This window comes from Arthrobacter sp. 01L42 (assembly GCF_056400005.1).
This window is the reverse complement of record NZ_JBFTSL010000011.1, coordinates 56,776-114,446: the sequence shown is the minus strand read 5'-3', so window position 1 is coordinate 114,446 and position 57,671 is coordinate 56,776. Positions and strand designations below refer to the sequence as shown.

50 protein-coding genes and 1 pseudogene (2 of these 51 only partly in view) are annotated in these 57,671 nt (G+C 67.5%); 17 read left to right on the top strand and 34 right to left on the bottom strand.

Annotation, left to right across the window (positions count from 1 at the left end; translation table 11 throughout):
* A protein-coding gene (glnA, locus tag AC1DN2_RS11655) for a type I glutamate--ammonia ligase (RefSeq protein ID WP_028275859.1) crosses the window boundary here: on the bottom strand, nt 1–275 show its beginning. Its footprint begins 1,066 nt before the window's first position; 275 of the gene's 1,341 nt are visible here — the first part of the coding sequence; the start codon lies at nt 273–275; the stop codon falls past the left edge of the window.
* A 262-nt stretch (nt 276–537) separates the two neighbouring features.
* On the opposite strand from glnA, the gene panB reads away from it, so the two are divergent.
* The 3 genes from panB to AC1DN2_RS11640 all read left to right on the top strand — a co-directional run bounded on the left by panB (nt 538) and on the right by AC1DN2_RS11640 (nt 2,880).
* The gene (panB, locus tag AC1DN2_RS11650; protein ID WP_476850432.1) at nt 538–1,503 is read left to right on the top strand and encodes a 3-methyl-2-oxobutanoate hydroxymethyltransferase; all 966 of its coding nucleotides are present in this window, start codon (nt 538–540) and stop codon (nt 1,501–1,503) included.
* Between the two features lie 205 nt (nt 1,504–1,708).
* Nucleotides 1,709–2,098, top strand: coding sequence for an SHOCT domain-containing protein (locus AC1DN2_RS11645; protein WP_028275861.1), 390 nt, complete (start codon nt 1,709–1,711; stop codon nt 2,096–2,098).
* A 23-nt stretch (nt 2,099–2,121) separates the two neighbouring features.
* Nucleotides 2,122–2,880: an MBL fold metallo-hydrolase gene (locus AC1DN2_RS11640; protein WP_476850431.1), complete on the top strand. Its 759-nt coding sequence runs from the start codon at nt 2,122–2,124 to the stop codon at nt 2,878–2,880.
* 50 nt (nt 2,881–2,930) lie between these two features.
* Here the strand turns inward: AC1DN2_RS11640 and AC1DN2_RS11635 are convergent, their stop codons facing one another.
* A complete protein-coding gene (locus AC1DN2_RS11635; RefSeq protein ID WP_476850430.1) occupies nt 2,931–4,976 on the bottom strand; it encodes a phage holin family protein in 2,046 nt (681 codons plus the stop codon).
* 145 nt (nt 4,977–5,121) lie between these two features.
* Nucleotides 5,122–5,286, bottom strand: a complete 165-nt coding sequence (locus tag AC1DN2_RS11630; protein WP_116767494.1) for an SPOR domain-containing protein — start codon at nt 5,284–5,286, stop codon at nt 5,122–5,124.
* Between the two features lie 103 nt (nt 5,287–5,389).
* Between AC1DN2_RS11630 and map the strand changes: the two genes are divergently transcribed.
* Nucleotides 5,390–6,268 carry a type I methionyl aminopeptidase gene (map, locus tag AC1DN2_RS11625; RefSeq protein WP_476850429.1) on the top strand — a complete coding sequence of 293 codons (879 nt, stop codon included), beginning with the start codon at nt 5,390–5,392 and terminating at the stop codon, nt 6,266–6,268.
* Nucleotides 6,269–6,366: 98 nt separating this feature from the next.
* Nucleotides 6,367–7,170 (top strand): polyphosphate--glucose phosphotransferase, encoded by an 804-nt coding sequence (gene ppgK / locus AC1DN2_RS11620; protein WP_223916650.1) that lies wholly within the window; start codon nt 6,367–6,369, stop codon nt 7,168–7,170.
* Nucleotides 7,171–7,366: 196 nt separating this feature from the next.
* On the opposite strand, the gene nrdR is transcribed toward ppgK, so the two are convergent.
* From nrdR to AC1DN2_RS11605, 3 genes are all read right to left on the bottom strand, one after another.
* Nucleotides 7,367–7,870, bottom strand: coding sequence for a transcriptional regulator NrdR (gene nrdR, locus AC1DN2_RS11615; protein WP_028275865.1), 504 nt, complete (start codon nt 7,868–7,870; stop codon nt 7,367–7,369).
* A gap of 103 nt (nt 7,871–7,973) precedes the next feature.
* Nucleotides 7,974–9,326 carry a histidinol dehydrogenase gene (hisD, locus tag AC1DN2_RS11610; protein WP_476850476.1) on the bottom strand — a complete coding sequence of 451 codons (1,353 nt, stop codon included), beginning with the start codon at nt 9,324–9,326 and terminating at the stop codon, nt 7,974–7,976.
* A 29-nt stretch (nt 9,327–9,355) separates the two neighbouring features.
* On the bottom strand, nt 9,356–9,934 hold the full coding sequence (locus AC1DN2_RS11605) for a hypothetical protein (RefSeq protein ID WP_476850428.1): 579 nt from the start codon (nt 9,932–9,934) through the stop codon (nt 9,356–9,358).
* Nucleotides 9,935–10,129: 195 nt separating this feature from the next.
* Between AC1DN2_RS11605 and AC1DN2_RS11600 the strand changes: the two genes are divergently transcribed.
* The 4 genes from AC1DN2_RS11600 to AC1DN2_RS11585 all read left to right on the top strand — a co-directional run bounded on the left by AC1DN2_RS11600 (nt 10,130) and on the right by AC1DN2_RS11585 (nt 13,044).
* A complete protein-coding gene (locus AC1DN2_RS11600) occupies nt 10,130–10,588 on the top strand; it encodes a flavin reductase family protein (RefSeq protein WP_018772361.1) in 459 nt (152 codons plus the stop codon).
* A gap of 140 nt (nt 10,589–10,728) precedes the next feature.
* Entirely contained in the window at nt 10,729–11,445 is a 717-nt protein-coding gene (locus AC1DN2_RS11595) for a DUF4397 domain-containing protein (RefSeq protein WP_230008335.1), read from the top strand.
* 182 nt (nt 11,446–11,627) lie between these two features.
* Complete coding sequence (locus tag AC1DN2_RS11590; protein WP_476850427.1) at nt 11,628–12,200, top strand: RNA polymerase sigma factor; 573 nt, start codon at nt 11,628–11,630, stop codon at nt 12,198–12,200.
* On the top strand, nt 12,187–13,044 hold the full coding sequence (locus AC1DN2_RS11585; protein ID WP_476850426.1) for an anti-sigma factor: 858 nt from the start codon (nt 12,187–12,189) through the stop codon (nt 13,042–13,044). Before AC1DN2_RS11590 ends, AC1DN2_RS11585 begins: the two co-directional genes overlap by 14 nt.
* Before the next feature lie 95 nt (nt 13,045–13,139).
* Here the strand turns inward: AC1DN2_RS11585 and dnaE are convergent, their stop codons facing one another.
* The 23 genes from dnaE to dinB all read right to left on the bottom strand — a co-directional run bounded on the left by dnaE (nt 13,140) and on the right by dinB (nt 41,328).
* Nucleotides 13,140–16,697 carry a DNA polymerase III subunit alpha gene (gene dnaE / locus AC1DN2_RS11580; protein WP_476850425.1) on the bottom strand — a complete coding sequence of 1,186 codons (3,558 nt, stop codon included), beginning with the start codon at nt 16,695–16,697 and terminating at the stop codon, nt 13,140–13,142.
* 118 nt (nt 16,698–16,815) lie between these two features.
* Nucleotides 16,816–17,784, bottom strand: a complete 969-nt coding sequence (locus AC1DN2_RS11575) for an RluA family pseudouridine synthase (RefSeq protein ID WP_028275872.1) — start codon at nt 17,782–17,784, stop codon at nt 16,816–16,818.
* A 25-nt stretch (nt 17,785–17,809) separates the two neighbouring features.
* Nucleotides 17,810–18,388: a signal peptidase II gene (gene lspA, locus AC1DN2_RS11570; RefSeq protein ID WP_223916639.1), complete on the bottom strand. Its 579-nt coding sequence runs from the start codon at nt 18,386–18,388 to the stop codon at nt 17,810–17,812.
* Nucleotides 18,389–18,540: 152 nt separating this feature from the next.
* Nucleotides 18,541–19,236 (bottom strand): DivIVA domain-containing protein, encoded by a 696-nt coding sequence (locus tag AC1DN2_RS11565; RefSeq protein WP_028275874.1) that lies wholly within the window; start codon nt 19,234–19,236, stop codon nt 18,541–18,543.
* Between the two features lie 164 nt (nt 19,237–19,400).
* Complete coding sequence (locus tag AC1DN2_RS11560) at nt 19,401–19,709, bottom strand: YggT family protein (protein WP_230008815.1); 309 nt, start codon at nt 19,707–19,709, stop codon at nt 19,401–19,403.
* A gap of 137 nt (nt 19,710–19,846) precedes the next feature.
* Entirely contained in the window at nt 19,847–20,377 is a 531-nt protein-coding gene (locus AC1DN2_RS11555; RefSeq protein WP_230008814.1) for a cell division protein SepF, read from the bottom strand.
* Nucleotides 20,378–20,464: 87 nt separating this feature from the next.
* Nucleotides 20,465–21,283: a YggS family pyridoxal phosphate-dependent enzyme gene (locus AC1DN2_RS11550; RefSeq protein ID WP_476850424.1), complete on the bottom strand. Its 819-nt coding sequence runs from the start codon at nt 21,281–21,283 to the stop codon at nt 20,465–20,467.
* A complete protein-coding gene (locus AC1DN2_RS11545; protein WP_476850423.1) occupies nt 21,276–22,052 on the bottom strand; it encodes a purine nucleoside phosphorylase YfiH/LACC1 family protein in 777 nt (258 codons plus the stop codon). The genes AC1DN2_RS11550 and AC1DN2_RS11545 overlap by 8 nt, the downstream gene beginning before the upstream one ends.
* A gap of 114 nt (nt 22,053–22,166) precedes the next feature.
* A complete protein-coding gene (ftsZ, locus tag AC1DN2_RS11540; protein WP_028275877.1) occupies nt 22,167–23,384 on the bottom strand; it encodes a cell division protein FtsZ in 1,218 nt (405 codons plus the stop codon).
* Nucleotides 23,385–23,638: 254 nt separating this feature from the next.
* A complete protein-coding gene (locus AC1DN2_RS11535; RefSeq protein ID WP_476850422.1) occupies nt 23,639–24,568 on the bottom strand; it encodes a cell division protein FtsQ/DivIB in 930 nt (309 codons plus the stop codon).
* On the bottom strand, nt 24,561–25,961 hold the full coding sequence (gene murC, locus AC1DN2_RS11530; RefSeq protein ID WP_476850421.1) for a UDP-N-acetylmuramate--L-alanine ligase: 1,401 nt from the start codon (nt 25,959–25,961) through the stop codon (nt 24,561–24,563). Before murC ends, AC1DN2_RS11535 begins: the two co-directional genes overlap by 8 nt.
* Nucleotides 25,962–25,965: 4 nt before the next feature.
* Nucleotides 25,966–27,153 carry a UDP-N-acetylglucosamine--N-acetylmuramyl-(pentapeptide) pyrophosphoryl-undecaprenol N-acetylglucosamine transferase gene (locus AC1DN2_RS11525; RefSeq protein ID WP_476850420.1) on the bottom strand — a complete coding sequence of 396 codons (1,188 nt, stop codon included), beginning with the start codon at nt 27,151–27,153 and terminating at the stop codon, nt 25,966–25,968.
* Between the two features lie 10 nt (nt 27,154–27,163).
* The gene (gene ftsW / locus AC1DN2_RS11520; RefSeq protein WP_476850419.1) at nt 27,164–28,696 is read right to left on the bottom strand and encodes a putative lipid II flippase FtsW; all 1,533 of its coding nucleotides are present in this window, start codon (nt 28,694–28,696) and stop codon (nt 27,164–27,166) included.
* A 2-nt stretch (nt 28,697–28,698) separates the two neighbouring features.
* Nucleotides 28,699–30,300, bottom strand: a complete 1,602-nt coding sequence (gene murD, locus AC1DN2_RS11515; protein ID WP_476850418.1) for a UDP-N-acetylmuramoyl-L-alanine--D-glutamate ligase — start codon at nt 30,298–30,300, stop codon at nt 28,699–28,701.
* The gene (gene mraY / locus AC1DN2_RS11510; RefSeq protein WP_028275881.1) at nt 30,282–31,391 is read right to left on the bottom strand and encodes a phospho-N-acetylmuramoyl-pentapeptide-transferase; all 1,110 of its coding nucleotides are present in this window, start codon (nt 31,389–31,391) and stop codon (nt 30,282–30,284) included. Before mraY ends, murD begins: the two co-directional genes overlap by 19 nt.
* On the bottom strand, nt 31,388–32,965 hold the full coding sequence (locus AC1DN2_RS11505) for a UDP-N-acetylmuramoyl-tripeptide--D-alanyl-D-alanine ligase (protein ID WP_476850417.1): 1,578 nt from the start codon (nt 32,963–32,965) through the stop codon (nt 31,388–31,390). The genes mraY and AC1DN2_RS11505 overlap by 4 nt, the downstream gene beginning before the upstream one ends.
* Before the next feature lie 6 nt (nt 32,966–32,971).
* On the bottom strand, nt 32,972–34,633 hold the full coding sequence (locus AC1DN2_RS11500; RefSeq protein ID WP_476850416.1) for a UDP-N-acetylmuramoyl-L-alanyl-D-glutamate--2,6-diaminopimelate ligase: 1,662 nt from the start codon (nt 34,631–34,633) through the stop codon (nt 32,972–32,974).
* Nucleotides 34,634–34,797: 164 nt separating this feature from the next.
* Nucleotides 34,798–36,600, bottom strand: a complete 1,803-nt coding sequence (locus AC1DN2_RS11495) for a peptidoglycan D,D-transpeptidase FtsI family protein (RefSeq protein ID WP_476850415.1) — start codon at nt 36,598–36,600, stop codon at nt 34,798–34,800.
* A 41-nt stretch (nt 36,601–36,641) separates the two neighbouring features.
* The gene (gene ftsL / locus AC1DN2_RS11490) at nt 36,642–37,328 is read right to left on the bottom strand and encodes a cell division protein FtsL (protein WP_476850414.1); all 687 of its coding nucleotides are present in this window, start codon (nt 37,326–37,328) and stop codon (nt 36,642–36,644) included.
* Nucleotides 37,325–38,323 carry a 16S rRNA (cytosine(1402)-N(4))-methyltransferase RsmH gene (rsmH, locus tag AC1DN2_RS11485; RefSeq protein WP_476850413.1) on the bottom strand — a complete coding sequence of 333 codons (999 nt, stop codon included), beginning with the start codon at nt 38,321–38,323 and terminating at the stop codon, nt 37,325–37,327. Before rsmH ends, ftsL begins: the two co-directional genes overlap by 4 nt.
* Before the next feature lie 218 nt (nt 38,324–38,541).
* A complete protein-coding gene (gene mraZ / locus AC1DN2_RS11480) occupies nt 38,542–38,970 on the bottom strand; it encodes a division/cell wall cluster transcriptional repressor MraZ (protein WP_028275887.1) in 429 nt (142 codons plus the stop codon).
* Nucleotides 38,971–39,405: 435 nt separating this feature from the next.
* A complete protein-coding gene (locus tag AC1DN2_RS11475; RefSeq protein ID WP_028275888.1) occupies nt 39,406–39,777 on the bottom strand; it encodes a DUF3040 domain-containing protein in 372 nt (123 codons plus the stop codon).
* 294 nt (nt 39,778–40,071) lie between these two features.
* On the bottom strand, nt 40,072–41,328 hold the full coding sequence (dinB, locus tag AC1DN2_RS11470) for a DNA polymerase IV (RefSeq protein ID WP_476850412.1): 1,257 nt from the start codon (nt 41,326–41,328) through the stop codon (nt 40,072–40,074).
* Nucleotides 41,329–41,443: 115 nt separating this feature from the next.
* On the opposite strand from dinB, the gene AC1DN2_RS11465 reads away from it, so the two are divergent.
* Nucleotides 41,444–41,971, top strand: a complete 528-nt coding sequence (locus AC1DN2_RS11465; protein WP_028275890.1) for a RodZ family helix-turn-helix domain-containing protein — start codon at nt 41,444–41,446, stop codon at nt 41,969–41,971.
* Entirely contained in the window at nt 41,968–43,062 is a 1,095-nt protein-coding gene (locus tag AC1DN2_RS11460) for a polyprenyl synthetase family protein (protein WP_028275891.1), read from the top strand. Before AC1DN2_RS11465 ends, AC1DN2_RS11460 begins: the two co-directional genes overlap by 4 nt.
* Nucleotides 43,063–43,198: 136 nt before the next feature.
* Here the strand turns inward: AC1DN2_RS11460 and AC1DN2_RS11455 are convergent, their stop codons facing one another.
* Nucleotides 43,199–43,552: an Rv2175c family DNA-binding protein gene (locus AC1DN2_RS11455; protein WP_026266238.1), complete on the bottom strand. Its 354-nt coding sequence runs from the start codon at nt 43,550–43,552 to the stop codon at nt 43,199–43,201.
* Nucleotides 43,553–43,860: 308 nt separating this feature from the next.
* On the opposite strand from AC1DN2_RS11455, the gene AC1DN2_RS11450 reads away from it, so the two are divergent.
* Both AC1DN2_RS11450 and AC1DN2_RS11445 read left to right on the top strand, forming a co-directional pair.
* A complete protein-coding gene (locus tag AC1DN2_RS11450) occupies nt 43,861–45,249 on the top strand; it encodes a LysM peptidoglycan-binding domain-containing protein (protein ID WP_476850411.1) in 1,389 nt (462 codons plus the stop codon).
* Nucleotides 45,250–45,370: 121 nt separating this feature from the next.
* Complete coding sequence (locus AC1DN2_RS11445) at nt 45,371–47,527, top strand: Stk1 family PASTA domain-containing Ser/Thr kinase (RefSeq protein ID WP_476850410.1); 2,157 nt, start codon at nt 45,371–45,373, stop codon at nt 47,525–47,527.
* Between the two features lie 145 nt (nt 47,528–47,672).
* Here the strand turns inward: AC1DN2_RS11445 and AC1DN2_RS11440 are convergent, their stop codons facing one another.
* Both AC1DN2_RS11440 and AC1DN2_RS11435 read right to left on the bottom strand, forming a co-directional pair.
* A complete protein-coding gene (locus AC1DN2_RS11440) occupies nt 47,673–49,067 on the bottom strand; it encodes a class II 3-deoxy-7-phosphoheptulonate synthase (RefSeq protein WP_243179595.1) in 1,395 nt (464 codons plus the stop codon).
* An 84-nt stretch (nt 49,068–49,151) separates the two neighbouring features.
* Nucleotides 49,152–49,994 (bottom strand): lysophospholipid acyltransferase family protein, encoded by an 843-nt coding sequence (locus AC1DN2_RS11435; protein WP_476850409.1) that lies wholly within the window; start codon nt 49,992–49,994, stop codon nt 49,152–49,154.
* Between the two features lie 112 nt (nt 49,995–50,106).
* Here AC1DN2_RS11435 and AC1DN2_RS11430 point away from each other — a divergent pair.
* From AC1DN2_RS11430 to AC1DN2_RS11420, 3 genes and pseudogenes are all read left to right on the top strand, one after another.
* A pseudogene (locus AC1DN2_RS11430) lies at nt 50,107–50,877 on the top strand (alpha/beta hydrolase); the annotation flags it as partial.
* Between the two features lie 27 nt (nt 50,878–50,904).
* Nucleotides 50,905–51,708 (top strand): alpha/beta hydrolase, encoded by an 804-nt coding sequence (locus AC1DN2_RS11425; RefSeq protein ID WP_476850475.1) that lies wholly within the window; start codon nt 50,905–50,907, stop codon nt 51,706–51,708.
* Complete coding sequence (locus tag AC1DN2_RS11420) at nt 51,701–52,432, top strand: hypothetical protein (protein WP_476850408.1); 732 nt, start codon at nt 51,701–51,703, stop codon at nt 52,430–52,432. Before AC1DN2_RS11425 ends, AC1DN2_RS11420 begins: the two co-directional genes overlap by 8 nt.
* Before the next feature lie 58 nt (nt 52,433–52,490).
* Here AC1DN2_RS11420 and AC1DN2_RS11415 read toward each other — a convergent pair whose 3' ends face one another.
* The gene (locus AC1DN2_RS11415; RefSeq protein ID WP_476850407.1) at nt 52,491–53,585 is read right to left on the bottom strand and encodes an ROK family glucokinase; all 1,095 of its coding nucleotides are present in this window, start codon (nt 53,583–53,585) and stop codon (nt 52,491–52,493) included.
* A 223-nt stretch (nt 53,586–53,808) separates the two neighbouring features.
* Between AC1DN2_RS11415 and AC1DN2_RS11410 the strand changes: the two genes are divergently transcribed.
* Nucleotides 53,809–55,629 (top strand): AMP-dependent synthetase/ligase, encoded by a 1,821-nt coding sequence (locus tag AC1DN2_RS11410; RefSeq protein ID WP_476850406.1) that lies wholly within the window; start codon nt 53,809–53,811, stop codon nt 55,627–55,629.
* 208 nt (nt 55,630–55,837) lie between these two features.
* Here the strand turns inward: AC1DN2_RS11410 and AC1DN2_RS11405 are convergent, their stop codons facing one another.
* Nucleotides 55,838–57,671, bottom strand: the 3' portion of a protein-coding gene (locus AC1DN2_RS11405) for a pyruvate carboxylase (protein WP_476850405.1). The gene runs 1,562 nt beyond the window's last position; only the last 1,834 of its 3,396 coding nucleotides appear in the window; its start codon lies beyond the right edge, outside the window; the stop codon is at nt 55,838–55,840.

The window sequence follows — 57,671 nt, the reverse complement described above, 5'->3', positions numbered from 1 at the left end:
AACATCCGCGATGTGGCCTCGGTCTCGCCGCGCCACGGCAGGATCTGGAACGTGGCCGGATCCGGCTGGGCCAGCATGTCGGATTCGAAGACGCGGGCCAGGCCTTCGATCGAGGAACCGTCGAATCCGAGTCCTTCCTCGAAGGCGCCTTCCACCTCGGCCGGGGCCAGCGCCACGGACTTGAGCGATCCCACGACGTCGGTGAACCACAGGCGCACAAACCGCACGTCGCGCTCTTCGATCGTCCGCAGGACAAACTCTTGCTGGCGGTCCATACTGGCCTCTTTCCGGTTCTTCCATCCGCCCCGGGCCCGGCATTCATGGGCCCCGCGGCTGCTCACGGTTCACTTTACTAAGCATTGCCACCGATTGCTGAAGCCGGACCCCCGCGTAACACACCGTTAACACAAAGCCGGACGAATTCGCGGCGGGAGGGGGCATTGCGCCGCCTCACAGGCCGCCCGTGTGACGTGATTCACGCCGGGCGGGGGCAACCCGCGGTAGCTGCGGCACTTCGTCTCGCACTACGCTCGTGGCATGGCCTCAAGTAACAGCTCCGATTCCAGCACGCCCGCAGAACTTGCGGCCCCCTACGGCAGCGGCCCGGCAGCGGCTTCAGCGGCCGCCTCTTCGGGCACGTCGGCCAGTGGCACAGGCGGGACTGCCGACGGCGGCACCGGCGGGGCTGCGGAGGCGGCCCGGAAACCGGTGGCCAGGATCCGCACGCATCATCTCCAGGCGGCCAAGGCCAACGGTGAGCGCTTCGCCATGCTCACCGCGTATGACCAGTACACCGCAGAAATCTTTGACCAGGCAGGCATCGAGGTGCTCCTGGTCGGCGATTCGGCCTCCAACAACGTCTTCGGCAACGAAACCAGCCTTCCCGTGACGGTGGACGAGCTCCTTCCGCTGTGCCGCGCCGTCGCCCGCTCCGCACGGCGGGCCCTGGTGGTCGCTGACCTGCCGTTCGGCAGCTACGAGGTCTCGGCCCAGCAGGCGGTTGCCACCGGCGTCCGGTTCCTGAAAGAGGGCCTGGCCCACGCCGTCAAGATTGAAGGCGGAAAGTTCTACGCCGAGACCGTCCGCGCCATGGTCCAGGCCGGCATCCCCGTCATGGCGCACATCGGTTTCACCCCGCAGAGCGAACACTCCCTCGGCGGCTACCGCGTCCAGGGCCGCGGCGATGACGCCCAGCGGTTGATCGACGACGCCGTCGCGCTGGCCGACGCCGGCGCGTTCAGCGTGCTCATGGAAATGGTCCCGGCCGCCACGGCAGCCGCCGTGGATGCCGCCGTCGACGTCCCCACGGTCGGCATCGGCGCCGGCAGCGCCACCACCGGACAGGTCCTGGTGTGGCAGGACATGGCCGGTTTGCGCGGCGGAAAGATGGCGAAATTCGTCAAACAATACGCCGACCTCCGCACGTCCCTCAGTGACGCCGCAAAAGCCTACGGCGACGACGTGCGCTCAGGCCAGTTCCCCGGCCCGGAACACTCCTTCTAGTTCCGCTCCAGCGGGCCCCTGACCTTCCGGATCCGGAGACTCTTTTGCAAGACCTCATCCTTCACGGGCGATGCGTTGCGCCTCAGGTGCGGGCAGGCTGACCAATAAGGTCTGCATTAGGACCTCAAGATGTTCCGCCGGCCCCGACGGTTTCATGCGCTAAGCGTAAGGTCAGGCTCCGGCGGACACGATTCGAGGAGTATCGATGGACACGAATAGCTTCTGGGACGTTCTGCTCTGGAGTTTCTGGTTCTTCATCTGGATCGCTGCGCTGATGGTGTGGTTCCGCTGCCTGATGGACTTGTTCAGCGACCACGAGCTCAGCGGCTGGGCCAAGGCCGGTTGGGTTATCCTGCTGATCTTCGTTCCCTGGCTCGGCGCCCTCATCTACCTGATCGCCCGGGGCCGGAGCATGACCGATCGTCAGATGAAGATGCTGGCCCAGCAGCAGGCTGCCCAGCAGGAGTACATCAAGCAGGCCGCAGGCTCGACGGCCAGCCCGGCCGGCCAGATCGCCGATGCCAGGGCGCTGCTTGATTCCGGAGCCATCAACCAGACCGAGTTTGATTCCCTCAAGGCAAAGGCCTTGGCCTGACACGAAAATGGGCTACGCCCGACATGAGAATCACCTGGCTTGGTCACTCCACGGTGGTTCTGGATCTCGACGGGGTTCGGATCCTCACCGATCCGCTACTCCGTTCCCATGCCGGGTTGCTCCGACGCCTGGCACCGCGTCCGGACCCGGTCTCGTGGGACCGACCGGACGCGGTGCTCCTCTCTCACCTGCACCACGACCACGCCGAGTTGCGCTCCCTGCGCATGCTGCGCGGGGCACCGCTGATGAGCGCGCCGGCGAACGTGGCCTGGCTGCGTCGCCGAAAGTTGGCGCACACAGTTTCCTTGGGCGACGGCTGGACCCCGGTAGGCAGCGGCGTCCAGATTCGCCAGGTGCCGGCCGAACATCGCAGCCGGCCAATGCCGCACCGGCCCAACGACGCCAATGGCCAGCTCGTCCGCGGCCAGTCGGGCATCGTGTGGATCGCGGGTGACACGGGCTTGTTCCCGGAGATGGCCGCGCTCCCCGCCATGGCCGGAGGGCCGATCGATGTCGCCCTGGTGCCGGTCTGGGGGTGGGGACCGAGGCTCTCGGCGGGGCACCTGACTCCGGAGACCGCCGCACGGGCTGTCGCGATGAGCGGCGCAAGGTTCGCTCTGCCGGTGCACTGGGGGACGCTGCACCCTCCGTTCGTCACCTGCTTTGCCCGGAGCTGGCTCGAGCGGCCCGGCCACCGGTTCGCCACTGCCGTGGCGGAACAGGCTCCCGGCTGCACGGCAGTCGTCCTCGCTCCCGGCCAGACCTGGGTCGCGCCCTCGTAAGCCCAGGGCCTCGAATTGGACCCGCCCCGGGAAATCCCCCGGTTGGTCGCTCAGCCGCGGGACGCCGTCGTGGCGCGCTGGCCACAGGACTCAAGCATCGCCACCAGCACCCGGTGGAGTTCCCCGGCACCCTCGATCCGCTCGGGCAGCCCCGCCATGAGATCGGCCGGGCCCATCAGCACGGCGCGGTCCTGCCAACCCCCCAGTCCCCCGTGGGATCCCACGAGGCCTTCGAACGCTGCAACGTCGCCGGTCACGGGATCCACCGCGCTGTTGACATAGAGATCCGGCGCCTCGGGTTGCATCAGCGCGAGATTCAGCACCCGCGCCGCATGCGGCCCGAAACCAGCCAGCGGGTCGGTGCCCTCCACTGCCCCGCTGGTGATATTGACGCGCCCGCCGCTTCCGATCGCCCACGCCCCGCCCTCCTCATCGATGCCGGCCACGAACCCGACGCCGGGATGGCCCGCCAGGCCAGGGACCAGGGCAGGCCACCGATGCTCGAGGGCTTGGAGACTCAGGCGCCGGTCACCGCGCAGGTACACCAGGCCCAGGTTGCCCGAGCCCAACACGACCACCGGATCCTCCGCGCCGCCTGGGCCGGAAGTCTGCTGTGCCGGCGTCTCTTGTGCCTTGGTCAGTACCTCGTCGGCACGGCCGGCGAGCTTCCCGGACAATCCGCCGGAGGCAACGTCGCCGGCGATGGAGTCCGCGCGCCCGAGCCCCTCGACGGACGCGTCCACGTTCTGAACGTGTTCCTGCATCAGTTCCGCGCACAGATCACCAAGCGCCTGGCCATACCGGTCCGCGAACGGCGTGCCCTGGGACTGGCCGTGGTCCGAGAGCACCACCAGCCGGTAGCGGCGGGGAGCGGACCCGGCGAGTTCGGCCAAGGCACCGAGCGTGCGGTCCAAGCCATCCAGGGCTGCAAGCGACTCGGGGCGGAACATGCCTGCGTGGTGGGCGATCTCGTCGTAGTCAACGTAGTCGACATAGATGCACTTCGTGCCGCGACGCAGCTCCTCTGCCACCAGCGCCGTGTTCAGGTCCCGCAGCAGACCGTTGGTGACTGCCCGCAGCAGGGCGAAGGTCCAGTCCCGCCGCACCCGCGGATTGAGGTCACGTTTGACCTGTCTCCGGGCCTGCCAACGCTCCTTGAAGATCTCGGCGACGGTCCGCGTAAAGCTGCGCATGAAGCCGTTCGGGGTGGCAAAAAACCAGGCGAACGCCCGGCGGGTTTGGGTCGAGCCGCGCCGGACCTCTACCCGGCTCATCGTCAAAAACGAGCGGGGCGCGTCACCGGTGAACAGGTTCGAGATGGAGACGCCGTCGTCGCAGAGCAGTCCCTGGCCGGTGCTGTGCCTGTCCTCGATCACCCGGGCGTCTGCCGGACGGTTGGCCACCAGGACGCGTTGGAGCTCACGGTCATACCACCGGAAGGCCGGGATCCCGGCGACCGTGCCGTGCAGAATGCCCATCTGGCTCGCCGGCGTCGTGCAAGGCAGCTGGGGAGTCCATTCACGGAACTGATAATCCCCCGAGGCCAGCCAGCGGCGGAGATGGGGCACTCCCCCGGACTGGATAGCCCACTGCAGCACCGGGAAGGGGACCCCGTCGAGCTGGACGAACAGGACACCGTCCACCTCCGGATCGGTCACCGTTTCCTGCCGGCGTGCCCGTCCTGCCAGCGAGGTGATGAGGCCGTCATCGGTTCCGGCTGTGGTGGCCCACGAAATGAGCGTGCCCACCACGGCACTGACCCAGGTAGCGGCGAGGGCTGTCAACGGCGTCGACTCGATGCCGGGCACCAGACGGATGGCGACGTACATGATCAGGGCCTGCCCCACCAGGGCGGTAAGAAGTACTGCCACCCAGCCCACCCTGGCCGAGATCTCCACCAGCACGGGGCGCAGGACCAGGCCGACGAGGCCGGCTGCCGCCGCCACGGCGGCGTATGACCACCAGCTGGCCGCAGAGAACCCCGGCAGCAGGGCGCCGGTGATAATGAGGGCTACAGTCGAGGCAGCCCAGGCAAGGGCCAGCCTGGCGAGGTCTGATATTCGGGCGCCGCGGGTGCGGGCAACGCGCGTCGGCATTTTCCCAGTATGGCTGTCGGCAACCGGCTCGCACCCACCCTCACAGGGTGAGAATCACGGTCCGGGAGAAAATCAGTCAGCCTGCGCGGTGTCCGGTCCGCGATCGCCGGGGGACGTTCCCGCGGGCGCAGCAGGTCCGTACGGGCTAGTCGTCCTCGCCCTTGTCCCAAGCCTCATTGCGCGCCTTGACCTTTTCCAGGGCGTGTTCGGCTTCCTCACGGGTCTTGTACGGTCCGATCAGCTGGCTCCAGTCGGACATCGCGTCTTCCTCGATCTCGTGGGTGTTGACGTTGTACCAGTATTCGGGCATCGGGGCTCCTTCATGGCCCGGAGCGTGTCCGGGTGTCTTTTCCGGCGTGTATTTTCCGGGCTGGATTTTCCGGGGCGAGCCCGGGGGCTTATATGATCAATCTATGCCTTCTCTAGCCTCAACTGCACCCATCGGCACGCTGGTCCAGGGGACAGTGAGCCCGCAGCTTCCCGTGCCGCCGTCCATCCCGCGTCCGGAATATGTGGGCAAGCCGGCTCCTGCGAAGTTCACAGGGTCCGAGGTCAAGTCGGCGGAGACCATCGAGAAGATCCGGATCGCCTCCAAGATCGCCGCCCAGGCCATAGTGGAGGTCGGCAGGCACATCGAACCCGGCGTCACCACCGACCAGCTGGACCGGGTGGGCCATGAGTTCCTGCTGGACCACAACGCGTACCCCTCCACCCTCGGATACCGGGGCTTTCCGAAGTCCCTGTGTTCGTCCCTCAACGAGGTCATCTGCCACGGGATCCCGGACAGCACGGTGGTCCGGGACGGCGACATCCTCAACATCGACATCACGGCCTTCATCGGCGGCGTCCATGGCGACACCAACTACACCTTCCTGGTCGGCGACGTCGACGAGGAATCCCGCCTCCTCGTCGAGCGCACCCGGGAATCGCTGACCCGCGCCATCCGGGCCGTGGCTCCCGGACGCGAAATCAACGTGATCGGCCGGACCATCGAGTCCTACGCAAAGCGCTTCGGCTACGGCGTGGTCCGCGACTTTACCGGGCACGGAGTTGGCGAAGCCTTCCACACCGGGCTGATCATTCCGCACTATGACGCGGCCCCGGCATACAACACCACCATGGAAACCGGTATGGTGTTCACGATCGAGCCAATGCTGACCCTGGGCACCGTTGACTGGGACATGTGGGCCGATGACTGGACCGTCGTGACCCGCGACCGCAAGCGCACCGCCCAGTTCGAGCACACCCTGCTCGTGACGGAGTCCGGTGCCGAGGTCCTCACGCTGCCCTGACCGCCTGCTCCACACGCTAGTTCCCGTAACCACCCCGCTCTCTCACCACCGGCCCTGCCCGGTCACTACAGCCCGCCCCTGCCACGAACGGAACGACATTGGCCAAGAAGGACGAAAAGTCGAAGAAGAACGCCCCCCTGATCGGCATTGACATCGGTGGGACCGGAATCAAGGGCGGGATCGTGGACCTGAAGAAGGGGAAGCTGATCGGTGACCGCGTGCGCTTCCCGACGCCGCAGCCCTCCACCCCTGAGTCCGTGGCCGAAGTCGTCGCGCAGGTTGTCGCCGAGCTCTCTGCCCGTTCCGATGCCCCCGACGCCAGCAGCCCCGTGGGCGTGACCTTCCCCGGCATCATCCAGCACGGCGTGGTCCATTCGGCCGCGAATGTGGACAAGTCGTGGCTGGAAGCCGACATCGACGCCATGCTCACGGCGCGTCTCGGCCGCCCGGTGGAGGTCATCAATGACGCCGACGCCGCGGGACTCGCCGAGGCCCGCTTCGGTGCCGGCGAGGGAGTCGCCGGCACGGTGCTGGTGATCACCCTTGGCACCGGCATCGGCTCGGCGTTCATCTTCGACGGCAAGCTGGTTCCCAACGCCGAACTCGGTCACCTGGAGATTGACGGCTTCGACGCCGAGACCAAGGCCTCGGCCGTGGCCCGTGAGCGCGAGGGCCTCAGCTGGGAACAGTACAGCGTCCTGCTGCAGCGCTACTTCTCCCACGTGGAATTCCTGTTTTCCCCCGAGCTCTTCATCGTGGGCGGCGGCATCTCCAAGCGTGCGGACGAGTACCTGCCGCACATGAAGCTGCGCACGCCGATCGTCCCGGCCGAGCTGAAGAACGACGCCGGGATCGTGGGCGCGGCCATCGAGATTGCCCTCAAGCACAAGCTGGCAAAATAAAGGCCCATCGCGGGATGAAAACCAATTGAGCTATCACTCCGGGTCGTTCTGAACGCTGGGAACGACCCGGAGGGATAGCTCAATCTCTTTGTGGAGCGGTGAGGTGGAGCCGGTGGTGGCTGCGGCTTCCCCTCCGCTGCCACCACCGGAGTCTGTGGTGGATCCTGGGACGCAGTCGCCAGGACAATCAGGACATTTACGACGGCGCCTGCAGCGGCCGCTTGTCCGGGCTCTTGCCGTCCCGGCCCTTGGTCTCTGCCTCATGGCGAAGCAGGGAAATCGCCGATTCGAAGTCCTCGAGCGATTCGAAGGCCTGGTAGACGCTGGCGAACCGCAGGTAGGCGACCTCGTCGAGACGCTGCAGCGGCTCCAGGATCGCCAGCCCGACTTCGTGGGCCTCGATTTCGGCGGCGCCGGAGCCCCGGATCGCCTCCTCGACTTCCTGCGCCAGCAAGGCGAGATCGTCTTCGGTGACCGGGCGGCCCTGGCAGGCCTTGCGCACGCCGTTGATGACCTTGCTGCGGCTGAACGGCTCGCCGACCCCGGAGCGCTTGATGACGGTCAGGCTCGTGGTTTCCACGGTGGTGAACCGGCGGCCGCATTCGGGGCACTGCCGGCGGCGCCGGATGGCGGAGCCGTCGTCGGCGATCCGACTGTCCACTACGCGCGAATCAGGGTTCCGGCAGAACGGGCAATACATGTCGGTTCCTCCCCTGTCGCAATCCGCTGTGACCTCAGTTTACGACTAGATGTAGCTGAATAACAAGCCTGTAATTACTACATGTAGTGGTCTGGGTCCTGAACTACCGGGCGGCGAACCGCACCGTGACGGCCTCGCCATGCGCCGGCAGGTCCTCCGCGCCGGAGAGGCTGACGATATGGCCGCTGACCTGCTCCAACGCGGCCCGGCTGTAGTTGATGACCTGGATGGCGCGCAGGAACGTGGTCACGTTCAGTCCGGAGGAGAAGGCCGCGGTGCCGCTGGTAGGCAGCACGTGGTTGGAGCCGGCGCAATAGTCCCCCAGGCTCACGGGGCTGTAGTCCCCCACGAAGATCGCACCGGCGCTGCGGATCCGGCCGGCCACCCGGGCGGCGTCGGCGGTCATGATCTCAAGGTGTTCCGCGGCGTACGCGTCGCAGGCGGCTATGCCCTGCTCCAGGTCCTCGACCAGCACCACCCCGGACTGCGGGCCCGAGAGCGCCTCGCGGACGCGGCTGGAGTGCTTGGTGGCAGCGGCCTGCCGCTCAAGCTCCACGCGGACCTCTGCGGCGAGGGCCTCGGAGTCGGTGAACAGCACCGATGCAGCCTTAGGGTCGTGCTCGGCCTGGCTGATGAGGTCCGCGGCCACGAGGGCAGGACTGGCGGTGGCGTCCGCGAGGATCGCGATCTCCGTGGTGCCGGCCTCGGAATCGATCCCGACAACCCCTTTAACCAGGCGCTTGGCGGTGGCCACGAAGATATTGCCCGGACCGGTGACGACATCCACGGGGTCGATCCCGGGGAGGTGGCCGGCGTCGGACGCGTCGGACGGGATGCCGTAGGCGAAGGCCGCAATAGCCTGCGCCCCGCCGATCGCGTAGACCTCCTCGATGCCCAGCAGGCAGGCCGCAGCCAGGATCGTGGGGTGCGGGAGGCCGCCGAAGTTCTTTTGCGGCGGCGAGGCCAGGGCAATCGATTCGACGCCGGCGGCCAGGGCCGGGACCACGTTCATGATCACCGAGGACGGGTAGACCGCCAGGCCGCCGGGGACATAGAGCCCCACGCGCGCCACCGGCACCCAGTTCTGGCTGACGACGGCGCCCTCGCCGAGTTCGACGTCGATGTTCGCCGGGCGCTGGGCGTCGGCGAAGGCGCGGGCCCGCTTGATGGACTCCTCCAGGGCCGCGCGGACGGCGGGATCCAGGTTCTCGAGGGCTGCACGCAGCGCCTCGGCCGGGACGCGGGGATGCGTCTGCTCGACGCCGTCGAAAGCCAGCGCCAGCTCCCGCAGTGCGCCGAAGCCCCGCGCGCGGACGGCGGAGATGATATCCAGGACCTTGCCCTCGGCGTCGGCCATCGTCCCGGACTGTGCCCGGGGCACGGCTGCGCGGAGTCCGGCGAGAGACAGGTGCGCACCGCGCACGTCCACCGTGCGGAAGTTAAGGGCGGCGGTCATCGGGGTCACGGGGCTGTCAGGAGTTAGGCTCACCCGATCATTTTACGTGCCCCGCCGCGGCGGGGTTTGCCGCCGTTGCCCGGGAAGAGGCTGTTCAGGAAGATGGCCAGGGCGATCGCTGCCGGCCAGATGGCGAGGACCGCATAGGAGCGCAGGGAGAAGGCGACGCTGGCGCTGGCCGAAGTATCTGCCGGCGCTCCCCACCATTGGGCGCTGAGCAAACCGGTTCCCCACGCGATGAGCGCACCGGCAGCGCCGGCGAGGACCACGAGGACAACAGTGCCGGGGCCGGGCTGCTGGTGCTTGTTGCCGGCGACGAACGACCCGGCAATGCACCCTGCGAGCAGGCACAGCCCCGCCAGCACAAGGTCACGGGGCAGCCAGGTGGCGGTGTTGGTGCCGGCGGCGAGGTCAGGGTTTCCGGTCAGGAGATTCAGGCCTGACGGCGCCAGAAGCCACCAAAGCAGCCCCACCGGGATGCCGGCGGCCGCGATGACCGCGGTCTTCCGCCATGTCCCCCCGGCACCGGGCTGCCCCTCGGGACGCCGCTCGGGCTGTGCGGGCTCCCCGGCGTGGTGGACGGGGCCGTCGACTGCGGACTGTGTCATGCAACAAACCGTAACAAGGATTCCCGCGGCGCATGACGCCGGCCGGCAGCACATGACGGGAGACGTAAAGAAAATGCCGCACTCGATTCCCCTGCGCAATACGCTGGCAGAGTAGAAGTACGACACGCACGTGCAGCAGGGAGTTGGATCGCAGTGGCCACAGATGAAGGTATTTTCGAGGGAACATTCAGGGAAATGTTCCGCCGGCACGCGGCGGGCGTGGCCATCATCACGGCCAATCACAACGGCGTCCCGTTCGGATTCACGGCGACCTCAGTGGCCTCTCTGTCCGCCAAGCCGCCGCGCTTTACGTTCAACATGGCCAGGACCTCCAGCTCGTGGCCGGCCGTGGCGAACACGACCTACATTGGCGTGCACATGCTCGGGCTGGAAAACCAGGAGCTCGCCGACCGTTTCGCCCGGGCCGGCAACCGGTTCGACGGCGACCACTGGGAGCTCGGACCCCACGAGGTGCCCGTGCTCAAGGGCGTCAGCGGCTGGCTGATCGGCAAGGTCCAGATGCGGCTCTCCTTCGAGAACAACGCGGTCGTGGTGGTCGAGGTGGTGGAGGGCCAGGTCGGCGACGACGGTGTTCCCCTGCTCTACCACTCCGGGGCCTACAGCCAGCCCGTTCCGCTCGACTACGAGATCTGACAGACGCCTCTACGGGCCACGGCAAATTAACACGGCACATTAAAACTTCCCCGGTGGTGCATCCGGCGACGGCCTTCGGCCGGTAATAAGGGTGTAAGCACAACCACCGCCCCCATGTGGGCCCCGATGAGGAGTTGGAAATGCGCAAGACACTCTCTGCAGCCACCGGAGCAATGACGCTGCTGGCAGCACTGGCCCTGGCCGCCCCGGCCCAGGCCGGGACCTGGCATCACCGCGACGAGGGGACGGCAAAACTGTCCGTCCTCCACGGCGTTCCGGGCCTTACCGTCGATGTCTGGGTCGACGGCAAACTCGCCCTGGACAACTTCAAACCGGGCACATTGGCCGGGCCGTTGAACGTCCCCGACGGAGACCACAAGGTCGCCATCACCGGCGCCGACGCCACCAGCGCCGACCACCCCGTGATAGGCCCGGTCACAGTGGACCTCGAAGAAGGTCGGGACTACACAGCGGTCGCACATCTGGCCGCTGACGGGACGCCCACGGCCACCCTTTTCACCAATGACACCTCCGCCAGCCCGGATGGAAAGGGCAAGCTGACCGTCCGGCACGTCGCTGCGGCCCCCGCCGTCGATGTCCTGGCCGGTGGCAACGCGGTCATTGAGGGACTCACCAACCGGCATCAAAAGACCCTCACTCTCAAGGCCGGAACCGTCCCGGCCTCGGTCGCAGCCGAGGGAACCACTGCCCCGCTGATCGGCCCGGCCGACATCAAGGTCACTGCGGGGAAAAACACCATCGTCTATGCCTGGGGAAGCCTCGCCGACAACAACCTTGGGGCCGCCGTACAGGTAGTGGACTCCTCATCGCGCGGACACAAAGGCCACCACGAGTAAGCCAACCGGAGCTCCAGCAGGCATCCTGTTTTCTCGCCCGGTGGGGTCGCATCAACCGCGGCCCCACCGGCACGCACACAGTGACAGCCCGGAAGGCTGACCCAGTTGGACCATGGCGGAGTCCCCGCGCGAGCGGCATAATGTGGTGCAACAGGGGCCACTGCCGCTCAAAGGAGCACCTGATGGAGGCTGCCGCATCGCACGATTGGGACTCCGGTCTCGACCACGCATTTGCCGGCGGCGACGAACGCGTCCTCGCGGAGGCGTACCGACGGTTCAGTCCGCTCGTCTACACGCTGGCGCTAAGATCCTTGGGAGAGCGTGCCGCTGCCGACGACGTCACCCAGGAGGTCTTCATTCGGGCCTGGAAATCACGGACCACATTTCGCCCGGAGGCGGGGCGGCTGCCGGCATGGCTGATCGGGATCGCCCGCAATGCAATCTCCGACGCCTTGTCCGCTCGCTCCCGCCAGCGCCATCTCGAACAAGCAGCCACTCTCTTGGTCGTTGACCCCGCTTCCCGCCCGGACGCCGGGGACGTAGAAGAGGTCGCCGACCGCCTGACGTTGGACGAAGAACTGGAGCATTTAGGGGATCCACAGCAAGCAATAATGCGGCTGGCGTTCTATGAAGACCTGACTCACGACCAGATCTCGTCGCGCCTCAACTTGCCGCTCGGTACTGTCAAAAGCCACATCCGGCGCAGCCTCACCCGCTTACGCACCCGCCTGGAGGTGGAACATGGAACACCTTGACGCCGAACTTCTTAGTCTGCTGGCCCTTGGCGAGCCCCTGGGCACGGACGCCGACGCCGACCACCTCGCCAGCTGCCCCACGTGCAGCGAAACCCTCCGAGGCCTGCAACATGCCGTGCACGTTGCCACCCTCGACACCGCAGGCATCGAACTCGAGCAACCCGGCAGCCAGAACTGGGCCGCCATCCATCAGGCCCTCGGCCTCTCGCCAGCCCTCGCAACGGATCCCTTGAGCCAGCCCAGCTCAGGGCACCCTGCCCCGGAGAAACCAGCCGCACCGGAGAAACCTGCCGCGGCGGAGGCGCGCCCGAACCACGGCGGCGGCACAAAGCCGGCACCGATACCACTGCGGCCCCGCGCCAAAGACAGGCATGGCCGTCCCGGTCTGTGGGTTATCGCGGCTGCGGCCGGAATCGTTCTTGGCACGGCCGCCGGATGGACCGCTGCCGGAGTTCTCGGACAAACCGGCACTCCCACACCCACCTCCACCCAGTCGGGTCCCGCTTCGACAGTCGTCGCCCAAACGTCCCTGACTCCGCTGCCCGCACATACCGGGAGCGGAGACGCCCGGGTGGAGCAACTCCCCGATGGAACCCGGCACCTGATCATCCGGCTCTCCAACGACCACATCACCGGATTCCGGGGCGTGTGGGTCGGCTCTGCCGACCTGTCCAGAATGGTCAGCCTGGGTGTCCTCGACAATGAATCCGGCATCTTCACCATCCCGGACGGCATTGATCTGGCCCAGTACCCCATCGTGGACGTCTCCAACCAGCCATACAACGGGAACCCGGCCCACTCCGCCGACAGCATCGCCCGGGGAACGCTCAACCCGAAAACATGATCCTCGGATGCTGTGCGTGAACCCTCGCGGGGCGGCGATACTCAGGGTGCCCTGGATCGCTCAGCCTTGCCTGGCCGCCAGCAACCCCCTGCATGTCAGTTATCCAAACAGGTCGGGCCGAGCAGCACCTTCAGATCGCCGAACAGTGACGGGCTCGGGTTGACGCGCAGGTGCACCGGCAGGCCCATGACCTCCACCCGGGTGTCGCCCTGCAGGTGCAGGCGGACCTCCGAATTTCCGCGGTGGGTGCGCAGCACGTCGCCCAGCTCGGTGACCACGGCCTCGGTGGCCTTGTGCGTGGCCATGGTGATCACCACGGGCCCGTTCTGGCTGTCGCTGAGGTCCGGCACGGAGAGTTCCATGCAGTTCAAGGTGACGGCGCCGTCGTCGCGCCGCTGCAGCCGGCCCTTGACCACCACGATCAGGTCCTCCGCGAGCACCGAGGCGATGGGGCCGTAGACCTGGCCGAAGAACATGACCTCCATGGAACCGGCGAGGTCCTCGATTTCGGCCCGGGCGTAGGCGTTGCCGCTGGCCTTGGCGATCCGCCGGCTGAGCGAGGTGATCATGCCGGCGATGGTCACGATCGAGCCGTCCGGCGGGCCGTCTTCGGCGATGATCGAGGTGATCGACCGGTCGGCGTGCTGGCTCAGGAGCCCTTCCAGTCCTTGCAGCGGGTGGTCGGAGACGTAGAGGCCGAGCATGTCGCGCTCGAACGCCAGTTTGTCCTTCTTCTCCCATTCCGGCAGGTCCGGGATCTCGGTGCTGAGCGACGCCTCGGGCTCCTGGTCCTCAAAGCCGGCGAAGAGGTCGAACTGGCCGATCGCCTCGTTGCGCTTGAGGGTGATGACGGAGTCGATCGCTTCTTCATGGATCATGGCCAGGGCCCGCCGGGGGTGGCCGAGCGAGTCGAAGGCGCCGGCCTTGATCAGGGATTCGATGGTGCGCTTGTTGCAGACCACTGCCGGGACCTTCAGGAGGTAGTCCTTGAAGGAGGTGTAGGCGCCTTCTTTTTCGCGCGCCGCCACCATGGCTTCGACGGCGTTCACGCCGACGTTGCGGATGGCGCCCATGCCGAAGCGGATGTCGGTGCCCACAGGGGTGAAGTTGAGGGCTGACTCGTTGACGTCGGGCGGCAGCACCGTGATGCCCATGCGCCGGCATTCGTTGAGGTAGATCGCCGACTTGTCCTTGTCGTCGCCCACTGAGGTCAGCAGGGCAGCCATGTACTCCGGCGCGTAGTGCGCCTTCAGGTACGCGGTCCAGTAGGAGATCACGCCGTAGGCGGCCGAGTGCGCCTTGTTGAAGGCGTAGTCGGAGAACGGCAGCAGGATGTCCCAGAGGGTCTTGACCGCGGCCATGGAATAGCCGTTGTCCTGCATACCCTGGGAGAAGCCGGCGAACTGCTTGTCCAGCTCGGACTTCTTCTTCTTGCCCATGGCGCGGCGCAGGATATCGGCCTGGCCCAGGGTATAGCCGGCGAGCTTCTGCGCCACGGCCATGACCTGCTCCTGGTACACGATCAGCCCGTAGGTCCCGCCGAGGATTTCGGACAGCGGTTCCTCGAGCTCCGGGTGGATCGGTATGACTTCCTGGATCTTGTTCTTGCGCAGCGCGTAGTCGGTGTGCGCGTTGGCGCCCATGGGTCCGGGCCGGTAGAGGGCCAGCACGGCGGAGATGTCCTCGAAGTTGTCAGGCTTCATCAGCTTGAGCAAGGACCGCATGGGGCCGCCGTCGAGCTGGAAGACGCCCAGTGTGTCTCCGCGGGCCAGCAGTTCGTAGGACGCCGTGTCATCCAACTCGAGCGTTTCGAGGTCGAGCTCGATGCCGCGGTTCATTTTGATGTTTTCCAGGGCATCGGAAATGATCGTCAGGTTTCGCAGCCCGAGGAAGTCCATCTTGATCAGGCCGAGGCCTTCGGACGTCGGGTAGTCGAACTGGGTGATGACCTGGCCGTCCTGGAAACGGCGCATGATCGGGATCACGTCGATGATGGGGTCCGAGGACATGATGACGCCGGCGGCGTGCACGCCCCATTGCCGCTTCAGGCCCTCGATGCCCAGCGCCGTCTCGAAGACCTTGGCGGCCTCCGGGTCGGTGCTGATGAGCTGGCGGAAGTCGCCGGCCTCGCTGTAACGCTTGGAGTCCTTGTTCTGGATGTCGGCCAGCGGGATGTCCTTGGCCATCACGGCCGGCGGGAGCGCCTTGGTCAGCGTCTCGCCCATGCTGAACGGGTAGCCCAGCACGCGCGAGGAGTCTTTGAGGGCCTGCTTGGTCTTGATGGTGCCGTAGGTGACGATCATCGCCACGCGCTCGTCGCCGTATTTGCGCGTGACGTAGTCGATCACTTCGGAACGTCGCCGGTCATCGAAGTCGACGTCGAAGTCAGGCATGGAGACGCGGTCCGGGTTGAGGAAGCGCTCGAAGATCAGGCCGTGGTGCAGCGGGTCCAGGTCGGTGATGCGCATCGCGTAGGCCACCATGGAGCCGGCGCCGGAGCCGCGCCCGGGACCGACCCGGATGCCGTTGTTCTTGGCCCAGTTGATGAAGTCGGCGACGACGAGGAAGTAGCCCGGGAAGCCCATCGAGGTGATGACTTCGAGCTCATAGTCGGCCTGCTTGCGGACCTTGTCCGGGATGCCCTGGGGATAGCGGTAGCGGAGTCCCTTGTCGACCTCCTTGACCAGCCACGACGTTTCGTCCTCCCCCTCCGGGCAGGGGAACCGGGGCATGTAGTTGGCGCCGGTGTTGAAGGAAACTTCGCAGCGTTCGGCGATCAGGAGCGTGTTGTCGCACGCCTCGGGGTGGTCGCGGAACAGTTCGCGCATTTCCTGCGGTGACTTCAGGTAGTAGCCACTGCCGGAGAAGGCGAAGCGCGAGCCGCCGTTGTCGTAGGTCGGCTCCAGGAGGGTGGAACCGGACTGGATGGCCAGCAGGGCCTCATGCGCCTTGGCGTCATGCTCGTGCGTGTAGTGCAGGTCGTTGGTGGCCACCAGCGGCAGGTTCAGGTCCTTGGCCAGGCGCAGGAGGTCACCTGTGACGCGCCGCTCGATGTCCAGGCCGTGGTCCATGAGCTCACAGAAGTAGTTCTCCGCCCCGAAGATGTCGCGGAACTCCGCCGCGGCCTCCAGGGCTTCGCGGTACTGGCCGAGCCGCAGCCGGGTCTGGACCTCGCCGGACGGGCAGCCGGTGGTGGCGATGAGCCCTTCCGAGTAGGTGTTCAGCAGCTCACGGTCCAGCCGGGGCCATTTGCCGAAGACCGAGTCCAGCGAGGCGATCGAGGAGGCCCGGAAAAGGTTCCGCATGCCCACGTTGTTGTAGCTGAGCAGGGTCATGTGCGTGTACGAGCCGCCGCCGGAAATGTCGTCCTTGCGCTGGTGCTCCTCGCCCCAGCGCACACGGGTCTTGTCCGTGCGGGCGGTCCCGGGAGTCACATAGGCTTCGACGCCGATGATGGGTCTGATGCCCTGGTCTGTTGCGCGCTTCCAGAAGTCGAAGGCGCCGAACAGGTAGCCGTGGTCCGTCGTGGCGAGGGCCGGCATGCCGAGCCGTTCGGTTTCGTCGAACAGCTCACCGAGCCGGGCGGCACCGTCCAGCATCGAGTACTCGGTGTGGTTGTGGAGATGGACAAACGAGTCGTTGCTGGAAGTCACCGCACCATTCTAGTGCCGTGCCACGACGGCGGCGTGCAGCCACGGCGGTGGGCACCGAACGGCGGCAACGGGCGGCCCGGCAGAACCCCGTGGATTCAGGCCGCCCGTGCCGTGCGGCTCAGGCGTTTCCGGACTCCAGGACCGTCAGCGCGTACTGCAGGTCCTGCGGGTACTCGCTGGCGACGGTAACCCGCTCCCCTGTCCGCGGGTGGTCGAAGGACAGTTCCCGGGCGTGCAGCCACTGCCGGGTGAGGCCGAGGGTGGCGGCCAGCCTCGGGTCCGCGCCGTAGGTGAGGTCACCGGCGCAGGGGTGGCGCAGGGCCGAGAAATGCACGCGGATCTGGTGGGTGCGGCCCGTTTCGAGGTGCACCTCCACGAGTGAGGCCTTCCCGAAAGCTTCCAGGACCTCATAGTGCGTCACCGAATCACGGCCGTCCTCGGTCACGGCAAACCGCCAGTCATGGCCCGGGTGCCGGCCGATGGGCGCGTCGATGGTGCCCGCCAGCGGATCGGGAAGGCCCTGGACGACGGCGTGGTAGACCTTGTCCACGGTGCGCTCCTTGAAGGCGCGCTTGAGCACGGTGTAGGCATTTTCGGTCTTGGCCACCACCATGACACCGGAAGTGCCGACATCGAGCCGATGGACGATGCCGGCGCGCTCCGGGGCGCCCGACGTCGAAATCCGGTAGCCGAGCCCGGCGAGGCCACCCACCACCGTGGGTCCCACCCAGCCGGGCGAAGGGTGGGCGGCGACACCGACCGGTTTGTCGATGACCACAAATTCGTCATCGTCCAGCAGGATCAACAGGTCGTCCACTACTTCCTCCACGATTTCCAGGGGGTCCCTGCGGTCCGGCACCACGACCTCAAGCACGGTGCCCAGGGTGAGTTTGAGGGACTTTCCGACCTTCCCTGCGTTGCTGGTGACGTTGCCTTCGGCGATCAGGACTGCGGCCTGCGAGCGGGAGATGTCCATCAGCCGGGCCAGTCCGGCGTCCACACGGGAACCGGCGAGGTCCTCCGTGACGGTGAAGCGGTGGTGCCCGGCGGGTGCGGTGCCGGCTTCGGCGGCCATATCGGCCGCCATATCAGCGGCGTTTCCTGAGGCAGTGTCAGACATCGTTAGCCACCGTATCCTTCGTATGGCGCGAGCCGTCCAGGGAGATTCCGCGGAGCGTGAGCAGGCAGATGATCACGACGGCGGAGACGACGGCGGAGTCGGCGATGTTGAAGATCGCGAAGTTTGGCAGCTGGATGAAGTCCACCACATGGCCCATCGCGAACGACGGCTCGCGGAACAGCCGGTCCGTCAGGTTCCCGAGTGCGCCGCCGAGCAGCAGCCCCAGCGCCAGGGCCCACCAGAGCGAACCGAGCTTGCGCAGCTGCAGCAGGATCGCGACAGACACGGCCGCCATGATGATCGTGAACACCCAGGTGACGTTCTCGCCGATCGAGAACGCCGCCCCCGAGTTGCGGATGTAGAACCAGTGCAGCAGCGGGGGAAGCACGGGGATCCGCTCACCCTCGGTCATGGTGGTCGTGACCCAGAGCTTGGTGAGCTGGTCGAACACGTAGGCGAAGACCGCGAAGGCAGCGAACAGGACAAACAGCTTTGCCCGCCGCGGCCGGGCGCGCACGGGCTGTGCCGCCTCGACAGGCTGCATGGCGTCTGGTGATGGTGCGTCAGTCATAGGGCTTTCGATCGGGAGCCAGTGCGGGGACCGGGTTCAGGTACCGGCAAGCGCCGGGCACCTGGGCCGGTGCCGGCACGTTGCGGGAAAAGGGAAAAGCCGGCGGCCGAGGAATCCTCAGCCACCGGCTTTCAGAATACTTGCTTTTTGCCCTAGCTGGCTTCGCCAACCTCGGGGGCCGCGACGGAGCCGCGGGCGTCCAGGTCGCGGAGCTGGCCTTCGATGTAGGCCTTCAGGCGTGAGCGGTAGTCGCGCTCGAAGCCGCGAAGCTGCTCGACCTTGCGTTCCAGGACGGAGCGCTGCTGCTCGAGGGCACCGAGGATCTTGCGGGACTTTTCCTGCGCATCGTTGACGAGGCTGCTGGCCTCGATCTGGGCTTCAGCAATGATCTTGTCCCGCTGCTGCTCGCCGTCGGCGACGTGCTTGTCGTGCATCTGCTGCGCCATGGCGAGCAGGCCGGCGGCGGACTCCGACGCCGGGGTGGCGGCGCTGCGTGCCGGCTCGACAACCTGGGCGGCCTTGGCGGCCTGCTCGGCTTCCTTCTTCTTGGCGGCTTCTGCGGCCGCCTTTGCCTTGGCCTCGGCCTCGGCCTTGGCGGTGTCTTCCTTCTCGGCCTTGACGGGTGCCGGGACCTTTTCCACCACGGGTGCGGCGGCTGCGGAGCTGGCAGGCGTGCCGGCGCCGGATTCGGCGAGCTTCTTGCGCAGCTCGTCGTTCTCCTGGTTCAGGCGCCGAAGTTCGACGACGATCTCGTCCAGGAAGTCGTCAACCTCGTCCTGGTCGTAGCCTTCGCGGAACTTGGTCGGCTGAAAGCGCTTGTTGACAACGTCTTCTGGCGTCAAAGCCATCTGGTCACCTCGTTGGTCTAGTTAGTCAGTAGGCCTTCCGGCCGTCAAACTACGGTACCTAAATATGGTCTGGTTCCTCTAATTCAACACCGCAGTGTCAAACCGGAGTTTACTTTCGGTTTGGGCCTGGGCCGGGCAGGTCGCTGCCCGGCTGCGGCTGCGGCCTATGCCGCGATCGGCTGGGCGTACACCAGGCCCTTGACGATCCACATCGCCACGCTCACGGCCACGAACAGCAGCAGGAAGCCTATGTCCAGCGACATTCCGCCCAACCGCAGCGGCGGGATGAGCCGGCGGAGCAGTTTGAGGGGCTTGTCCGTGACCGAATACACAGCATGAGCGGTCACGAGTGCCAAACCGCGCGGCCGCCAGCTTCGGGCAAACATCTGCACCCAGTCGTAGACCAGACGGATGATCAATGCCACGAAAAAAAGCAACAGAACGATATAGACGAGCCCCAAAACAATTCCCATGAGCTAACTCATATCTCCATGTTCATTCCGGATACCGAAGTGTCCTAAGGAAAGTGTCACTTCTATTTCAACACGGATAATTCCGCACGGATGCCAGGCAGGTGTCCCCGCCTGGCATCAGTACCGAATATTCGGGCCTAGCTCTGGTTGAAGAAACTTGCCTGCGTCTCGCTGACCTTCTTGTCGTCGCCAATGACTTCGACGTACGACGGCGAGAGCAGGAAGACCTTGTTCGTCACCCGTTCGATGCTGCCGCGCAGGCCGAAAACAAGACCGGCGGAGAAGTCCACGAGGCGCTTGGCGTCAGCCTCGCCCATGTCGGTGACGTTCATGATGACGGGGATCCCGTCGCGGAAGCTTTCGCCGATGAGCTTGGCGTCGTTGTACGACCGCGGATGGATGGTCGTGATTTGCCGGAGTCCGGTGGTCTCTTCGCGGCTCGATGCCGCACGCTTGATGGGTGTCACAGGTGCGCGATATTCCTCTTCAGCGGCGTGGGGCTCCTCCCGGGGGACCTCGCGGACGGGCGCCGGAGCACGTCGTTCCTCGCGGTCCTGCTCCATGGATTCGTCCTCATCCTTGTGCGGTGTGGGGTGCTCAGACTCGTAGTGTTCGTCGCCGTCGGCGAGCCCAAGATAGATCATTGTCTTGCGCAGAGCGCCAGCCATGGTCGACTCCTAATCTTGTCCGTAAGCGGGCCGCTTAGTGACTAGACAGCCTTGGAATCCCCGCCATTACCTTCCAATATGTCGAACTTACCGCAGGGCCGGACGCGGACCGAGAATATCGGAGCCAATGCGCAGGTGTGTCGCCCCGAAGCGGACGGCCTCTTCGAGGTCCTGGCTCATGCCGGCGGATATTCCCGTGGCGTAGGGAAATTGTTCGGCCAGGCGCCCGGAAATGCCCGCCAGCTTTTCGAAGGCAGCCGCCGGGTCCGCCCCGAGCGGGGCAACGGCCATGACGCCGGCGAGCCTCAGTCCGCCGGCACCGGCGACCTGTTCGGCCAGCGCGGTGACTTCGCCGGGCGCCGCGCCGCCGCGGTGGGCCGCTGCTGCGTCGCCGGCCTGCTCGGCCAGGCTGACCTGGATGAAACAGTCCAGGGGCGGGCGGCCGGTGCGGTCGGCTTCGACGGCCATCGCCTTGGCCAGGGCCGAGGCGACGGCTTCCCGGTCCACGGAGTGCACGGACGCGGCGTACTTCACCACGGATTTGGCCTTCTTGCTTTGGAGTTGACCGATGAAGTGCCAGCTCAGGCCAAGGTCCTGAAGCTGCGCCGCCTTTTCCGCGGCCTCCTGGTCCCGGTTCTCCCCGACGTCGGTGACCCCCAGCGACGCCAGCCGCCGGACGTCCAGCGCAGGATGGAACTTGGTGACGACGATCAGGCGCGGCGGCGCCGCCTGCCGGCCCGCGGCGGCCACGGCGGCGTCGATCCGGCGGCGGACGGCCGCGAGGTTCGCCTCCAGCTGGGCCAGACGGGGGCCTTCCAGCGCGTCCGTTCGGTTCTCATGGTTCTCCCCCGGCGCCGTGACGGGCTGGACGGCGTGTGCGTCCGGGCGCTGCGCCGGTTCAGTCATGGCCATACTCCCTTTTCCCGTCAGTCCCGTCAGTGCCGTCAGTCCCGTGGGTGCCGTCCATCCACGCCAGCCCGGCGAAGCGGCCGGTGTGGCTGTTGCGGCGGTAGGAGAAGAGGGTGTCGTCCTCGAGGGTGCATCCCCCGGAGTATTCGATCGCGACGCCCGCAGCTTCCAGCTGGCTCCGCACTCCGGCCGGCAGGTCCAGACCAGGGGTGCCGGTCGAGGTGGTGCACCAGGTGGCAGGCACGGCCGCGGAAACGTCCGCGCGCAGGCTGCCGGGGACCTCATAGCAGCGCCCGCAGACCGAGGGGCCCACCCAGGCGCTGATGCGGTCCGCACCGAGCTCCCGGAGGCGGGCCACGGCGGCTGGCACCACCTCGGCGGCGACGCCTGGCCGTCCGGCGTGGACGACGCCCAGCACCGGCGCCCCGGCCGGATCCTCGCCGACCAGCACCACAGGCACGCAGTCGGCCACCAGGACGGCCAGCGGCTCAGTCAGGGAGACCATGGCATCGGCCGTAGGCGCGGCCGGACGTTCACCCGCGGAGTCCGCGGCCGTGGACCCAACGATGGTGGCGACGTCACTGCCGTGGACCTGGTTCATGTACCGGAAGGAGCGCCCGCCGAGTCCGGCGGCCGCTTCGAGCTCCGCGCGCCGGCGGCGCACCGCCACGGGGTCATCACCGACATGCAGTGCCAGGTTCCCGGCTCCGGCGTCGGTGAAAGCCACCCATACGCCCGGCCGGACTTCAGCCCGCCAGCAAAACAATCACAACACCGCCATCAACATGTCCGGAATACCTGCGTTCATACAATCCACCGTAACCCGCCGCAAAGCAGCATGGCACCGCCGGACGGCGGTGCCATGCTGGAGCGGAACTATTTACTTCAGGAAGTCCGGGACATCCAGGTCATCGGAGTGCCGGCCGGACAGGTCCGGTTCCACGACGGCCGGAAGGTCGACGTCGAAGCCCGAATCGGCCGGTACGGCAGAGGGACGCTGCTGGCCCCAGCCGCCGTAGCCGGAGGCGCCGACGGTGGCGTGCAGCGGCTGGACCGGGGCGGAGGCGGGTGCCTGCGCCGGGGCGGGGGCGGCGGACGCGGGACGCTGCGGCGCGGCCGGCAGGGACTGGTCCATGGACGGTGAGGTGGCCTTGACGTCGTCGAAGCCGGCGGCGATGACGGTGACGCGTGCCTCGTCGCCGAGGGCGTCGTCGATCACGGCGCCGAAGATGATGTTGGCCTCCGGGTGGGCGACTTCCTGGACCAGGCGGGCTGCCTCGTTGATTTCGAAGAGGCCAAGGTCCGAGCCGCCCTGGATGGACAGCAGCACGCCGTGCGCGCCGTCGATCGATGCTTCCAGCAGCGGGGAGGCGATGGCCAGCTCCGCGGCCTTCACGGCGCGGTCTTCGCCGCGGGCAGAACCGATGCCCATCAGCGCGGAACCGGCACCCTGCATGACGGACTTGACGTCGGCGAAGTCGAGGTTGATCAGGCCGGGGGTGGTGATGAGGTCCGTGATGCCCTGGACACCGGAGAGCAGGACCTGGTCGGCGGAACGGAACGCGTCCAGGACCGAGACGTTGCGGTCGCTGATGGAGAGCAGGCGGTCGTTCGGGATCACGATCAGGGTGTCGACTTCATCGCGCAGGGCGTCAATGCCGGCCTCGGCGGAGCCGGCACGGCGGCGGCCTTCAAACGTGAAGGGGCGTGTCACGACGCCGATGGTCAGGGCGCCAAGGGACCGGGCGATCCGGGCGACGACGGGGGCGCCGCCGGTTCCGGTTCCGCCGCCTTCGCCGGCGGTGACGAAGACCATGTCTGCGCCCCGGATGACCTCTTCGATTTCATCGGCGTGGTCCTCCGCGGCCTGCCGGCCAACTTCAGGGTTCGCGCCAGCACCGAGTCCACGGGTCAGCTCACGCCCGACGTCGAGCTTGACGTCGGCATCGCTCATCAACAATGCCTGGGCATCGGTGTTGATGGCGATGAATTCGACGCCGCGAAGACCGACCTCGATCATGCGGTTGACTGCGTTCACGCCACCGCCGCCGATGCCGACGACCTTGATGACGGCCAAGTAATTCTGCGGAGCTGCCACGTTACGTGTCCCTTGTTCGTGTACTAATGCGAAAACTGATCGAGTCCTGCTTGAAGCTTTGAACCTTAACCTTCGACTTGAAGGTTATAGTTATGTCAAGTAACTCATGTCTGTGACGGTATTTCCTATGCAGGGGACATTCAATAACCGGCGCCGCGTGTCGCGCGAATACCGGGCAAATAGCCCCTGTAAGTAGTCCCGCGGGCAGCTGGACGTCCGCTGGACATCCGTGACGCGGCGGATCCGATTGCCGGCTACCGCGTGACAGGGTGCCGGGGCACGCTGACATCGTAGACCTTCACCGGGTTTTTGGGGTCGGCCGGGACCTTCAGGAGGGCAGAAAGGACCCGTGCCTTCAATTCCTTCTCCCCCGCGTTGCCCCAGACGATTGTCTGCCCGTCGACGAGTTTGAGTTCGACGGCGTCGGCCGACGCGGCAGAGGCGTTGGAGAGCCGCGCCAGCACATCCGCCGGCAGGGCCCCCAGCACCGCCGTGATGGCCTGGAACAGGTCCTTCGGCAGCGTTCCGCTGCCGCCGTCGATCACCGGCAGCGATACCGAGGCCGCATCGGCGGTGGTGCTGAGCTGGACACCGTCGACGTCCACCAGCTGGAATGTCTTGCCCTGCTTGACCAGGGCCACGGGGATGCGCTCGGTTACGTGCACCTGCAAGGTGGCGGGCGGCAGCGCCTTCGCGGTGACGTCCTTGACCTGGACCAGCGGCTTGAGCAGGGCTGTGACCTCCTCCTCGCTGATCTGCGGCAGCGGCTTGCCCTGAAGGGGCGCGAGGGCGGCCTGGACCTGATCCGGGTGCAGCATCTTTGTACCCTCCACCGTGACCGTGCGCAGGGCCAGCACCGGCGAGTAGACGGCGGCCGCGACGATCCCCGCCATCAGCACAGCCACGATCCCGATGGTGCTCAGCAGGATCCGCCGGCGGCGCTTGCCCTTGGGCTCGGGGAAGGACAGCACCTTGCCGGGACCGTTGTCCGGGGCGGCCTGCGGGTTCTGCGGATTGCGGGACCGGCCGACGGCGGTGTCCGCGGCGGTGTCGGCGGCGGTCTTGGACGCAGAAATGACATCCGTGCCCGTACCGGCGGACGGCGGCCGGGAGCCGGATCCGCCGGTGCCGGACCCACTCGTGCCGGACCCGCCACGGTAGGTGGGGCGCCTGGTGCTAGGCACCGGCGGCCTCGGCTGTCAGGGCCTCGACAATCAGCGGCCCGTAGGCCGTGACGTCACCGGCGCCGGCGGTCAGCACGATGTCCCCGGGCCCGGCGGCCGCCAGCAGTGCCTGCACAGCCTCCCCGTCGGGTCCGACAAGGCGGCCGCCTGAGCCCAGGTGCTCGGCGATCAGCCCGCTGGTGACCCCTGGAATGGGATCCTCGCGGGCAGGATAGATGTCCAGGACCAGGGCCGTGTCCGCGGTGTTGAGCGCTTCGGCGAACTCGCGGGCAAATTCCCGTGTCCGGGAAAACAGGTGCGGCTGGAAGAGCACGTGCACCTTGTGCTCCCCGGCGACGGCCCTTGCCGCGGACAGGGCGGCGCGGACCTCCGTGGGATGGTGGGCATAGTCGTCGTAGACGCGGACGCCGCGGCCCTCCCCCTTGAACTCGAAACGGCGCGAGGCGCCAGAGAAGTGGGCCAATGCCGCCGCGGCGGTGCCGGGCGCGACGCCGAGTTCGATCGCCACGGCGAAGGCGGCGGCAGCGTTGAGTGCGTTGTGCCGGCCCGGAACCTGGAGTTCGACGCCGAACGTGCCCGCCGTCGTCGAGATCCCCATCCGGCCGGGTCCCGCGTCGTGCAGCCGGATGGCGGCGTCGTCGGCGATTCCGTAAAGCACCACGCGGGTGTTGCCGCGGGCCAGGGTGCGCTCGGCCAGTGCCCTGGCCCCGGGGTCGTCAGCGCACGCCACCAGGACGCCGTCCGCCGGGAGCAGGGCCGTGAAGCTGTCGAAGGAGGCATAGACGGCCTCGGCGGTGCCGTAGAAGTCCAGGTGGTCCGGCTCGACGTTGGTCACCACGGCGATCGTGGGGCGGTAGTTCAGGAAGGAGCCGTCCGACTCGTCGGCCTCGGCGACGAAGATGCCCGCCGTGCCGTGTGCCGCGTTGACTCCGAGCGCCGGGACGTTGGCGCCGATCGCGAAAGACGGGTCCAGCCCAGCGCCCTGCAGCAGCACCGTGATCATGGAGGTCGTGGTGGACTTGCCGTGCGTTCCGGCGACGGCCACCACCGTGTCATCCGCCATCGTGGCGGCCAGCGCCTCGGAGCGGTGCAGCACCGGGAGTCCGGCGGCACGGGCCGCTGCGAGCTCGGGGTTGTCGGGCCGGATCGCGGATCCGGCGACCACCGTCTGGGCGTCTCCCAGGTTGCCGGGAGCATAGCCGACGGCGATCCGCGCCCCGGCGGCCGCGAGGTCCGCCATGACGGGCAGCGACTTGGCGTCGGAGCCGCTCACCGGGATGCCGCGGGCCACCATGATGCGGGCAACGGCGGACATGCCGACGCCGCCGATGCCGATGAAGTGGACGCGGCCGAGGGATTCCAGGGCATGCGTGCCGTGTTGGGGCTGGGTCATTGCTCTACTGCTTCCTGCCGTGCTGGTTCGTGCCCTGCTGTTTCGGACGCTGCTGTTTCGGACGCTGCCGGTTCCCGCTGCGCTCGTTCGAAGACGCGACGCCGAGGATGAGATCGGCCATGCGCCGGTCGGCGTCGCGGATGCCGAGCTGTTCGGAGCTGGCTGCCATCCGGGCCAGCCTGTCCGTGTCCAGCAGCAGGGGAATGATGTTCCCGCTGATCCAGTCGGCGGAGAAGGCCTTGTCATCGATTATCAATGCGCCGCCCGCGGCGACCAGGCCCGCGGCGTTCAACGCCTGCTCGCCGTTGCCGATGGGCAGGGGCACGAAAACGGCAGGCACGCCCACGGCGGCCACCTCGCAGACCGTGGCGGCTCCGGCACGGGCCAACAGCAGGTCCGCGGCGGCGTAGACGGTTTCCATCCCGTCGACGTACTCCACCTGCCGGTAGCCTGGCGCGGCGAGCGGTTTGCCGTCGGCGTCGTGGACGGACTTGCCGCGACCGGTGATGTGCAGGGTCTGCACGCCGGCGTCGGCGAGGGCCCCGACGGCCGCGGCGAGGGACCGGTTGATGCTCTGGGCGCCCGAGGACCCGCCCGTGACGATGAGCGTCGGCCGGTCCGCGTCCAGGCCGAGCGCCTGCCGTGCACCGGCCCGGGCGGCCGTGCGGTCGAGGCCGGAAATTTCGGGGCGCATGGGCATGCCTACGTGCCGGGCGGCGCGGCCCAGTTTGGTCGCGGCGAAGGCCACTGCCACGTGGGCGCCGAGGCCTGCGCCAACGCGGTTAGCCAGGCCGGGACGGGTGTTGGCCTCGTGGACCACGATTGGGATCTTCCGGCGCCGGGCAGCGAGGTACATCGGTGTGCACACGTACCCGCCGACCCCCACCAGGACGTCGGCGCCTGCCTCGTCCAAGATGGAACCCGCCTGCTTCACCGCACCGGCCATCCGGCCCGGCAGCCGGAGCAGATCCGCGGAAGGCCTGCGCGGGAGCGGGACACGGCTGATGGTGGCAAGGTCCAGGCCGGCCGCCGGGACGAGCCGCGCTTCCATTCCCCCGGGGGTCCCGACAGCCAGGAGCTGCACTCCGGGGCGGGACTGCCGGAGGGCGCCGGCAATTGCCAGCAGCGGGCTGATATGGCCGGCGGTTCCGCCGCCGGCAAGGACCACGGACAAGGGCGACTCGGTGTTCATGAAGGGCTGTTTACGCTTTCGTACGATTCTTGGTGGCGGGGCTCTTGGCGGGGTTCTTGGTGGCTGGGCTCTTGCCCGCGGGGGCCTTGGGCCGGGCGGCCGTGCGGGCGGCGGACCGGCTGGAGGCCGTGCTGGCGGCGGACCGGCTGGCGGCAGTCCTTGCAGCCCGGGCAGCGCGGGCCCTCCGGACGGAATTGGCGAAGGCGGCCGGGCCGAACCTGAGCATCTTCTTCGGCTGCATGCCGGGGTCCATCTGGGCCCGGGCCAGGGACAGGACGACGCCGATTGCGCACAGTGACATCAGCAGGGCCGAGCCGCCATAGGAAATGAAGGGCAGTGGGACACCGATCACCGGTGCCAGCCCGGTGACCACGGCCATGTTGACGCTGGCCTGGCCCAGCAGCCAGACCATGATCGTGCCGGCCAGGACGCGGTGGAAGACATCGTGCTGGGCGACGACCACCCGGTAGATGGCGGTGCCGAGGATGGCGAACAGGACCAGGACGACGATCGTGCCGACCAGTCCGAGTTCCTCGCCGATGATCGCGAAAATGAAGTCGTTGTGCGCTTCCGGGATCCAGCTGTACTTCTGCCGGCTCTGGCCCAGTCCGACGCCGAACCAGCCGCCGGACGCGAGCCCGTACAGGCCGTTGGTGGACTGGTAGTTCAGGTCGGAGCCGTCGGCGCAGGTCTGGCCCGTCCATGACAGGATGCGGCACATCCGGTTCGGGCTCGTGACGGCGAGGATCGTCGCGCCAAGGGCCAGGACCGCCCCGGCGAACCCGAAAAGGTACAGCCGCACGCCGGCGAAGAACAGCGCGGCGGCCACGATGATCATCACGATCATGGCCGTCCCGAGGTCGTTTCCGGCCAGGATGAGGCCCAGGACCGCAATGGCGCCCGGGAGCACGACCGGAATGAGCGCGTGGCGCCATTCGTGGAGGAGCTTGGCCTTGCGGTCAAGCACGGTGGCCATCCAGAGCGCGAGGGCGAGCTTGGCGGCTTCGGAGGGCTGGAACGTGAACGGACCGACGTCGATCCAGTTCTGGTTGCCCAGCGCGCTGCGTCCCACGAGGAGCACCAGGCCCAGCAGCGCAATGGCCAGGAACATGAGCGGCCAGGCGAAGCGCCTGAGCCAGACGACGTTCACGCGGGAGAGGACAAGCATCGCGAAGACGCCAATCGCGGCGAATCCGCCCTGTTTGAGGGCGGCGGAGTACGGCGACTCCCCCGCGGCGATGGCTTCCACGCTGGAGGCTGAGAGGACCATCATGATCCCGATCGCCGTCAGCGCCAGGGTGGAGCCAAGGATCAGGTAGTACGTGGATCCGTTGCGCGACTTGCCGGTGCCTTCCAGCGCGGACCAGAATCCGCGGCTCCAGGCACGCACCCGGGCCGCGGGGGTGACGGCGGGGCCGCCGGCCGTTGGCCGTGCCGCCGAAGGGGCCGGACGGCCGGCGGGCGTGCCACTGGTGGCCCCGCCTCTACTGGCCCCGCCTGCGGCGGGTCGTGCCGCCGTCGTACGTGTGGGCGTGCTGACCATTGTTACTCCTCGCTGGTCTGAGCCTGCCCTTCCACGAGCTCGCGGACAGCTTCGATGAAGGCATCGCCACGGTGAGCATAGGAAGAGAACTGGTCCATGGAAGCAGCCGCCGGGGCCAGCAGCACAGTGTCCCCGGAGGCGGCCAGCTGCGCCGCCGAGGCAACGGCCTGGGCCATCACAGTCTCGCCGAAAATCGGCGAAGGGCCTGCGTCGGCTTTGGCCGTACCGGCAGTCTGCACGTCTTCAGTCTCGCCCTTGCCCTGCCCGATCACGGGGACATCCGGCGCGTGTCGCTGCAGGGCGGCCTGCAGATCGCTGGAGTCCGCGCCGATCAGGACCACGGCCTTGAGCCGGCTGCCCTGTTCCTGGATCAGGGAGTCGTAATTCACGCCCTTGGACAAACCTCCCGCGATCCACACCACATTCTGGAACGCGGACAACGAGGCGGCGGCGGCGTGCGGGTTGGTGGCTTTGGAATCGTTGATCCACAGCACACCCTCATGCCGGGCCACCAGCTGGATCCGGTGGTCTCCCGGAAGGTAGTTCAGCAGGCCCTGGCGCACAGCCGATGGCTCCACCCCGTAGGCCCGTACCAGGGCAGCGGCTGCCAGCGCGTTGGCCACCATGTGACGCGGAGCCACCGGTCCCAGGTCGGCGATCGAGGCGAGTTCGGCCGCGCTGTCCTTGCGTTCGGCGATGAACGCCCGGTCAACCAGCAGTCCTTCCACGACGCCGAGCATGCTGATGGCCGGGGTCAGTGTGGTGAATCCCACGGCCCGGCAGCCTTCAACCACGTCCGCGTCCTCGACCATGCGCTCGGTCTCGATCTGCTCGGCGTTGTAGATGCAGGCCTTCTGCGTGTTGGCGTAGACCTTGGCCTTGTCGGCCAGGTAGGAGGCGTAGGAGCCGTGCCAGTCCACGTGGTCTTCAGCGACGTTGAGGCACACGCTGGCCACCGGCGACACCGAGTGGCTCCAGTGCAGCTGGAAACTGGACAGTTCCACCGCGAAGGCGTCGTAGTCCACGGGATCCCGCAGGGCGTCCAGGATCGGGGTTCCGACGTTGCCTACGGCGATCGCCTTCAGGCCGGCGGCCTGAAGCATGGATTCGGTCAGGCCGACCGTGGTGGTCTTGCCGTTGGTGCCGGTGATGGCCAGCCAGTCGGCGGTCTTGCGGCCCTCGCGTTCGCGGAGCCGCCAGGCGAGCTCGACGTCGCCCCACACCGGAATGTGCGCCCGTGCCGCTGCGGCGAGCAGGGCCTGGTCCGGGCGCCAGCCCGGGGACGTGACCACCAGGTCCGGCTTTTGCCCGTCGATCTTCGGAACGGACTCCACCGCTTCCTCGCCCAGCAGGACGTCCGCGGCGCCGACGATCCGGAGTGTGTCGGCCTGGGCCAGCGCCTTGGCGCTGGTGGCGGCATCCACCACCACCACCCGGGCGCCGAGTTCAATGAGGGTGTCGGCGGCGGCGAAGCCGGAGACTCCGATGCCGGTGACCACGACGCGCAGTCCGGCCCAGTCGGAATCCCAGGTGGTGAGTCCCTGCAGCCGGGGCGAGGTGGTGAGCGGGGCGGGGATGGGACCGGTCACAGCAGCACCACCCATTCGGCGTAGAAGATGCCCAGGCCGGCGGCGACAAACAACCCGGACAGGATCCAGAACCGGACCACCACCGTGACTTCGGCCCAGCCCTTGAGCTCGAAGTGGTGCTGGAGCGGTGCCATCTTGAAGAACCGTTTGCCCTTGGTGATTTTGAAGTAGCCCACCTGGATGATGACCGAGAGCGTGATGAGGACGAAGAGCCCGCCGATGAAGGCCAGCAGCAGTTCGGTGCGGGACAGGATCGCGAAGGCTGCGACGGCGCCGCCGATGGCAAGGGAGCCGGTGTCGCCCATGAAGATCTTTGCGGGCGAGGTGTTCCACCACAGGAACCCGACCATCGCCGCGCTCAGGATGGCGGCCAGCAGGGCCAGGTCCAGGGGGTCGCGGACCGAGTAGCAGCCGCTGCCGGCCTGCCTCGGGGATCCGCAGGCCTGGTTGCTTTGCCAGATGCCCATGAGCGTGTAGGCCCCGAACACCATGACGGAAGCGCCGGCGGCCAGGCCGTCGAGGCCGTCGGTGAGGTTCACGCCGTTGGTCGCGGCCGTGACGATCAGGTTGGACCACAGCACGAACAAGATGGCGCCGAGTACGGTTCCGGCGAACGCGAGGTTAAGCCACGGAATATCGCGCACCAGCGAGATCTGGGTGGACGCCGGGGTCAGGCCCGCGGCATTCGGGAAGTTCAGCGCCAGCACGGCAAAGATGATGCCAACGGCGCCCTGGAGGATCAGCTTGGCCTTGGCGTCCAGGCCCAGGCTGCGCTGCTTGGAGATCTTGATGAAGTCATCCAGGAATCCGACCAGCCCCATGCCCACCATGAGGAAGAGCAGGAGAAGCCCGGAGGCGCTTGGCCCCGGTGAGTGCGGGTTCATCATCCACATGATCAGGTGCGTGAGCCCGTAGCTGACAAGGACCGCCACGACCACCACGGTGCCGCCCATTGTGGGCGTGCCCCGCTTGGTGTGGTGGGAGGTGGGTCCGTCGTCCCGGATGAATTGTCCGTAGCCCTTGCGGACCAGGAACCGGATGAACAGCGGGGTGCCCACAAACGCGAGGAGCAGCGCCATTCCGGCGCCCATCAGCAGTGCAATCACAGCTGTGCACTCCCTTCTGTGGCGGTTGCGGCAGTTCCCTCAGCAGGTCGCTCGGGAGAGTCTTGGGTGGCATGTGGGGGTAATGCTATCCGATCCCCCAAGTGGCGCAGCCCGATGCCGTTCGATGACTTGAACAGGACCAGGTCGCCGGGCTGGAGCTCGGCTTGGAGAAGCTCATAGGCCTCGTCCGCCGTCTCGGCGAAAACGCATTCGTCGCCCCAGGAGCCTTCGTTGACGGCGGAGACATACAGCGACCGCGCCTCCCGGCCCACCACGACGAGCCGCGAGATGTTCAGCCGCACCACCTGGGTGCCGACTGCCATGTGCTCGCGGATGGAATCCGGGCCCAGTTCCAGCATGGCGCCCAGGACCGCCCAGGTGCGGCGGCCGCGGCCCAACTCGGCCAGCGTCCGCAGTGCTGCCCGCATGGACTCCGGGTTGGCGTTGTACGCATCGTTGATGACGGTCACGCCGTCGGGACGCTCCGTGCGTTCCATCCGCCAGCGGCTGGCGGCGGTCTGCGCGCTGAGCGAGGCGGCGATCTGCGCCCCGGGGATGCCGGCCGCGTGCGCCGCAGCCGCGGCCGCGAGGAGGTTGGCCATGTGATGGGCGCCGATCAGCTTGGCGGCGACGTGGTGCCGGGTTGGCCCTTGCTGTGCTTTCCCGTCCGTCACGTCGGCGGGCAGGTAGAGCTCAAATTCCGGGTGGCCGTCGGCGTTCAGTTCCACATCCGCGGCCCTGACCACATTGGCCTGGGCCACGTCGGCCTGGATGGTGTTGTCCTGGCCTGTGCCGGCCGCGCGTGAGGTGTAGCCGAGCACGCGGGCCCGGGTCCGGGTGGCCATCGCGGCGACGCGGGAGTCGTCCAGGTTCAGCACGGCGGTGCCCCCGGCCGGGAGCGCCTCCACGAGTTCGCCCTTGGCCACCGCGATGTTCTCGACGCCGCCGAACTCCCCGGCGTGGGCGGAGCCGACGCCGAGGACGACGCCGATCTCCGGCCGGACCATGTCCGCGAGGTATTGGATGTGGCCGATGCCCGTGGCACCCATCTCGATGACGAGGTAGCGGGTGTCGAAGTCGGCTTTGAAGACTGTGAGCGGCACGCCGATCTCGCCGTTGTAGGACCCTTGCGGCGCAACTGTGGCACCTTCGGCGCCGGCGGCCGCGAAGATTCCGGCGAGCAGGTCCTTCGTGGTGGTTTTGCCGGCGGAGCCGGTGATGCCGACCACGGTGAAAGCGGCGCCGGCCGCGGCGCGGCTGGTGCGGATCCGGCGGACGGCTTCGGCGGCCAGCGCGCCCATGGCGAGGACAGTGTCCTCAACGACGACGGCGGGATAGTCGGTTCCGGCGGCGTCGGTCACTTCGCGCTCAACGAGCGCCAATACGGCGCCCCGGTCAAAGGCTGCGCCGACGAAGTCGTGTCCGTCGGCGTTCTCCCCCGGTTTGGCCACATAGAGGGAACCCGCCGTGGCCTCGCGGGAGTCGGTCACCACGGAGGCGGGGGTAATTCCCGGTTCCGCGGCGAGCCGGCCGTCGGTTATGTCGGCGATTTCCGCCGCTGTAAATGCAATCATCTCGGTTTAGGACTCTATCCGGTGGTCTTCGAGAACGGTGAATCCCCGTGCTGTCAAGGCGTTCCGAAGCTCCACCCGGTCATCCAGTGCCAAGTTGACTCCCTTGACTTCCTGCCAGACCTCGTGACCGCGCCCGGCCACGAGGATGGTGTCCCCGGCTCCGGCGAGCTCTACGGCCTTCAGGATGGCGGCGTCGCGCGGGAAGACCTCCAGGACTGTGCAGTCCAGGCCTTCGTCGTCCTTGGCCGCCAGGGCGCCGGTAAGGACGTCCGCGCGGATGGCCGCCGCGTCCTCGTCATGGGGATCGTCGTCGCTGACAATCACGGTGTCCGCCAGCCGCGCCGCGATGGCACCCATCGCGGGGCGTTTGCCCTGGTCCCGCTGTCCGGTGGCGCCGAAAACGATGATCACTCTGGATCCGGGTTCCGGGGACCGGACGGCTTCGAGGGCACGGGCCAGTGCGTCGGGGTTGTGCGCGAAGTCCACCACGGCGGCCGGGGCCGTGGACACGAGCTGCATCCGGCCCGGCACGGCAACGGTGAAGGGATCCGCGGCGTCGAGGGCGGCCTGCACCGCGGCCGGCTCGTGGCCCCCGGCGAGGACCATCACCGTGGCCAGCGCGGCATTGGCGACGTTGAAGCCGCCCGGCAGGCCCGTGTGGACGCGCAGCTCGGCGCCGTCGCGGTGCCGGAGGACGAAGTCTGAGCCGAGGCCCCGCGGAGCAGTCCGGACCACAGTCCAGTCCGCGGTCACGTCGGCGTCAGCCGGCCCGGCGCCGTCGGTCCCGGCCGTGGCCAAGGTCGTGACCGGGATTTCGGCGGTGGCCGCAAGCTTGCGGCCCCAGTCATCATCGATGGTCACGACGGCGGCGCGGGCGCGTTCCGGCGAAAACAGCCGGGCTTTGGTCTGGAAGTATTCCTCCATGGTCCCGTGCAGGTCCAGGTGGTCCTGGGTGAGGTTCGTGAAGCCGGCGACGTCGAACACCACGGCGTCGACACGGTGGAAAGACACGGCGTGCGAGGAAACCTCCATGGAGGCGGCATCGAGCCCGCGTTCGCGCATGAGCGCCAGCAGTGCGTGCACATCCGTGGATTCGGGAGTGGTCAGCAGGCTCGGGATCGGCTCCCCTCCGGCCAGGATCTCAATCGTCCCGATCAGCCCGGTCCGCTTACCCAGCGCCCGCAGCAGGGCATTGATGAAATAGGTGGTGGTGGTCTTGCCGTTGGTGCCTGTCACCCCGAAGAGGGCCGGTGCCCCGGCGCCGTCGGGCCTGCTCTGGTAGATGAGCGCGGACAGCTGGCCGACCACGCTGCGCGGCTCGTGGGCCAGCAGGACCGGGACGGCGATGTCATGGCCCAGGGCCAGCAGGCGCGCCCCGGCGTCGTCTGTCAGGACCGCCACGGCGCCGGCGTCGACGGCCTGGGACACGAAGTCGGCCCCGTGCCGTGTGGCGCCCGGCAGGGCCACGTACAGGTCTCCCGGGCGGACCGACCGGGAGTTCAGGGAGATCCCGGTGACCTGGACGGAGCCGGATGCACCGGGAACGGCGACGCCGATCGCCGCGCCAATGTCTGCCAGCGGCACTGCGGCAACCGCAGTGGGCCGGAAGCCCTGGGTGGAGTCATGGCCGGACGGCGCGGAAGCATCGGGGTCGGTGAGCTCTGACAAGTGGATCTCCGTTGTGGTGCTAGTGGATCGGGCACTGAATGAATCGGGCACTGAAAAAAATCGGGCACTGGTAGATCGGGACCTGCGCACGCGGAAATGCTCCGGCGCGCGGGCAATGGGTGTGGCGTCGGCTGGTGACTTCCGGGTGCCAGGTGGAACAGGCGCTACTTGGCGTACTGCGGCAGCCGCGCGGGTTCGCCGGTGGAGGGCTGGACGTTGAATGTGCGCAGCGTCTGGCTCATCACCGAACGGAACACCGGTCCGTTGGTGATTCCGAAGATGCTTCCCTTGGGCCGTTGCAGGACCACCTCAACAATAAACCGCGGATCGTCCATGGGCGCCATTCCGATGATGGAGGCTGTATAGCCGCAGAACCCTGATTTGCCGTCGTCGCAGGGCGATTCGGATGTGCCGGTCTTGGCGCCCACCCGGTACCCGTCGATCGCAGCCTCTTTGATCTCGCCCTCGGTTACGGCGCTCTCAAGGATGTCGCGGACCTGTTTGGCGGTTTCCTTGGAGACGACCTGCTGCGGGGCTTTGGCCGGGACTTTTTCCTCGGCACCGTCCGGGTTGATGTAGCTGTCGATCAGCCGGGGCTGGAGCATCACGCCGTCGTTGGCGATGCTCTGGTAGGCCCGGACAGTCTGGAGGGTGGTTTGGGCGACGCCCTGGCCGAAGAGCACTGTGTATTGCTGGCGCCCGTCCCACTGGTCGGCCGGGGTCAGGATGCCCTTGGATTCGGCCGGCAGACCGATGTCGGGGGCATCGCCGATGCCGAACTTCCGCAGCCAGTCATAGCGCTGTTCCTTGCTCAGCCGCTGGCCCACCATGACTGTGCCGGTGTTCATGGAATAGCCGACAATGCCCGCCAGCGTCCGCTGCTCGGTGCCGTGTTCGAACGCGTCACTGAAGGTCTGGCCGTCCACTGTGTAGGTCGGTGGAATGGTGAACCTGTCCAGCGGGCTGGACTTCCCTTCCTGAATCGCAGCTGCGGCCGTGATCATCTTCTCCACCGAGCCGGGTTCGTAGGCGGCGGTGACGGCCCGGACCCCGCGGTCCTCGGCGGCAACCTTGCCGGGGTCGTTCGGATCCGGGGAGTCGGTATCGGCCATGGCCACGATGTTGCCGGTCTTGACGTCCTGGACAACGATCACGCCCCACTCGGCACTGAGCTTGTCCTTCTGGCTTTGGATCGCCTGTTGGGAGAAGTACTGCAGGTCCGAATTCAGCGTGAGTTTGATGTCCTTGCCGTTCACCGCCGGCGTCAATTGGTCCACGCCGACCGGGATGCGCAGTCCGTCGGCGCCGATTTCAAAGAGCCGCTTGCCCGGTGTGCCTTTGAGTACCTCGTCCTGGGTCTGCTCAAGGCCCGCCTGTCCGGTGCTGCCGTCCTTGAGGAAACCCACAATTCCGCCGGCCACGGAGCCGTTGGGGTAGACCCGCTTGCTGGTGCCTTCGGTGACGATGCCGGGAATCTGCAGCTTGGAGACCTTGTCCTCGACGTCCGGTTTCAGGTCCTTGGCCACGATGTAGTAGCGCTGGGTTCCGGTCAGGGCATCGCGGAGGGTGCCGCGGTCCATGCCGAGCACGGCGGCGAGTTCGGAGATGCCCTGGTCCCGGGTGACCTTGACGAGCTCGTCCTTGCCGTTGATGGTCTCGAACCGGCGGAAGGTTTCGGTCTTGGTGTTGACTGTCTGGTCCACAACGACGTTGTAGCGGATGACGCTGCTGGCCAGGACCGCGCCGGAGGAATCGAGGATGCTGCCGCGCTCCGCGGGCAGCACGGTGGGCGTGAGCCTGTTGTTGAGGGCGGCCTCAGCCAGTCCCCCGATGTCCAGGCCCTGGACCATGAACAGCTTGCCGCCGACCACCAGCAGGAGCGCCAGCATGATGCCAAGCCCCACGCGGAGCCGCCGGGTGGGGTTTGGGGCTTTCGCCTTGCTTGCCCTGCCGGAGTTCTTCGCCACGGTGAGTCCTTGCTGCTTGCCTTGCTGGTGGTCAGTGAACGTTACTGCCCCGGCGTCTTCTGTGCGGGGGCGGGAACCGAGCCGCCGTGGAGTTCCACGGCGGGGGCGGCGGGTTTCGGTGCGGGTGCGGGCTTCACAGCTGCCGGCGCCTTGTCTGTGTCCGCCGGTTTGGTGTCTGCCGGCCTGGTGTCCGCCGCCTTGCGCTGGGCGAGAGGCTCGTTCTCCGTGGCCGGCGGGACAACCGTGAGCTGCCCGGCGACGGCCGGTGCGGCGATGACGGCGCCCGGGGCATCACCCTTGACGGCCGGCTTGGCCTTGCCGGTGACATTGAGGGTGGAGAGGTCGATCTGACCCTTGGCGACCGAAGCCACCATGCCCAGCTCCGTGGCCTTGGCCGCCAGGTTCTGCGGGGCGTCGAAGTTCTGCACCTGCTGGGTGAGGTCCTGGTTCTGCTTGGTCAGTGTGGTCTGTTCACTGCGGAGCTGGACCAGCTGGTACTGGGCGGAGGAGACGGAGATGTTCAGGACCAGCACGGCCATAAGGGCAATCGCCAGGAGCCCGAAGCAGAGCACCACGAACGGTGCGCGGCGCTTGCGCGGCACGGAGCGGACCACCGACAGCGGGGTGCGTGCCTTGCGGGGCTGGTCAAGGCCGGGACGGAGGCCGGGCAGGGCACGGGCAGTGGCGCCCTGGGCAACGGGGTAGCTGTTGACGGCGGCGGTGCTCATGCGGCTCTCCTGGCTTTGATGCGTTCGACGGCGCGCAGCCGGGCGGAAGCTGCGCGGGGGTTTTCGGCGATTTCAGCGGCGGTGGGTACCTCGGTGCCCTTTGTCAGGGTTTTGAGTTCGGCTTTGTGCTCTTCGAGCTCGACCGGGAAGCCGAGCGGCGCCGAGGACTTCGATCCGGCCTGGAAGAAGCCCTTGACGATCTTGTCTTCCAGGGAGTGGTAGGACATGACCACCACACGGCCGCCGAGGGCGATGGCCTCGATCGCTGCCGGGATGGCGCGCTCGAGGACGTCCAGTTCCTCGTTGACCTCGATCCGGAGCGCCTGGAATGTGCGCTTCGCGGGGTGGCCGCCGGATTTGGCGGCACCGGCGGGCACCACGGCCCGGATCTGGTCGACCAGTTCGCCGGTGGTGGTGAAGGGCTTTTCGGCGCGCGCGGCCACGATCCTGTTCGCGATGCGGCCGGCGAACTTCTCTTCGCCCCACTTCCGGATGATCCGGACGAGTTCTTCTTCGCTGTAGTTATTGACGACGTCGGCGGCCGTCTGGCCCCGGCTGGTGTCCATCCGCATGTCCAGGGGCGCATCGAAGGAGTAGGCGAAGCCGCGTTCCCGCTCGTCCAGCTGGAGGGACGATACGCCGAGGTCCATGAGCACTCCGTGGACTTCGGTGAAGCCCAGGTCTTCGAGGACGTCCGGGATTTCGTCGTAGACGGCGTGAACGAGGTCGGTCCGGTTCTCGAAGGGCGCCAGCCTGACCCCCGCCAGTGCCAGGGCTTCCTCGTCGCGGTCGATGCCGATCAGGTGAAGGTCCGGGAAGCGCTGCAGGAGGGCCTCCGAGTGTCCGCCCATGCCGAGCGTCGCGTCGATCACCACGGGGGTCTCGACGCGGCTCCGTGCGGCCTCGATGCCGGGGGCCAACAAATTGATGCACCGGTCCTTGAGGACCGGTACATGGCGTTCGGACGTCGGCTTCGCCTGGTCGGGATCCGTCATGCCTTCGTCCTTTCGTTGGCCTTGTTTGTTTTGAGCTTTGCTAGTTGCGCTTTGCTAGTTGCTTGGTACTGCTCTTACGCAACGTTCCTTGGTCCAGATCCCCATCCGCGCCTATCCTGCGCCGGCCTGGCTCCGGGGAAGTGAGCCAGGACAACAACCGGATGGGCGGCTGGAGATCTCGATCAAGGAACGTTGTTTGCTGGTGGATCAGTGGGGGTTCAGAGAATCCCCGGGATGGCGTCGTCTGTTTCCGAGAAGGCGGTTTCCTTTTCGGCCAGGTACTCATTCCAGGCTTGGGCGTCCCAGATCTCCGCCCGGGATCCTGCGCCAATGACGGCGAGTTCCCGGCCAAGACCTGCATACTCCCGGAGCGCCGGCGGAATCGTCACGCGCCCCTGCTTGTCAGGTACCTCGTCCGAGGCTCCAGAGAGGAAAACACGGATGTAGTCACGTGCCTGCTTGGAGGAAATTGGAGCCTCCCGCATCTGCTCGTGAACCCGGCCGAATTCCGCCTCACTGAAGACGTAGATGCAACGCTCCTGGCCCCTTGTGAGAACCAGCCCGCTGGCAAGTTCCTCTCGGAACTTCGCGGGGAGGATAATTCGACCTTTTTCATCCAGACGCGGCGAATGTGTGCCGAGAAACACGGCCCACCGCCTGTCTGTTTTAGGAAGTCCAACGTCCCCTGTGCTGCCACTACCCTCTTACGTCCTCCACATTACTCCACATCGCTCCACAGTCAACGACACGCCCGGGATGTTTAGACAATTCTGCGGATGTTTATCCCCCTTCTTCCCAGCATTTGCAGGCAATCGGGACTGGTGGGGGAAAGTGGAGCGATTTTTGCCTGCTTGCCTCCCACCCCGCACCGATTGACGGGGCGCACCGGCGCGGGAGCGAATAATTCGGTGCGGTTGTCCCTTTTGCGGCGCCATCGAAGCCAAATTCCAGCAAGGCTGCAGCAAAGGCGCCGGAAATAACCGCGTTAAATGGCGAAAGACCCGCCGAAGCGGGTCTCGCGCCGCTCCCCGGCGGACCGGTGGCGGGAAGTGGAGGACTTTACGGGGCCGTCACTGAGCGGTTTAGGACTCGCCCCCGTGCCGTTCGTCCCAGCGCTGCTCGAGGTTGCTCATGAACGAACTCCTGGGCTTGCCCTGCTTGCGTCCGCCGGCTGCCCTGGCCTTGCCGACCGCAGAACTGCGCATCGTGGCGAAATAGACGCCGGCGCCCATCACAACAAAGCCGAGGACCCCGACAAAGATGTTCTGCATCGACACCCCGACCAATAACAGCAGCACGCCCGCGAGAGTCGCGAGCACGCCGATGACAAGGTGGCGGGTGGACCATGAGCGTCCGGGGACCGATCCCATTGAGCTTGCAAACTTTGGGTCGTCCTCATGCAGCTGCTTCTCAAGTTGCTCCAGCAACTTCTGTTCGTGTTCCGAGAGCGGCATCACGACCTCCTCAAGTCTGCCAACGTCCGGGCATGACGTGGCCATTGCCCTAATTCCCTAACGCCCGGGATTCCGAAGTGGTTCCCCCGTCACCGCCATTGGTGAAAAGGGGGCCAATTCAGCTCTCCCGCGCCGGTCTTAGCTGGCCAGGTCGCCCGAACGGTCGATCCAGTAGTCCTAAACCTAGGTATTAATAAGGATAGATTGTTGCGGCCTGTTCTGAAAGACAGTCTTAAGGCCCTTTCGCCGCCGGAACCCTTGGGAACGGGCGGCCCGACGGGGTTCAGGCCGGGTTCACTCAAGGGCGCCCCCGGAATCCAGGAGCCGGGCCGGAAGGACGGACTTGTTGCCGAACTTCCGGGTGACAGCATCGAGGGCTTGTTCGGCGGCCCGCCAGTTGTCGTCCCGTCGGTCAAGACTGAGCTGAAGCGGGGCATCGGCGGCCTCTTCCAGCTGCTCGGCGCGGATGCCGACCAGCCGGACCGTCATGGGCCGCTGACCCACCGATTCCAGGAGCTGCACTGCCACCGCGTACAGGAGTTGGGCGCTGTCGATCGGTGTGCTCACGGTGCGGCTGCGGGTAATAGTGGAAAAGTCGGCGTAGCGCAGCTTGAGCGCCACGGTGCGGGCGTGCATACCGGCACTGCGGAGGCGCTCCGCCGTCCGGTGCGAAAGGCGCAGCAGCTCCCTGTGAAGCAGCGCGTCATCCGCGGTGTCAGTGGCGAACGTCTCCTCGGCACCAATGCTCTTTTCCAGGCGGACCGGCGTCACGGGCCGCGGATCGATGCCCCAGGAGAGCCGGTAGACATGCTCCCCCGATGCGCCCAGCAGCTTGCGCAGCGAGGGCAGCGGCGACGCTGCGACGTCCGCCACCGTCCTGATGCCCCGTCGGGCCAGCACCTCCACGGTCTTGCCGCCGACTCCCCAGAGCGCACTGACGGGAAGGCTGTGTAGGTAGGGGACGGTTTCCTCCGTCCGGATCAGCAGCAGCCCGTCCGGTTTGCAGCGGGTGGACGCGATCTTGGCCACAAACTTGCTGGCGGCGATGCCCACTGATGCCGTAATGCCCAGCTCCCGGAACACGCGGGCCCGGATGAGTTCGCCAATCTCCCGTGGCGGCCCGAGCCTCCGGATGGCTCCCCCGACGTCCAGGAACGCCTCATCCACGCTGAGCGGCTCGACGAGGTCGGTGATGGAACCAAAGATTGCCATGATCTGGCCGGACACTTCGTAGTACAGCTTGTGGCGGGGCTCGATGATGACAGCCGAGGGGCACATGCGCGCCGCCACCACCATGGGCATCGCCGATCTGACGCCGAAGGCGCGGGCCTCATAGGACGCGGAGAGCACCACGGAGCGGTCCGCCGGGTAGCCCACAATCACGGGCTTTCCCTTCAGCTCGGGCCGGCTGCGCAACTCCACGGAGACAAAGAAGGCGTCCATGTCCACGTGCATGATGCTGCTGCGCCGCAGTTCCAGCAGTGAGTCCCCGCCCAGGCTGCCGGCAGGCTGGATCTGGGGCTGCGCATTCGAGGGCCCGTTGGGGTGCATATTCCTCTGCGCTCCCTGCTGATTCTCTGCGTCCGGCCCCACGTCTTCAATCCTATGCCCGGGGACTGACTAAACTGGAGGCTGATTCCGCTTCAACCCCAGGAGGAAAGTCCCTGTGAAGGTATTTGGACAGCGCAAACGTGCCGCAGCCGCCATCGCGGCGGCTGGCGCGCTATTGGCCTTGGCCGCATGCACGCCTGCCGGCACCGGGAGCCCGGCGGCGTCGCCGGCGTCGACCCCGGACGCCTCTGCGCAGTCCTCCACCACGGCTCCCCCCAGCCCTTCCGCGGAGCCCGGCACGTCAGCCACGGTCGGCGCCCTCGTACCCGGCTTCCCGCAGAAACTCCTGCCGCTGATGCCAGGAGCCCAGGTAGTCTCCAGCAGCTTCGACAAAACCACGGTGCCGGCAACCGCGGCACTGGTCGGCAGCATCACCGCCCCGGCCGCCGATGTCCTGGCTTTCTACGCCAAGGGGCTGCAGGCGCAGGGATTCAAGCCCGTACCCGGGGAAACCGTCGGTGCCCTGCCGTCCAAGGACTTCCTGCGCGGGGACAACGAAACCGTGAACATCTCCGTCATGCAGACAACAGGGGTGTCCACGTTCACGATCGGTGCGAACGTCGCTGCCGAGTCCGTCAAGTGAGTCTCGCCGAACAGCTGCGGCTCGAGCAGGCGGATTACGTGGCCGCCGTCGCCGGCAAGCTCACCGAGTTCCTGACCAGCCGACAGGCCATCATGGCCTCGATCTCCCAGGACATCGATCCGCTCATGGGCTCGATCTCAAACCTGGTCACGGGCGGAAAGCGCCTGCGGGCGCTCATGTGCTACTGGGGGTGGCGCGGCGCCGGCGGAGAAGCCGGCGCGGCCGAGGTGGTCACCGCCGGCTCGGCCCTGGAGCTGTTCCAGGCCGCGGCCCTGATCCACGATGACATCATTGACCGCTCGGACACCCGCCGGGGCGGACCCAGCGTCCACCGCAGGTTCATTGAACTGCACGAGGCCCAGGGCTGGGCGCTGGACAGCGAGCGGTTCGGCCACGCGGCAGCGATCCTGACCGGGGATCTCTGCCTGTCCTTCAGCGAGGAATCGTTCACGGAGATCGGACACCGTGCCGCCTCCGGCAGCCCGGCACGGCTGATCTTCAACCTCATGCGTGCAGAAGTCATGGCCGGGCAGTACCTCGACATCCTGGAAGAGGTCGCCGGGCCCCGGCGGGACCGCGCCGGGGCCGTCAGCCGGGCCCAGTCCATCATCCGGTTCAAGTCGGCCAAATACTCCACCGAACACCCGCTCGCCCTCGGCGGCGCCCTGGCCGGCGCCGGCGACGAGCTGCTGCGCGGCTATTCCGCGTTCGCGCTGCCGCTCGGTGAGGCGTTCCAACTGCGGGACGATGTCCTTGGCGTCTTCGGTGACCCCGTCACCACCGGCAAACCTGCCGGGGACGATCTCCGTGAGGGCAAGCGCACGGTCCTGGTGGCCTTCGCCCTGGACCAGGCCTCGGCGGCCGAATCAGAGTTCATCGACGCCAAGCTGGGCAGCCCCGATCTCGGCGACGCGGACATCGAGGAGATCCGGCGGATCATCGTGGATTGCGGCGCACTCCAGGCCACGGAAGTGCTCATCGAGGAGTTCGGCAAGGCCGCCTTCGCCGCCCTGGACCTGCTGCCGCTTCAGGAGCTGCCCAAAACCGCGCTCCGCAGGCTGGCAGAGGCCACGGTCAGCCGCGCCGCTTAACCCGGCCCTCACGGCAGTAGCGCCTTTTTAAACGGTGCCTGGAAACGCGGCGGGCCGTGCACGGCGCTTGCGCTGTGCACGGCCCGTCATGGCACGTCCGGGGGATGCTGCCGGCGCAGTTGCTGCCGGTCTGCTTTTACCAGGCCAGTGATTGCGCCCTGCGGCGAATTTCGGTCTTGCGCCCTTCCCGCAGGGCGTCAATGGGCCGGCCGCGGAGGGAATCGTCCGGCGTAAAGAGCCAGTTGATCAGTTCCTCATCCGAGTATCCGGCGTCTGAGAGAACAACAATGGTGCCTTTCAGGCTCTCCACCGCATGCCCGTCCTGGATGAAAGCCGCAGGCACGGACCGGATGCGCCGGTCGCCGATTCTCACGGCCGCCAGCGCACGCTCGTCCAGCAATGCATGGACCTTGGTGATAGATACGTTCAGAAGCTGTGCGACATCGGGCAGGGGCAGCCATTCGCCCACGAGGCTTTCTACATTACTCACGCATAAAGATTGCCACGGCCGGTGCCCCGCCGCCTAGTCGGCATCCGCAGAATTCACGCTGCGGTCATGGCCGGTCCCGCCGCGCCGGAATGCCGCCCGGCTTCACCGGGGGACTCCCCTGGAGCGACTTTCGGGCGACACTCCACCGGAAACGGGTTTGCGGAATGTCAAACGGTTCTTGTGCTAATTGCCAATTCATGAGAGATTCACATAGATCACATTTGTAACAGAAATAACTTTTGTCACACTGGTAACACCAGTTCTACCGGCCTGACCGCAGCGTTGCCGCTGAGAAGAGGATCTTTCCAATGACAACCTCACGTTCGCCACAGCTCCGTCCGGGGCGCAGCCTGCCGCTCATCGCGGCGACGACGGCGGCGCTTCCCGCCGTCGTGCTTTCCTCCCTGGCGATCGCCCAGCCTGCCGCAGCCGAATCGCGGGTGCGCTCTGTCCCGGCAACGCTCGCGGCCGCCATGCGTGCCCAGGCGAAGGCTGACGCGGCGACATCCCTGAAGGCGGCAGTGATCCCGGCCGCCTCCGTCCCGGTGACGCTGCCGAGCGCCTTGCGGCCCGCGCAGACGGCGGCTCCGGCCGTCTACACGATCGCCCGCGGCGACACCATCAGTGCCATTGCCGGCCGCTACGGTCTGGACACGTTTGCCGTGCTCAAGCTGAACAACCTGCAGCCGAACACCATCATCTACCCGGGGCAGAAGATCAAGCTCACGGGCTCGACGCCGGCAGCGCCCAAACCGTCCGCACCGGCGAAATCGACGCCGACAACGCCCGCCTCGGGCGGCGGCAGCGTGTACGTCGTCAAGTCTGGCGACACCCTGAGCGCCATCGCCACCCGCCACGGCGTTGGCCTTTCCGAGATCTTCAAGTGGAACGGGCTCGGCATGAGCTCCGTTATCTATCCCGGCCAGAAGGTCAAGGTCGGCGGCGGTTCCAGCACGCCGGCCCCCTCTGCACCCGTGACGGCCGCCGCACCCAAGCCGTCGGCGCCCGCGCCCGCCAGTTCCGGCTCCTACACCATCAAGGCCGGCGACACCCTCTCCGGCATCGCGGCCCGCAACGGTGTCAGGCTCTCGGACGTCCTGTCGGCCAACCGGCTGACAATGTCGAGCATCATCTACCCCGGCCAGAAGCTCGTCATCCCCGGCGCGTCGACCATCGCACCGGCATCGAGCACGCCTGCCACCACCACGCCCCTCGTGCCCAGCACGTTCCTCGGGTTCAGCTACCCGGCCGCGGTGGTCAGCTCGGCCAACCAGAACAAGGCGCTGCTCAATGCCTCTCCGGTGCCCACCCGCCAGCAGATGAAGTCGATCGTCGCGGACACGGCCCGGCGCATGGGCGTGGACGCCAGCCTTGCACTGGCTTTTGCCTTCCAGGAATCCGGCTTCGACCAGCGTGCGGTGTCACCGGCCAATGCGATCGGCACCATGCAGGTCATCCCGTCCTCCGGCGAATGGGCCTCCGATCTGGTGGGCCGCCAGCTGAACCTGCTCGATCCCTACGACAACGCCACGGCAGGCATCGCGATCATCCGCCAGTTGGTCCGCACGAGCCCGGATGTGGACACCGCAATCGCCGGCTACTACCAGGGCCAGTACTCGGTGAGCCAGAACGGCATGTTCGAGGACACCAAGGGCTACGTCGCCGCCATCAAGGCCAACCGGCAGCTGTTCGGCTAAACCCGGCCGCTCGGCCAACTACAGACTCCAGCACAGGCTCCCTTTCGGCGGAGCGTGACGCTACGGGCCCGGATCGCATGTTGATTCGGGCCCGTTTCTGTCCAGCGACTACGATTGTAAGGTGCAGGAATACGTGTCGGATGCTCTCGTAGGGAACCTGGTGGACAACCGCTACCAGGTTCAATCCAGGCTTGCCCGCGGCGGGATGTCCACCGTGTACCTCGCCACGGACCAGCGCCTTGAGCGTGATGTCGCGCTGAAGGTGCTCCATCCCCATCTGGCTGACGACCCGCAGTTCCTCGATCGGCTGGGCCGCGAAGCCAAGGCTGCCGCCCGGCTCTCCCACCCACACGTCGTGGGCGTCCTGGACCAGGGCGAGGACGGCCGGCTCGCCTATCTGGTCATGGAATTCATCAAGGGCCACACGCTGCGGGATGTCCTCAATGACAAGGGCGCCCTGTCGCCGCGGCTGGCCCTGGCGCTGATCGATCCGGTCGTCGAAGGCCTCGGCGCCGCGCACGCCGCCGGAATGATCCACCGGGACATCAAGCCCGAAAACGTCCTGATCGCCGACGACGGGCGGATCAAGCTCGGCGACTTCGGCCTGGCACGCGCTATCTCGACGTCCACCAGCACGGGCGCCCTGATCGGGACCGTCGCCTACATCTCCCCCGAACTTGTCCTGGGCAAACAGGCAGATGCCCGCAGCGACATCTATTCCGTCGGGATCATGCTCTACGAAATGATCACGGGCCGGCAGCCGTTCGAAGGCGACGTGCCCATCCAGGTCGCCTACCAGCACGTCAATTCCACCGTCGCAGCGCCCTCGCTGGAGGTGCCCGGGCTGGCCGCGGAGATCGACGAACTCGTCCAGTGGTGCACGGACCGGGACCCGGACAAGCGCCCCGTCGACGGCAGCGCCCTGTTGTCCGAGCTCCGGCACATCAGGACCAACCTCAGCGACGCCGAACTCGACCTCCAGCCGCCGGCGGCTCGCAGCACCCTGCCGGCCGTGGCAGCACCGCCAACCCGGCCGCCAGGCGGTACCGGTCCGGCGTCGGACGCGCAGGAAACGGCCCACGTGCTGCCGCCCACCGGAATGCCCACGGAATTGCAGACTGAGGTATACGGCAGCCTCGCCCGGCCCACCGAGATGCTTTCCCGCACCAGCGGCAACCCGACCACTGTGATGTCCGGTGCCCCGCGGCGTCCGGCCTACGGACCGTTGTCCACCCCGGACGAGGCGGCCTACGACGGCGCCGGGTATGACGGCCCGGCGGAGGGCGCGGTTGCCCCCAGCAAACGCGCCCAGCGCAAACTGGACCGGGACGAGGAGAAGGCGCGCCAGCGAGCCGCCGCCACGCCCACCAGGACCCTGCACGAGGGCAACCCCCGGCGCCGCGGCTTGCTGTGGATCGTCCTGCTCGTCGTCGCGGCGCTGCTCGCCGCCGTCGCCGGCTGGTTCTTCGGCATGGGTCCGGGGTCGCCGGGAACGATTCCCCCGGTGGCGAACAAGACCGTTGCCGAGGCCCAGGACCTGCTCCGCACCGCCGGCTTCCAATCCACGGTGAAGGATGTCTTCGACGACGACGTCTCGCCCGGGCTCGTGGTCGGCTCGGAGCCGACCGCCGGGGAGGTCATCCGCAAGTTCCAGCCCGTGTCGCTGGCCGTGTCCAAGGGCCCGGAGCTGTTCCCGCTGCCGGAACTGGCCGGCAAGAGCCTGGACGAGGCCAAGACCACGCTCAACGGTGCCCAGATGGCTTTGGGCCCGATTACCGAGACCTTCGACGAGAAGGCGCCTGCCGGAACCGTCCTTGCCCAGGCTCCGCGCAGCGGCAACCCGGTCAGGCACGGGACGCCCGTGGGCCTGACCGTCTCGAAGGGCCCGCAGCCCATCCCGGTCCCGGATGTTCGCGGGCAGGCGCAGGACGCCGCTGTTAAGGCCCTGGAAGCCGCCGGCCTGAAGGCCGTGGTGGCCCCGGAAGCAGTCAACGACAGGAACGTCCCCGAGGGCGCGGTGCTGGCGCAGGACCCGGCCTCCGGCAACCTGACCAAGGGCGGCACCGTCACCTTGACCATCTCGAAGGGCCCGAAGCTCGTCGAGGTCCCCAGCTTCATCGGCAAGCAGGCCTCGGAGGCCCAGGAAGCCCTTGAGAAACTAGGCTTCAAAGTCCAGGTCGATAACATCCTCGGCGGTTTCTTCGGCACGGTCCGGGACCAGAATCCGGTGGACACGAAGGCCCCGGAAGGCTCGACCGTTACGCTTACCGTCGTCTGACAGGCACCCCGCTCCGGCCCCTGCCATCGCACAAGAAAGCTCCGCCCGGCTGCTGTAGCCGGGCGGAGCTTTTTCTCAGAATGCGTTCTGTGGGAAACGTTCTGTCGGAATGCCTTCTGCCAGATGCGTTCTGTCCATCAGTGCGTCAGCGCTTGGAGAGCGCTCCGGCCACCAGGAACGCCATCTCGAGCGACTGCATGTGGTTCAGGCGCGGATCGCAGACCGACTCGTAGCGGTCCAGGAAGGCTTCCTGGTCGATCGGGTCGGCTCCGCCGAGGCACTCGGCGACGTCGTCCCCCGTCATCTCCACGTGCAGGCCGCCGGGAACGGTGCCGAGCGCGTGGTGGACTTCGAAGAATCCGCGCACTTCGTCAATGACGTCGTCGAAATTGCGGGTCTTGTAGCCGTTGGGCGAGGTGACCGTGTTCCCGTGCATGGGGTCGGTGACCCAAAGGACCTGGGCACCGGAGGCGGTGACGCGCTCGACGATCGCCGGCAGCTTCTCGCGGATGTTGCCCGCACCCATGCGGGTGATGAAGGTGAGCCGGCCGGGCTCCCGGTTCGGATCCAGCTTGTCGATCAGGCGCAGGGCGTCGTCGCCGCTGGTCGACGGGCCGAGCTTGACGCCGATCGGGTTGCGGACGCGGGAGAGGAAGTCAACGTGTGCGTGGTCCAGCTCGCGGGTCCGCTCCCCGATCCAGAGGAAGTGCGCGGAGGTGTCGTAGGGCAGCCCCGTGCGCGAGTCGATGCGGGTCAGGGCGCGCTCGTAGTCCAGCAGCAGGGCCTCGTGGCTCGCGTAGAATTCCACCCGCTTCAGGGCCTCGAAGTCGGCACCGCAGGAGGCCATGAACTTGATGGCGCGGTCGATGTCCCGGGCCAGGGACTCGTAGCGGGCGTGGGCCGGGTTCTCGGTGAAGCCCTTGTTCCACTGGTGCACCAGGCGCAGGTCCGCGAAACCGCCCTGGGTGAAGGCGCGGATCAGGTTCAGCGTCGAAGCGGAGGTGTGGTAGGCCTTGAGCATCCGGCCGGCGTCGTGGGCGCGGGACTCGGGCGTGAAATCGTAGCCGTTGACGATGTCGCCCCGGTAGGCCGGCAGGGTGACGCCCTCGCGCGTTTCATCGTTGGAGGAGCGGGGCTTGGCGAACTGGCCAGCCATGCGGCCCATCTTGATGACGGGCATGGCCGCGCCGTAGGTCAGGACAACGGCCATCTGCAGGATGGTCCGGACGCGGGCGCTGATCTTGTCCGCCGTCGCGGCTTCGAAGGTCTCGGCGCAGTCGCCGCCCTGGAGCAGGAACGCCTTGCCCTGCGCGGCGGCGGCGAGCCGTTCGCGAAGAATGTCCACTTCGCCGGCGAACACGAGGGGCGGGAGGACGGAAAGTTCCTTGACGGACGCCTCGAACACAGCCGGGTCCGACCAGGTGGGCTGCTGCGAGGCCGGGAGCTCCCGCCAGTTGTCCAGTCCGGGATAGTTGGCGGCTCCGCTCTGGGCGGTGCTGGTCAGCGGGGAAACTGGTTTCTCAGATAGCTCGGTCACTATCTAAGGATAGTTGCCCCATCAAGGTTCGGGGGCCCTGCCTGTCATTGACAGCCCGGCTGCCGTCATATGGCACCCGTGGCCCGCTCATGCGGGGCCGGGAACCTCCGGCCCCGCATCCCCGGCAGCGGCTTCATTCGGGGTTTCCGTTGGGGCCGTGTTTGGGGCTTCGTTCGGGGTATTGCCGGCAGCCGCATCCTGCACCGCGTCAGGGCCCGCAGGGGTTTTGTCCGGGGCCGCGTCCTGCGCTTTGCCCGCCAGGCGGAGCTTCACGACGGCGGCGTACTCATCCACGTATTCCTGGCCGGAGAGGCGCATGAGTTCGTACATGATCTCGTCAGTCACTGAACGCTGGATCAGCCGGTCATCCTCCATCCCGTAATAGCGGCTGAAGTCGAGCGGTTCGCCAAAGATCATGCCGATACGGCGGATGTTGGGCACGCGCTTGCCGATCGGCTGGACTTTGTCCGTTCCGATCATTGCCACCGGGATGACCGGGACGCGGGCCTGCAGCGCAAGGCGCGCAACCCCCACCTTGCCGCGGTAGAGGCGCCCGTCGGGGCTGCGGGTCCCCTCGGGGTAGATGCCCAGGAGGGAACCCTTCTTGAGCACGTCCATGCCGGCGTTCAGCGACTGCGCGGACGCGGCGCCCCCGGACCGGTCCATGGGCAGCTGGTTGGTGAGCCGGAAGAAGGCTGCGGTCAGCCTGCCCTTGATCCCGGTGCCGGTGAAGTATTCGGATTTCGCCAGGAACGCGACCGGCCGCGGCACCATGACCGGCATGAAGATGGAATCCGAGAAGGAGAGGTGGTTCGAGGCAAGGATCGCGGCGCCCTCGGCAGGGACGTTGTCGAGGCCCTTGACCCAGGGCCGGAACAGCAGCCTGAGCACCGGCCCCAGGACAAACGTCTTCATGAACCAATAAAACACTCGGTGACCTCTCCGGAAGGCGTCTGGCCTGCGGCCCGAACCGGGTCCGGCCAGGCTTCAATGGACACCTTACTCTAGTGAGTTTTGGCGCTAAGGGTGACACGATGGGCTCATGACTGAAAGCAGCACTCCCCCTGCGCCCGCCGCTTTCAGCTACCCGGGCCACGGCCCCAACGCCCGGACCGGTGTGGCCATCTGCCACGGCTTCACAGGCAGCCCGCTCAGCGTCCTGCCGTGGGCCCGCCACCTCGCCGCCCAGGGTTTCGCCGTCTCGGTACCGCTACTGCCCGGGCACGGCACCCACTGGCGGGATCTCGCCCGGCAGGGCTGGCAGGACTGGTACAGGAGCTTTGAAACGGCGTACCTGGACCTGGCCGCCCGGACTGATGACTGCTATGTCGCGGGACTGTCCATGGGCGGCACGATCGCCCTGCGTACCGCGGCCCGCCACAGCGTGGCCGGCGTGGCCGCCGTCAACCCCGGCCTGAGCTTCTATGACCGCAGGGTCCGGATCGTGGGACTGCTCAAGTACTTCCAGCACACCACCACGCCCGTCCAGGAGGAGAATTCCACGGCGGCCACCACCGACGACGGTGACTACTCCCTGACGCCGCTGGCCGCCGTCCACCAGTTGCGCCGGCTGTTCGCCGCGACCCTCCGGGACCTGCCGTCCGTCTCCGCCCCGGCCCTGGTGTTCAAGTCGGACACCGACGCGGTGGTCCCGCCGTCGTCCCTGGCGCTGCTGCGCAGGCGGCTCGGGTCCCGGGAGCTCACGGTGGTTCCCCTCCCGAAGAGCGGGCACGTTGCCACCCTGGACGCCGATGCGCCGCTACTCTTTGAAGAATCAGTGCGTTTCTTCCTGCAGCACGCCCACGCCATTTCGCCGCCCCGCGCCCCCCTCGGAGTCCCCATGAGCATCCTCCCGGACCATTCGCCGTTCAGCAGCCCGTTCACCGGAACCATCCCCCGGACCGGGGTCGTGGTCTCGCACGGCTTCACCGGCAGCCCGCACGGTGTGCGGGACTGGACGTTGTCCCTGGCCGGTGCCGGGTTCGCCGTCCGGCTGCCCCTGCTGCCGGGGCACGGAACGAGCTGGCAGGAGCTGGCCAAGACCCGGTGGCAGGACTGGCATGCTGCCTTGGACGCGGCCTACCTGGAGCTTGCGGAAGAATGCGACGTCGTGGTCGTGGCGGGGCTGTCCATGGGCGGCGCCCTCGCGTTGCGGATCGCCGCCACCCGCCCCGTGGCGGGTGTGGTGGTGGTCAACCCCGGCCTGGTCATCGATGATCCCCGCGCCCCGCTGGCGGGCGTCTTGAAGTTTGTCCTCAAGAGCACCCCGGCGATCGCCAATGACATCCTCAAACCGGGCATGGATGAGTGCGCCTACCCGCGCACCCCGGTGGCCGCCGCGCACGAGCTCAACAAGATGTTCAAGGACACCGTGCGGCTGCTGCCCCGCGTCACGGCTCCGGTCCGGGTCTACCGTTCCACAGTGGACCACGTGGTGTCCGAATCCAGCATGGAGGCCCTGCGCCGCGGGTTGACCAACGCCCCGCTCGAGGTGGTCCGGCTGGAAAACAGCTACCACGTCGCTACCATGGACAACGACGCGCCCGAGATCTTCCGTGGCACGGCCGAATTTGTCCGGTCCGTTGCAGCCGCAGCCGGTCCGGGCGCCGCCCGCGCCAGCCGGAAGGACACGGCCAATGACTAAACCGGACCCCGACGTCCCTGACCCCGAGACCCCTGACCCCGACGACGCCCGGTCGCCTGGCGCTGACGCATCCGGCCTCCAGCGTCCGGGCACCACCCCGCCCCCTGAGGCGCAGGACCCGCCCGCCGCGGACGAACCGCTTGCCGATGACGACGCCGTGTGGCTGGATCTCGTCGCCAGGCTGGAAGGGGTCGGGGCAGGCGGGGACGAGGCAATTGGGGGAACTGACGGCCCGGCCGGCGAAACCAACAGCGCCGGCGGCACCGGCACTGGCACCGGCACTGGCACCGGCGCTGGCTCCGGTGCTGGCACCGGCGCGAACAGGTCGTTCAGCGATTTCGACCCGCTGGGCCTCGCCGGCGTCGCGCCGATCGAACTTTCCGCCAGGGAGCGGCTCGCCTCCGCCCCGGGGAACCCGGCCGCGGGCAGCAGTGAGGCACCGGACACCGCATCCGGCCCCCGGGACTACGAGGCCGACGACGACGATGGCGTGTTCGTCCCGGAGGAGCCGCCCAGCCTGGCCGGTGCAGATCCGATGACCGTCCTTGCCTGGATTGGAGCGGTGGGCGGCCCGATTGCGCTCGTGTTCTCGGCGATGTTCTGGCGGTCGGCCCCGACGCTGGCGATCGTGGGCATGGTGGCCGCGTTCGCGGCCTCCGTGGTGTTCCTGATCATGAAGCTGCCGGGCGAGAAGGACGAGCACGACGACGGGGCGCGCATCTAGTCCACCCGGTCAGGGCGCCAGGCACCGCGCTGGCTGGTTCAGGGCCCAGGAAGGCACGCTACTGGGTGTGCATGCGGCTGCTGACCCGGGAGAGGTCGGCGGCGCCGATCAGCCCGGCGTTGGGTCCCAGGGCCGCAAGTTCGATCTCCGCCGCGGGGCGGAAGCCGCGGCCGGTGAGGTTCCGCGCGAAGGCCTTTCGGGCCGGCGCGACGAGCAGCTCGCCGGCGTCGCACAGTCCGCCGCCGATCACGAACTTGCCTGGGTCCAGTGCCGCTGCGAGGTTCGCCAGGCCAAGGCCCAGCCACTCCCCGACGTCCTCGAGGAGTTCGCGGGAGGTCTGGTCCCCGGCCTTGGCCAGCTCCGTCACGATCACGCCCGTAATGCGTGCCACGTCGCCGTCCACGGCCCTGAGCAGTTCCTGGGCAACCGGGGAATTCGCGGCGGCCAGTTCCCTGGCCTCGCGGCCGAGCGCATTGCCCGAGGCGTATTGTTCCCAGCAGCCGCGGTTGCCGCACTCGCAGCGGTGCCCGCCCGGCATGATGATCTGGTGGCCGAACTCCCCCGCCACACCGAAGCGGCCGCGTTCGAGCCGTCCGTCCATGACCATGGCCCCGCCGATTCCGGTGCCCAGGGTGATGCAGACCAGACGGTCCTGTCCCTGTCCGGCGCCGAAGCGCCATTCCGCCCAGGCGGCGGCGTCGGCGTCGTTGGTCAGCAGGACGGGGCGGCGCAGCAGCCGCTGCAGGTTCTCGCGCAGCGGTTCATTGCGCCAGGCCAGGTGTGGGCTGAAGAGGACAGTGCCGCCGTCGAGGTCCATCCAGCCGGCAGCGCCGATTCCGACCGACCAGATCCGGTGTCCGGCGCCCAGCTCTCCGACGAGTTCGACAATGACCTGTTCCACGGCGCGCGGGTCGTTGCCCGGGGTGGAGCGTTTGGCCTGGCTGAGGATCCTGCCCTCGGCGTCCACCACGCCGGCAGCAACCTTGGTTCCCCCGATGTCGACGCCGATCGCCAGGCCTTTGCGGCCCAGCCGCAGGTGTGAGCGGAGGTCGTGCCCGGCCGTGGCGGCCGCGGCTCCGGCCAGGGTCCTGCTTCGCCAGGCGGCGGTCCGGCGGCGCAGGCCGGGCTGCCGGCCGGGTGTTGGTGTCTGCATGGTGCCCCATTCTATTCGCCGGGGCCGCAACGGCAGCGAAAGCCCGGCCGAATGACGCGGCAGCAGAGCGCCGCGCACGTGCCCGCAGCATCCCCGACTGGCGGAACGGCGGCCCCGACCGTAAAGTTACTCGCCAGTAGGTGTCGCAGAACACACCTTCGGGGGGCCGCATACTAGGCTTAGCGGTACCCCTTGCGGGCCTATGGATACCAAAGGAGCTGTCGTGCGAGAAATCATTGTCCCGCCCCTGGTGAATGTCGATCCGGACACCAATGTCACCGATCTCGTGGTGCGCCAGGCGGCCAAGGCCTCCAACCCTGCGCTGTTCTCGCGGCTCGACGCAGCCGGCCAGTGGCAGGACGTCCGCGCCACGGAATTCCTGGCCGACGTCTCGGCCCTCGCCAAGGGCCTCATGGCCAGCGGTGTGGCCGCCGGCGACCGGGTGGGCATCATGTCCCGCACCCGGTATGAATGGGCCCTGATCGACTTCGCCATCTGGTTCGCCGGCGCCGTCTCGGTCCCGATCTATGAAACCTCCTCCCCCTCCCAGGTGGCCTGGAACCTTGGCGACTCCGGCGCCGTGGCCGCGTTCGGCGAATCGGCGCACCACGAGGACATCATCCGGCAGGCGGCCACCTCCGAGGGCCTCACCGCCCTGGGGCATGTCTGGCAGCTCGAGGGCGACAGCCTGGACGAGGTCCGTGCGGCCGGAGCCGGCGTCAGCGATGCCGAGCTCGAAGCACGCCGCAGCCAGGCGTCCCTGAACGATGTCGCCACGATCATCTACACCTCGGGCACCACCGGCCGGCCCAAGGGCTGCGAGCTGACGCACGGCAACTTCGTGGAACTGTCCGAGAACGCGCTGTTCACTTCGCTGGGCACGATCGTCCACGAGCAGGCGCGGACCATCATGTTCCTGCCCATGGCCCACGTCTTCGCACGCTTCATCTCTGTGCTGGCAGTCGCGGCCGGCGTCACAGTGGCGCACACCCCGGATATCAAGAACCTGCTGCCGGATCTGCAGAGCTACAAACCGACCTTTATCCTCGCCGTCCCGCGCGTTTTCGAGAAGGTCTACAACTCGGCCCTGACCAAGGCCGAGGACGGCGGCAAGGGCGCCATCTTCCACCGCGCCGCGGACACCGCCATTGAATTCTCCCGGGCCCGGCAGGCCGGCAAGGTCGGGCTCGTGCTGAAGCTCAAGCACGCCGTGTTCGACAAGCTCGTGTACAGCAAGCTACGGGCCGCCATGGGCGGGAACGTCTCCCATGCCGTTTCCGGCGGCGGCCCGCTCGGTGAACGGCTGGGCCACTTCTTCCAGGGCATCGGCATGCAGATCCTGGAAGGATACGGGCTGACTGAAACCACGGCGCCGATCACCGTCAACACCCCCGATCTGATCAAGATCGGCACGGTCGGCGCCCCGATTCCGGGCAACTCCGTCAGGATCGCGGACGACGGCGAGATCCTCGCCAAGGGCGTGTGCGTCATGCGCGGCTACTACAAGCGCGATGACCTGTCCGCTGCAACCTTCGAGGACGGCTGGTTCCGTACCGGAGACATCGGCCAGCTGGACGAGGCGGGGTTCCTGACCATCACCGGGCGCAAGAAGGAAATCATCGTCACGGCCGGCGGCAAGAACGTCGTCCCGGCCCTGCTGGAGGACCAGATCCGCGCGGACGCGCTCGTCTCGCAGGTGCTCGTGGTCGGTGACAACCGCCCGTTCATTGGTGCCCTGGTGACCCTGGACGAAGAAGCGCTGCCCGGCTGGCTGGGCCGCCACGGGCTCCCGGCCTCGACCTCGCTCGCCGAGGCTGCCGTCAACCCCGCCGTCATGGCCGCGGTCCAGGAGCTCATCAACCACGCCAACCAGTCCGTGTCCCAGGCCGAGGCGATCAAGTCCTTCCGGATCGTGCCGGCCGACTTCACCGAGGCCTCCGGACATCTGACCCCCTCCATGAAGGTCAAGCGGGCCCAGGTGCTCAAGGACTTCGAGAACGTGATCGAGGAAATGTACAGCGCCAAGCGTCCCACCCTCGCCTAGGCTGCAACCGCAACCGCCCCGCACCGAAACCCCGCACCAGAGCAACGCGGGGTCAGATACGGCCCATCCGGCGCCCCCTGATGGGCCGTAGCTGACCCCGCGTTGCTTTTGTTCGGGAGGCAAGGTTCGGCAGAAACACAAGGGTCCTTCCGGCGGAAGCCGGAAGGACCCTTGTGTGTTGATGGGGTGCGGTGTTGCCGCGCTGCCGCTATTCGACGACGAGCAGCAGATCCCCGCCCTGGACCTGCTCGATCCCGGCGACGGCGAGCCGCGCGACGGTGCCGGCCACCGGCGTCGTGATGGACGCCTCCATCTTCATGGCCTCGATCGTGGCCACGGTGTCGCCGGCTTTGACGGTGTCCCCGGCCTTGACGGTCAGCGTGACGGCACCGGCGAACGGCGAGGCGACCTGGCCCGGCTGGGATGTGTCGGCGCGTTCGGCGGCCTTGACGTTGCTCACCACTGAACGGTCGCGGACCACCACGGGCCGGGACTGGCCGTTGAGCGTGCACATGACCGTGCGCATGCCCTTCTCGTCCGGCTCGGAGACAGCCTCGAGCGAGGCAATCAGCCGGACGCCCTTCTCGAGCTCGATCTCGTGCTCCGCGCCGCGCTGCAGCCCGAAGAGGTAGTCCCGCGTGTCCAGCACCGAAAGGTTGCCGTAGGCCTCCACGCTCTTCTGGTAATCCTTCGTGGGACCGGCGAAGAGCAGGCGGTTGAGCGTGCCCCGCCGGGTCTTGGAATCGCCGTTGAGCGCGGCGCTGTCCTCGGCGCTGATCTCGACGTCGCGGACCTTGACGGTGCGGCCCTGCAGCGCCTTCGTCCGGAAGGGCTCGGGCCAGCCGCCGGGCGGGTCACCGAGCTCGCCGGAAAGGAAGCCGATCACGGAATCGGGGACGTCGTATTTTTGCGGGTTCTCGTTGAAGTCTTCCGGGTCGGCGTTGAGGCCCACCAGGTGCAGGGCGAGGTCGCCCACCACCTTGGACGACGGGGTCACCTTGACCAGCCGGCCGAGGATCCGGTCCGCCGCGGTGTACATGTCCTCGATCGCCTCGAAACGCTCGCCCAGGCCAAGCGCCATCGCCTGCTGGCGCAGGTTGGAGAGCTGGCCGCCCGGAATTTCGTGCTGGTAGACCCGGCCCGTGGGCCCCGGCAGTCCGGACTCGAACGGCGCGTAGACCCGGCGAACGGCCTCCCAGTAAGGCTCGAGGGCGCAGACGTTCGCCAGGCTGAGGCCGGTGTCGCGCGGCGTGTGGGCCAGCGCGGCGACGAGGGCCGATGCCGAGGGCTGGCTGGTGGTTCCGGCCAGGGAGGCCGATGCCACGTCCACGGCGTCCACGCCGGCATCCACGGCCGCGAGGAGCGTGGCCAGCTGGCCGCCGGCGGTGTCGTGGGTGTGCAGGTGGACGGGGAGGTCGAACCGCTCCCGCAGCGCCGAGACCAGGCGTGCCGCGGCAGCCGGACGCAGCAGTCCGGCCATGTCCTTGATCGCCAGGATGTGCGCCCCGGCGTCGACGATTTTCTGCGCCAGCTCCAGGTAGTAATCCAGAGTGTAGAGCGTTTCCTCCGGGTCCAGCATGTCCGCGGTGTAGCAGAGGGCAACCTCGGCGACGGCGGTACCGGTCTCACGGACGGCCCGGATGGCCGGGGCCATCTGGTTGACGTCGTTGAGGGCGTCGAAGATCCGGAAAATGTCGATGCCCGTGGCGGCGGCCTCGTTGACGAACGCCACCGTGACCTCTTCCGGGTAGGGCGTGTAGCCGACGGTGTTGCGGCCGCGGAGCAGCATCTGCAGGCACAGGTTCGGCATGGCCTTGCGCAGGGCGGCAAGCCGGTCCCAGGGGTCTTCGCCGAGGAAGCGCAGGGCGACGTCGTAGGTGGCCCCGCCCCAGGCCTCGACCGAGAGCAGCTCGGGGAGCAGCTTGGATTCTGCGGGACCGGCCGCCACGAGGTCCCGGGTGCGCACCCGGGTGGCGAGCAGGGACTGGTGCGCGTCGCGGAACGTGGTGTCCGTGACGGCCACGGCGTCCTGCGCGCGCAGG

Coding starts and splice junctions, on each gene's coding strand:
- panB (WP_476850432.1), top strand. CDS start 538: ATGGCCTCAAGTAACAGCTCCGATTCCAGCACGCCCGCAGAACTTGCG.
- AC1DN2_RS11645 (WP_028275861.1), top strand. CDS start 1,709: ATGGACACGAATAGCTTCTGGGACGTTCTGCTCTGGAGTTTCTGGTTC.
- AC1DN2_RS11640 (WP_476850431.1), top strand. CDS start 2,122: ATGAGAATCACCTGGCTTGGTCACTCCACGGTGGTTCTGGATCTCGAC.
- AC1DN2_RS11635 (WP_476850430.1), bottom strand. CDS start 4,976: ATGCCGACGCGCGTTGCCCGCACCCGCGGCGCCCGAATATCAGACCTC.
- AC1DN2_RS11630 (WP_116767494.1), bottom strand. CDS start 5,286: ATGCCCGAATACTGGTACAACGTCAACACCCACGAGATCGAGGAAGAC.
- map (WP_476850429.1), top strand. CDS start 5,390: ATGCCTTCTCTAGCCTCAACTGCACCCATCGGCACGCTGGTCCAGGGG.
- nrdR (WP_028275865.1), bottom strand. CDS start 7,870: ATGTATTGCCCGTTCTGCCGGAACCCTGATTCGCGCGTAGTGGACAGT.
- hisD (WP_476850476.1), bottom strand. CDS start 9,326: ATGACCGCCGCCCTTAACTTCCGCACGGTGGACGTGCGCGGTGCGCAC.
- AC1DN2_RS11605 (WP_476850428.1), bottom strand. CDS start 9,934: ATGACACAGTCCGCAGTCGACGGCCCCGTCCACCACGCCGGGGAGCCC.
- AC1DN2_RS11600 (WP_018772361.1), top strand. CDS start 10,130: ATGTTCCGCCGGCACGCGGCGGGCGTGGCCATCATCACGGCCAATCAC.
- AC1DN2_RS11595 (WP_230008335.1), top strand. CDS start 10,729: ATGCGCAAGACACTCTCTGCAGCCACCGGAGCAATGACGCTGCTGGCA.
- AC1DN2_RS11590 (WP_476850427.1), top strand. CDS start 11,628: ATGGAGGCTGCCGCATCGCACGATTGGGACTCCGGTCTCGACCACGCA.
- AC1DN2_RS11585 (WP_476850426.1), top strand. CDS start 12,187: ATGGAACACCTTGACGCCGAACTTCTTAGTCTGCTGGCCCTTGGCGAG.
- AC1DN2_RS11575 (WP_028275872.1), bottom strand. CDS start 17,784: ATGGCGGCCGATATGGCCGCCGAAGCCGGCACCGCACCCGCCGGGCAC.
- lspA (WP_223916639.1), bottom strand. CDS start 18,388: ATGACTGACGCACCATCACCAGACGCCATGCAGCCTGTCGAGGCGGCA.
- AC1DN2_RS11565 (WP_028275874.1), bottom strand. CDS start 19,236: ATGGCTTTGACGCCAGAAGACGTTGTCAACAAGCGCTTTCAGCCGACC.
- AC1DN2_RS11560 (WP_230008815.1), bottom strand. CDS start 19,709: ATGGGAATTGTTTTGGGGCTCGTCTATATCGTTCTGTTGCTTTTTTTC.
- AC1DN2_RS11555 (WP_230008814.1), bottom strand. CDS start 20,377: ATGGCTGGCGCTCTGCGCAAGACAATGATCTATCTTGGGCTCGCCGAC.
- AC1DN2_RS11550 (WP_476850424.1), bottom strand. CDS start 21,283: ATGACTGAACCGGCGCAGCGCCCGGACGCACACGCCGTCCAGCCCGTC.
- murC (WP_476850421.1), bottom strand. CDS start 25,961: ATGACCCAGCCCCAACACGGCACGCATGCCCTGGAATCCCTCGGCCGC.
- AC1DN2_RS11525 (WP_476850420.1), bottom strand. CDS start 27,153: ATGAACACCGAGTCGCCCTTGTCCGTGGTCCTTGCCGGCGGCGGAACC.
- ftsW (WP_476850419.1), bottom strand. CDS start 28,696: ATGGTCAGCACGCCCACACGTACGACGGCGGCACGACCCGCCGCAGGC.
- murD (WP_476850418.1), bottom strand. CDS start 30,300: ATGGGTGGTGCTGCTGTGACCGGTCCCATCCCCGCCCCGCTCACCACC.
- AC1DN2_RS11505 (WP_476850417.1), bottom strand. CDS start 32,965: ATGATTGCATTTACAGCGGCGGAAATCGCCGACATAACCGACGGCCGG.
- ftsL (WP_476850414.1), bottom strand. CDS start 37,328: ATGAGCACCGCCGCCGTCAACAGCTACCCCGTTGCCCAGGGCGCCACT.
- rsmH (WP_476850413.1), bottom strand. CDS start 38,323: ATGACGGATCCCGACCAGGCGAAGCCGACGTCCGAACGCCATGTACCG.
- AC1DN2_RS11475 (WP_028275888.1), bottom strand. CDS start 39,777: ATGCCGCTCTCGGAACACGAACAGAAGTTGCTGGAGCAACTTGAGAAG.
- dinB (WP_476850412.1), bottom strand. CDS start 41,328: ATGCACCCCAACGGGCCCTCGAATGCGCAGCCCCAGATCCAGCCTGCC.
- AC1DN2_RS11450 (WP_476850411.1), top strand. CDS start 43,861: ATGACAACCTCACGTTCGCCACAGCTCCGTCCGGGGCGCAGCCTGCCG.
- AC1DN2_RS11425 (WP_476850475.1), top strand. CDS start 50,905: ATGAGCATCCTCCCGGACCATTCGCCGTTCAGCAGCCCGTTCACCGGA.
- AC1DN2_RS11420 (WP_476850408.1), top strand. CDS start 51,701: ATGACTAAACCGGACCCCGACGTCCCTGACCCCGAGACCCCTGACCCC.
- AC1DN2_RS11415 (WP_476850407.1), bottom strand. CDS start 53,585: ATGCAGACACCAACACCCGGCCGGCAGCCCGGCCTGCGCCGCCGGACC.